The organism is Enterococcus sp. AZ149, assembly GCF_051714285.1.
Lineage (GTDB): Bacteria > Bacillota > Bacilli > Lactobacillales > Enterococcaceae > Enterococcus_D > Enterococcus_D entomosocium.
Genome location: NZ_JBIORO010000001.1, coordinates 3,135,975 through 3,185,000 on the forward strand (window position 1 = coordinate 3,135,975; position 49,026 = coordinate 3,185,000).

Here is a 49,026-nt window from a genome sequence, read left to right on the forward strand (position 1 = left end):
GGTACCAACAATTGCAGCAACGAAAGAAAAAAAACTAGGTACTTAGAAAAAATAGTGGCTTTTTGGTATCGTTTTCAAACAACTTTATTGCACCTTCGTCATTCCTATGCTACTATAAGGGTGGGAATTCTGTGATGTACGAGTTGTCCCTTTTGTGTGTTGACCGAACATTTTTATTGATATCTTGGGATCCGTCTTGTGTTAATGCTGGTAACATGCCTTTTCCTTTGGTAGTTCGAAGCTTAGACCGTGGAACCCACCTGCTAGAATTTGCGGGATCAATACTATGGGAAAAAGAACGGCATCAACGGATATTACCCATTCTTTTTAGAATGTGCCATCTGTTTTTAACAGATGGCTTTTTTGCGTTTTCTAGCCGTTAGAAACCGTGCAACGTCCTCCATCTGATATCAAAGTAAGGGTGGCTTTTGCTATTCTTTCTAGGGTTCGCTATACTAAACCTATCAACTTAGAATAGGATGGCGTATGTTTATGATTCTTCTATTATTTACGATCGTGGCACTCGTATTATTCGGCACCAGTTATTTGCTTTATGCCAAACAAGCGATTTTTTTCACTTTGATCCCTACTACTGAGGCGAATAAAGTCTTCTTAAAAACCTATAGCCTCATTCATTTCCTTTTAGGCGTAGTGGCATTGGTTGTGGGCTTTGTCGATAGAGAGCTGATTGCCTTGTTTTATTTGGCGTTGTTGCTGCTCTCTTCCGCTTCATTCAGCATCTTGCTGGCACAAAAAATGAAAAAAAAGGAAGATTAGGTTTTCTTTTTCCAGAAAAAAGCATTACAATAAAAGTAGAAGATAACAGATGGGAGTGTTTCTTATGTTACAACAATATCAACGAATCATGGTAGCCGTCGATGGGTCTAGCGAGTCAGAATTAGCCTTCAAAAAAGCCGTGAATGTGGCACAGCGGAATGATTCTGAATTAGTTTTAGCACATGTGATCGACACTCGGGCCTTTCAAACCGTTTCTTCTTTTGACGGCATGCTTGCTGAGCAAGCAACCGAAATGGCCAAACAAACCTTGAAAGACTATGAGGATTATGCCCGCAAACACCAAGTAACTGCTGTCAAAACAGTGATTGAATACGGCTCGCCAAAACCGATCATTGCCAAACAATTGCCCGAAGATCACGACATCGATTTGATTATGATCGGTGCCACTGGGTTAAATGCGGTTGAACGAATCTTTATCGGTTCTGTGTCTGAGTATGTCATTCGCCATGCTGGCTGTGATGTGTTAGTTGTACGGACAGATCTAGAAAACAAAATCCCAGAAAAAGACCACACCAAAGCTTGATAGTGAGACGACCTGCCGACGAACGGCAGGTTTTTTTGTGCAAAAAAAACCGTGACAAAAGCAAAAGAGGCAACGAGCACTTAGGTCTCATTGGTCTTTTTGCCTTTGGTCACAGCTCTTTGACAAGTCGGTTATCCAAACTTGTACAGCAAAAAATGAAAGCAAAGTAATAGGTACTCCTATCTAACCATGTTTCCTTTTGATTGTAAATAGTTTTTCTGAATTTTCTGAATAAATAGTTAATTTATCCATCCTTAAATAAAAAAAGCAAAGCGTCGCTTCCCTTAGGAAAAACGACGCCAAAATCTATGGTGATAATGGGCTATCCAAAGGACGCTGGTCAAGAGGATCACAAAGAAAACCGGACCATTCAATAACCAAAAATCAATCGAAGTCGCAGCAAAGCCATAAAGGATGATAACAATGACGGAAAGAAATAGCGTTGCGACTGTTCCAATGGCTAACCCAAGACTCCCCGCCCCTCTCGTAAACAATTGACTGATATTGGTCCAATCCAAAAGCAGCAATCGATAATCACGAGCAAAATATTTCAAGCACAAAAGAAAACTGCTCCAAAGTGCTCCTACTAGGAAAGAGATAGCCAAAATCAGCGGCATTTTGAATAAAAGCACTGCTGCCAGCACGATGACTGCCGTTAAGCTCAGCTGCAAAACGACGCCAAAGCGGAATTTTTCCCGCAAGTAGCGCTTCATCGATAGCGGCAAGGAGCGGACAAACAAGAAATTCTCCTGATCCAATGAAATCAAATTACTGATAAAAGAAGTCGGGTTGACCATCAGTGCCGCCAAGGCGATCCCCGCCACGAAAACAACACCGATAAACCGCTCATCCAATTCACTTAACTGAATCGCTCCTGTAAACACAAAAGACACTAAGAAAATGATGGGCATCAGCAACGAAGAAGAAAAGACTTGCATGATCAAATTCGGATCACGGATCAACTGCGAATTGTAATTAAACAACAGCTGGCCCAAGCCTTGATTGGGCTTATGTTTCCGACGAACACTCCCTTGGTTAGGCGCCGCGGCTGCCACTTGCTCATAAAACTTCGGCAAGATCAATCGATAGAGGGCAAAAAGCAGCACGCCTGCTGTGGCGATGATCCCTAGCAAGCTAAGCAAACCGGTCGTTTGAAACGGTGCCACCATCACATAATAAAAAGGCAATAAAAAGCTGATCGCTCCCCGGTCTACCACGTCTGTCTCATAAGTATTCACCTGATTCATCATTAAGACCCCGATCACAACAACCAGCATCGTCACGCCTAGCAATAAACTAGTGACCAATTTTTTATGCTTCAAGAAAAACTTGGTGCGGGTCAGGCTGAAGACGATCAAGCTGCAAATGCTGAAGATCAAGACTAAAAACAAGCCGAACAGCAAGAACGCCCATAAGATCGTCAGCAAGAAAAAGACGTTTGCCCGAATCCCTGTCAGGAGAAATAAGACCAACAAAGGAAAAATAAACGGCGCAACGGTAAGAAATACCACCACGATCTTTGCCAGAAAAATTTCACTCTGTCGAAAGGGCAGCGGCAAATACGCTGGCAGATCTTGACTTTCGAAGAAGACATTGTAAATGGACGAAATCCCTTGGGAAAAGCCTAAAATCCCGAACAAAGCGACATAATAGGTAAAAAAGCCCGGCATCTGACTAAAATCCAATGTGATCATCGTCAAACCATAGACTAGCAGAAACACCACTCCAGAAAGCGCATATTGAAACAACAAATAACTGGTCAAGGTCGAACCAGCCTTGCCTTTTTTGCGGGCTTTGTCTGTTAGTTGGGGATTGGCATACCGCAAATTAACGGAGGTCAGCGTCAGAAATTGTTGTTTTCGCATCTACGCTTCCTCCGCTTCTGCAAGAATCGCTTCTTCTTGACTTCTCCCAGTCATTTGCAGATAGATTGTTTCCAAAGAAAGCGACGGATGCTGTGCCAGCAAATCTGCCACTGAGCCATTGTACAGCAGCTCACCTTTTTTCAAAATCGCTAATTGATCACACAACTGCTGGGCGGTGTCTAAGACATGGGTAGAAAAAATCACGGTCTTACCCTTGGCAGCATGCTGTTTCATCATTTCTTTTAAATCATACGCTGCTTGGGGATCTAAGCCTTGCAATGGTTCGTCCAAGATCCAAATGTCCGGATCGGGGATCAATGCCCCAATCAGCAGCGTTTTTTGCCGCATTCCATGGGAAAAGCTAGCGATGGTCTCTTCTTCATGAGACAGCATATCAAACAAGCGCCCTAATTTTTGCAAACGCTCGGCCTTTTCCGCTGCTGGTACTTCATACGCTGCTGCAATCAAGTCCCAATATTCCCCAGCCGTCAGCTGTAAAAACAAATCTGGCGTGTCCGGCACATAGGCAATTTGTTTTTTTATCGCTTCCCGATGTTCCACGAGGGATTGACCGTCAAAAAAGATTTCCCCACTCGTCGGTTGTAAAATACTAACTAAGCTTTTGATCGTTGTCGACTTCCCTGCCCCGTTGTGTCCCAGAAAGCCAAAGATCTCCCCTTGACGAATCGTCAGGGAAAGATCAGACAATGCTTTTTTTGGTCCATATTGTTTCGTCAGATTCTTGATCTCAATCATTTTCCTGCCTCCTTATTCCATACCTATTGTTATCTTACGCTGAAACGTAGTAAAAGAAAAATGTTTATTGCCATTTTTATCAAATCAATTGACAGGAGCTGCAAAAACAAAGATAATAAGAGCACTTTAGGGGAGTAGCACATGGATCGTTCCATGATCTTAGATCAACAGCAAGCGGGAATCCGCTGGTTTAAGATGTTTCTTGCAAGACCTAAGTGGCAAGGGGCCGCTTAGGTCTTTTTGCAGTTTAAAATGGAGGGAAAACAGTCAATGAGTTCAAGTAAAATGAAAAAAGTGACCGCCGGCGGACTTTTAGTCGCCATGGGGGTGGTCTACGGTGATATCGGTACGAGCCCACTTTACGTAATGAAAGCCCTGGTGGAGGATAATGGCGGACTACGCACCTTAACGCCCGACTTTATCTTAGGCAGCGTCTCGCTCGTCTTTTGGACGCTGACCTTGTTAACGACGATCAAGTACGTCTTGATCGCATTAAACGCGGATAACCATGGAGAAGGCGGGATTTTTTCCCTTTATACCTTAGTTCGTAAAAACAGCCGCTACTTGATTATTCCAGCGATCATCGGGGGCGCAGCCCTGCTAGCAGATGGGGTATTGACGCCTGCCGTGACCGTAACCACTGCCATCGAAGGATTACGGGGAATTCCAGCCTTTTTTGATCGCTTCGGCAATGACCAATCGATCATCGTCGGCATCACCTTAGCAATCTTATTGGTCCTCTTTGCCCTGCAGCGCTTTGGGACTGAGTTTGTCGGCAAAGCCTTCGGACCGATCATGCTAGGCTGGTTCACCTTCTTGGGCATCGTCGGTGTGATGAACTTTGCCGGTGACCTTTCGGTGATTCGGGCCCTTGATCCCCGGTATGCGATCAATCTGCTCTTTAGTCCCGATAACAGCGCTGGTCTCTTTATTCTCGGCAATATCTTTTTGGCGACTACTGGTGCGGAAGCCCTCTACTCGGACTTAGGTCATGTGGGTAAGAAAAACATTTATGCTAGCTGGCCCTATATCAAAATCTGCTTGATGCTGAATTACTTTGGTCAAGCGGCGTGGCTGCTGCAAGTCTATCAAAACCCGACTTATCAAGAAATCGAAAACTTGAATCCATTTTTCCAAGCGTTGCCGCAAGGGTGGACAGTCTTTGGTGTCAGCTTCGCCACACTCGCTGCCATCATTGCTTCGCAAGCTCTGCTGTCTGGCTCCTTTACCTTGGTTTCTGAAGCCATCAAGTTGAAACTATTGCCGCGGATGCAAATCATCTATCCGGGTGCGTCTATCGGGCAAATGTATATTCCTGCCTTGAACACCTTGCTGTGGATCGCCTGTTCCGGCGTAGTCTTATTCTTCCAGACCTCTACTCGGATGGAAGCCGCTTATGGATTGGCCATTACGGTAACGATGTTGATGACCACTATTTTGCTGTATTTCTACTTGCACCAAAACAAGAAGACCCGTTTCTTGGCACCGTTCATCACGCTCTTTTTTGCAGCGATCGAAGGCATTTTCTTTATCTCTAGTGCGACGAAATTTTTCCATGGCGGTTACGTTGCCATCTTATTAGCCAGCGTGATCATCGGTGTGATGCTGATTTGGGAATGGGGCAATCGTATTCAAGAAAATGCTGCCGAAGAAGTTGCACTTTCTACCTACATCCCTCAATTGAAACAGTTGCGGGAAGATGATTCTTTGCCATTATCTCAGACGAACGTCGTCTTCATGGTTCCTAAACTGCAAGACGATCAGATCGGTCAGCAGTTCATCTATTCCATTTTAGACAAACGGCCGAAGCGTGCCAAAGTGTATTGGTTCGTCAATGTGGAAGTCACCGATGAACCTTATACGAAAAAATATGAAGTTTCGATGGCAGATACCGATTTTATCGTTAAATTAAAGCTTTATCTCGGCTTTCGGGTGCCGCAAGAAGTCAATCTCTACATTCGCCAAATCATTCAAGAATTGATGAAAGATGGTCGCTTGCCGCTGCAGCCGCAACGCTATTCCTTAACGCCTGGACGCAATGTGGGTGATTTCCAATTCGTGATGATCGAAGAAGAGCTGTCGAATGCAACTGCATTAAGCAAATGGCAGAAGCAAGTCATGCAGACGAAGCTTTTTATCAAACGCCATACTATTTCACCTGAACGCTGGTTCGGCTTAGAATACAGCGATGTGGTTCATGAGACCGTTCCTTTGGTCATCGGTCAGATGAAAGAAAGCTCTCTGACAGAATTACGCATCGAGGAACGCTAAGAAACCGCCAGTACTGGTTGAACTTTCTGATACTTTCAGGTACACTGAAAAGACAAAGACACAAAGGAGGGAAAACGACCATGATGCGCATGACTAAAATAACAAGTAATGAAAATTACCAACGATACCATATCGCATTTAGCCATGCAATTGGTTTTACAGTTGCTGTTGACGGGACGAGTCTGTCCAAAACAGTTAAATTTACGTAAAATCAATGGCCATCTCAAGGTATTTTTCTCAAAAAAATCTGAGTTTAAATAACACTGGCCATGGATATCCATGGCCTTTTTGAGTGGTCTCAAGGAGAGAGATCATGATCATACAAGCAATTGCTATTAAAAAAACCATCGGCGGGAATCCGTTATTTGAGGAGTTATCCTGCCAAATCGAAGCTGGGGAAAAAATTGCCCTAGTCGGCATCAACGGAACGGGCAAATCAACCTTTTTACAAATCTTGACTGGCAGTGAAGGTGTCGATAGCGGCGTTATCAGCCGCCAAAAAGGCTTGAGGATCGGGACGGTCGAGCAAGAGCTGACAGTTTCTGAAGCAACCGTTACCCACTACCTGCTCCATTCTGCAGCTAACATTCAAGAACTCAAACAGCAAATGAGCCATTACGAAGCCTTGATGGCAGAACCCGATACTGATTTAGAGAAGTGTCTGATCCGTTATGGCGAGCTGCAGCAGCGCTTTGAAGAGCTGGGCGGTTATGGATTAGAAGACCGAATTTCCGCGATCTTACAAGGGTTAGGAATTCCCCATCGGCAGGACGCACGGTTAACAGACCTTAGCGGGGGTGAACGGGTCAAAGTCGCTTTAGCCAAAGTGTTAGTCACCGATGCTGACTTGCTGTTACTGGATGAACCAACCAATCACTTGGATCTTTCAAGTATCCGCTGGTTGGAAAATTATTTACAGAATACGAAAAAAGCGGTTCTAGTCGTTTCTCACGATCGACACTTTCTCGATCAAGTCACCACCAAGACCTGGGAACTGGAAGAAGGCGCCCTGATTGAGTATCCTGGGAACTATAGCCGATTTCGTGTCTTGAAAGAAGCTCGCTTGGCGGAGCTGACCAAAAATTACGAACTGCAGCAAAAAGAAGTCCAGCGACTGAAAGTCATGATTCGTCGATTTCGTCAGTGGGGCCATGAAGGAGACAATGAATCCTTCTTCAAAAAAGCCAAAGAATTGGAACGCCGCCTAGCGAAACTTACACTGGTCAAACCGCCAGCGCCCCCGAAAAATCGGCTGCAAGGCTTGGCAAATGGCGGAAAATCAGGTAAAGAGGTGTTCATCGTTCGCGACTTGCACCAGCAATATGCCGATCAGCTCCTATTCAAAGACAGCAGTTTTGCAATCTACCGTGGGGAGCATCTAGCCATCATCGGCGACAATGGTACCGGAAAATCAACCTTACTCACATTACTTCTCGGTGAGGAGCTTCCTAGCGGCGGCACTATCAAGCGCGGCAGCAGCTTACAGATCGGCTATTTGCCCCAGCAGCTGCAGTTTTCCGATCCCGAGAGCCGCCTATTAGCCTACGTCCATACATTGACAGGAAACGAAGAAACGGCTCGTCGGCAATTAGCCAAAAGTGGTTTTTATCAAGGTGATGTGGCCAAACGAATCAAAGATCTATCCGGTGGTGAAAAAATCCGGTTGGCATTACTGAAACTCTTTTTAGAAAAAATCAACGTCCTGATTTTGGATGAACCAACCAATCACCTCGACAGCTATGCCCGAGAAGAAATTGAAGAAATGCTGCAAGATTATCAAGGAACCCTGCTGGCAGTCAGCCATGACCGCTACTTTTTGCAGCAGCACTTCCAAGAAGCCCTGGTCATTGCACAGCAGCAGATCACACGCCAGCCACTAAGCCCATTGATTGACTAAGACATTGATTCGCAACAAAAAAACTTGATTTTCCTACCGTATGCATGGGTTGTTCAATCCATGCATAGGCGGAAAATCAAGTTTTTATTTTTTGATCAATGAATGTTGCCGATCAAGTTGCGGATCGGTTTTCTAGCTAAATACAAGATGATGCCGACAACAACGGCTACTCCGCCGACGATGCCATAGTACATCCCTTCTGTTTGTGGTGTATAGAACCGAGCGATTTGCGCATTGATGGCTTGTGAAGAAGCGTCTGCTAACAACCAAATCGCCAAGGTTTGTGCTTCGAAAGCTTTCGGCGCTAGTTTGGTCGTCACCGACAAGCCCACCGGTGAAAGACACATTTCCCCTGCAATCATGATGAAGAAGCTCAATACCAACCATAATGGGCTGACCCGTTCTTCTACTCCAAACAAGAGGCTTGGCAGCATTAGCAATAGAAAGGACAAACCGGCTAAGACTAAACCGATGGCAAACTTCACTTCTGTCCGTGGCTGACGAGAGCCTAGTTTGGTCCACAACCAGACAAAGACAGGTGTCAGTAAGACGACAAAAAGTGGATTTAAGGTTTGATACAAACTTGCTGGAATATTGATGCCGAATAACGTTGATTGCGTACGGTCAGCAGCAAACAATGCCAAGATCGATGAGCCTTGTTCTTCTAAGGACCAAAAGACGATCGCTGACAAGAACAGCGGAATGTAGGCCAACACTTTTTTCTTTTCATCTGGTGTGACATCTTTCGAACGCAGCATTTTGGTAAAGTAGTAGATCGGCAAGAAAATACCTAGAACACTGATGAAGTTGATGAAGAAATCAACCGTCAGATGGCCCGTTGCAGCAGCTGCGCCAAACAACACTGCCAATGCGAGAAGAACCAGAACGACTGCTCGGAAGAAGGTTTTCTTTTCGGCTGCCGATAAGGGATTCGTTGGCGCGATCGCTACACTTTTCAACGTGGTTTTTCCTTGCACATAATACTGCACCAAACCGATAAACATCCCGATAGCAGCAATCGAAAAGCCTAAGTGGTAGTTGACCTCTTGTCCTAAGATCCCGACGATGATCGGTGCTAACAAGCCACCGATATTGATCCCCATGTAGAAAATTGAGAAACCAGCATCCCGACGGATATCGTCTTTGCTGTATAAATGCCCCACCATCCCCGACACGTTGGATTTCAAGAGTCCGGTTCCGATGACGATCAGCATCATGGACACAAACAACGCTGGAATCCCTAAAGGTGTTGCCAAGACGATGTGTCCTAACATGATCAAGATCCCACCATAAAAGACGGATTTATTTGATCCTAAAAGACGGTCCGAGATCCAACCGCCAACAATACTTGACATATACACTAAGGAACCGTAAATCGACATGATCGCCACAGCCGTTCCTTTTGGCAACCCTAAGCCGCCGTTGGCAACTGCATCGTACATGAAGTACACCAAAATCGCCCGCATACCATAATAACTGAATCGTTCCCACATTTCCGTGAAGAATAACGTCGACAGCCCTCGCGGCTGACCTAAGAATGTTTTTTCTTTTTCCATATGTAATGGCCCCTTATAAAAATTAATGAAAATAAAATAGCGGAATTTTTCTGAAAATTCACAAATGCCAGTTTATTCCCATTTGGCAACTTTTACAAGGGTATTTCCCTGAGAACATCTTGTAAAAAAGGAAGGAAATTTAAATTCAAATGAAAGCAAAATGAGAAGCCATCCACCTAGGTGCAGTATGAGCCAATTTTCATATGTATAATTATTAAATTTTCTGTTTAAAAAATTAGAAAATGGTCTTCACCAATTTTTCTCTCTAGTCCCGTTTTGCGGACTTTCCTACAAAAAAACACATGCAAGCATTTCTCTTGCATGTGTTTCAGCTTCTATTCTAAGAAATGTTTTCGCTTAGCCGCGTAAACGTTCCACATCACGAGCGATCATTAATTCTTCATCTGTTGGGATCAAAAGTACTTTGACTTTTGACTCTTCAGTTGAGATCACTAATTCTTCGCCGCGTTTTGCATTTTGATCGGCATCTAATTCGCAACCAAACCAAGTCATGCCTTTGATAACTTCGCTGCGGACGTGGGCATCATTTTCACCGATACCAGCAGTAAAGACGATCGCATCGACACCGTTCATGGTCGTTACATAGCCACCAATGTATTTACGGATGCGGTCAGTAAAGACGTCATAAGCAACTTTGACTTCTTCTTTGTCGTAGTTTGCTTCTAGATCACGCATGTCGCTGGAAATACCAGTTAAGCCTAATAAACCAGATTTTTTGTTTAAAACATCCACCATTTCATCGATGTTCAAATCTAATTTTTCCATTAAGTAAGGCAAAACAGCAGGATCGATGTCACCTGAACGTGTGCCCATCGTTACACCAGCTAATGGCGTGAAGCCCATTGATGTATCTACTGATTTTCCGCCGTCAACCGCAGTGATCGACGCACCGTTCCCTAGATGGCAAGTGATGATTTTTAATTCTTCGATTGGTTTACCTAACATTTCTGCTGCACGCTCAGAAACATAACGGTGGCTTGTACCGTGGAAGCCGTATTTACGTACTTTAAATTCGTTATAGTACTCTAATGGCAAGCTGTATAGGTAATTGTGTTTTGGCATCGTTGCATGGAAAGAAGTATCAAAAACAGCGACACTGATGATTTCTGGCAAGATTTTTTTGAAAGCAGTGATCCCCATCAAGTTTGCTGGGTTGTGTAATGGCGCAAATTCAGCCAATGCTTGGATGCGTTCCATCACTTCGTCTGTGATCACAACTGAATCAGGGAAATCTTCTCCGCCGTGAACGACGCGGTGACCGACGCCAGTGATTTCATCATAGGCACCTAAAATGTTTAATTCAATCAGTTGATCCAATAACATTTTTACAGCTACTTCGTGATCGTTGATGTCGATGATTTGTTCGAATTTTTGATCTTCCCCATATTTGATGGTAAAGATAGAATCTTTCAAACCGATTCGTTCAACGATTCCTTTAGCGACAACTGTTTCCTCTGGCATTTGATATAATTGCCATTTTAAACTTGAACTTCCAGCATTGATTGCGATTGTTTTTGACATGATGATCTCCTTATCCGAATTATATTACAGATTTGCTGCTTTCCAAGCCGCAAATTGTTCAAAAAGTTTTGTGATGTTCTTTGGTTCTTTCAGTGAGGCTAGCTTGACCAGCAAGACTTCGTCTGCTTGTTTGCTTGTCCCTCCATGGTTTTGTAAAAGCAAAATACTTTTACGTGAATGTTCATTTTTAAAGAGTTCTTCAGGAAGCTGAATCATTCCTTGCAAATAAACCTTTTCTTTCAGCCATTTTTTCAAAAATTCACTCTGTTCCGTTTCCAAGAAGTTGCTTGGTACTAAGAACAAACCGTAACCGCCAGCTTTGACATAGTTCATCGCTTGTTCCATCAACAAATGATGGGCGTAACTGTGCCCTTCTGGAGCCGCCGTAATGAAGCTGCGGGCTTTGTCATCTTGTGGGTAATAGCCCACCGGTAGATCGCTGATCGCCAGATCCATCGGTTCGATCAAAAGCTCTTGCAAGCCATCTTGATGGAACAAATGCAAGGGCGCTTTGGTCCATTCGCCAGTCGCAGCTGCGATCGCCAACAAGGTTTCGTCAATATCCACACCGGTTCCTTCTACTGGACGCTTCGCTAATTGCAGATTCAGCAAGACTGTCAATAAGAGATTCCCCATGCCTACCGATAAATCAAGAAGTTTCACTGGTTGGTCGGCACTACTCAACTGCTCGATCAAATAGACGAATAAAAACCCAAGACTATCTGGTGTCAGTTGGTGATTGGCCTGTAGGCGCTCCGTTTGGCTGCCTTTCAACAAAACCAACTGCGCAAGCTTGCGTTTTTCTTCTGCCGATAGTTCCATTGCTCGAATTTCTTGATAGATGGTTTCTAAACGAGCAGCAGTTGCTTCATCTGGTACCCCATCGATCACGCGAACTTGGTATTGATCAACAAAATTTTCGATCGTCTCTACGTAAGCATCAAAAAAAGACGTTTCCAATGCGTTTTGAAGCAGTTGGATCGCTTCAACGGTCAAATGAAAAGACGTTTCCATTTTTTCTGCGGACATCTTGCACCTCTTTTCAAAACTATAACAACATATATACCTGTTTAATTTTAGCCGATTCATCCAAAATAATCAATCGCTTTCGTTTAGAATAATTTGTGAAGCTGTAAACATTCTTTTTCTATTTCTGTATGAAAAAGGATGGTCGAAACAACCATCCTTTTCCTGTACTATTCTTCTTGGTCATCTGTGTCTATTTCAGGCTGCTCTTCAGGCAACAAAAAGGTAAAAGTAAATCGCCGACTTTTGACATAGCATTCGATCTGTAAGCTCTGTCCTTGCCGTTCATAAGTCAACTTTCCTACATTATAAAACCGTGTCCCTCGATCTTCCAACTCGTTTTGCAAGAATTCCGCATGGAAAAGTTCACTCATAATACGGGCTTCATAGGTTTCAATGGTTTTTGTATAAAAAAGGGCTGTTGTGCGGCTGTTTTCTAACACCAGCAATAACATCAAGCTCAACAGCTGCACAAACAACAATGCTGTGAGTAAAATACCGCCTTTATGCCGCCTCTTGTGAGTGTATTTTCCATTGTCCAATTTTCTGGTCTCCATTCTCAAAGGAAACGGTAAAGCGGATCGCTGCGCCAATTTTCTCAAAAGACACATCTGCCACTTCTGTCAACAACGGTTGATAGCCATTGTTGTCCCGTTTCCGCAACACGCGGTTGATGCGATCGATCGTTACCGAATTGTTTTGACTGCTTCGCAAATATAGCGTGTTCTCGCTGACTGATAGATAGACACAGGTACTTAATTCCCGTTCCAACTGAAACAAAAAAACATGCCATTCTTGATCTTTGCGAGCCATGATCTGCTGATTGACCGGTGCGAGGTGCTTGACGATCCCGCTGATCATCAATAAGCAGATCGCCAATACCCATAAAGACAACAGACACTCCAACAAAGTAAAGCCTTTACTCTTCATACACAATCTCCCAGAGCTGTTCGCCACTTTGGATGCGTGCCTGTTGATGCTGCGCTGCTTGCCAAAAGCGAACTTGATAGACCGTCTGACGCTTCGTCGTGTAGGTAATGGTTGACGCATCAAAGGAGTGGTTCTGGACTTCTTCATACAGCACCCGCAGCATTTGGGCTTTTTCCTGCAATGCCGCACTTTGCGTCAGTGAAGCGGTCTGCATCGCTAAAAACAATAACACACAGGTTGCCAACACCCCAAAGCCAATCAGGCTTTCTGCTAAGATGAACCCGCTATTCAACGATTTTTTCATAGCGTCCGCTCCCAAATAAAAACTTATAGCTGATGGTTTGCTTTTTCTCCTGCCAATAGAAAACGATCCTTCGCAGACTGCTATTGTTGCCGGACTGACTACTAAAAAGAATATCGGGAAACGCCTGCATCGCTAGTTGAGGAGGGACTTCGATCTTGGTGACCGGCTCAGTTGCAGCGCCATAAAATGAAACAGTTGGCGTTGGCGCTGCTTGATAAACGGCTCGGGTTTGTGTGTTATCGATGATGGCCGATTGCTGTATGGTATAGAGGCCTTTTTCTAAGCGTGCACAAAAGCCTAAGACTTCAGCAGATCGTTGATAGTACTCGATGGCCACGACGGGAAAAAAGAGAAACATACTACTGACCATGAGGACCAAAAGGCTTTCTATTAAAGTAAAACCAGCAAAAGAGCAACGTCGACAGCCCTTAGTCCCCTTGCTCATAAATCGCATATTGCTCCTCAGATACATACCCTTCAGCGATCAATTCTTCTCTCGAGGGCTCCCGATTTTCATTCAGACGAAAGAGTTCGATCTGGGTTTCCACCACTTTCACGATGGCCGCATTTCCTTTCTCATCAATGATTCCTCTTTGCTTGGCAAGATTTGGGACAAACAACAAAACCAAAATACTGATCACTAATAAAACAACCAACATTTCAACCAATGTAAAGCCTTTTTTGACACGCCAAATCCCCTGCTTGCGAGAAGATGCGACTTTCTTTTCTATCATTCGATCACTCCTTGGATATTTCCATAGATTGGTAAAAACATAGCGGCATAGATCCCAACGATCATTAAAGCAACCAACAAAAAAATCAGAGGCTGAACCCAGTGAATAGCTTTTTCGATTCGTTGAAACAAGCGATCCATCAATAATTGACTGTATAAAAAAAGCTCTTCTCCTAACTTTCCCCGTACTTCTCCTTGAAAGACGATCAAAGAAAATTCTGGTGTGAGAAACGAGAAATGACGAAGTTTTTCTGGGAGTTCTCCGCCAAGTGTCAAGGTCACTCGCAACTCTCGCGCTAATTCTTGGATCAAGGTAGCTTTATTGGTGTGCTCCATACACTCAATGATCTGTTGGATATCTAACCCTTGCTGAAACAACTTGCCCCATTCCAATGCGAAAAAACTCGTGTGATAACTCGTGTACAATGCTCCGAACAATGGCAGGTGGCTGAAGAATACAGCTTTTTGCAAGGCAGTGCGGCGGGCAAATACCCAGCGGCTGATCACAAAAAGCAGCACACTTACCAACAAGAAGAGGATAAGTACTGCTGGTGCCCAAGTGATGGCGCGAATGCCCCAATGACCTTCGTCGATCATGCCAGAGGCTAACAATTGAGGCATTAAAAAGCGATGCATGCCAAAGAGAGCCGCCACTAAAAAGACCAGTAGCAAAAGCGGATAGGCCGCTACTTTGTACAGCAGCTGTTTTTGCTTGTTGACCAATTTGTGGTAGTCGACCATCCGCCGCAAGGTCGTCGTGAGATTCCCATGACTTTCTGCTAAATAAAGCTGATTTTTTTCGGTAGCCGATAAAGACAACGGCGCTACTGCTGCTGCCAAGCTTTGCCCTTGGGCAAGATGGGCAATCAGCTGTTCGATCACAGGTTCAGAAAACTGGCGACTGCGCAGCAACACTTGGAGGCTTTCTTGTAGGGAAAAGCCACTCTCCAATAACACCGTGAAGGTGACCAAGAGGGCTTCAGTTGCACGGCGTGGTAGCTGGGGCTTCTTTTTCATAAACTTCATCGGTGATCCACCCACTTTCTTTCACTCGTTTTAATACGTGCTGCCACTGTTTTTCCACTTGCCCCTCATAAAAGTGATACGCCAGCAATCCATGGGGTTCGTTGACTTCATTCGGCAACAATCGCTGATAAACGATCCCTTGCAACGCGTGCGCCAGAAGATCGTCTGCCCCTAGCAATCCCAGCAGCCGTGTCTTGGTTTCTGCTACGCCTCGTGCATGGATCGTGGCAAATACTCGATGACCTGTCAGAGCGGCTCGTACAGCGGCTTGCGCCGTCTCTTTGTTACGGATCTCGCCAATCAAAAGCAGGTCCGGACGATGCCGTAAAGACAAGCGAATCAATTCATCATAGTCTTGTCCGATTTTCAAATTGGTCTGCAGCTGCAAAAAATGCGGCTCTTCAATCTCCACAGGATCTTCGATGGTAATGACTTGTCCCTTGGTTGCCCGTGCTAATTGATACATGAGGGTCGATTTTCCTGAGCCAGTGGGACCAGAAAATAAATATAGGCCTCTTTGTTTGGTTGTCTGTTGGATCTGCTGGACGTCTTCTGCAAAAAAATAGCGCAGATGCTCCTTGTTCAAAGGATAAAGAAACCGCATCACGAGACTTTCACGCCCTTGATAATCACCCACCGTTGAGACGCGCAACCGCTGTAGCTGATCGCCTAACAGATAGCTGACTGCGCCTAACTGAGCTTTGCGCCGTTCTCCCACCTCCATTCCTCCTAAAAATTTGAAGCGGGTGATCAGCTGCTGAGCTTCTTCGTTGGTCAGTACTTGATAGGTCTTTCTGAGATAGCTTTTACTGAAAATCACCTCCATCTGTGTACCGCTAGGCAAAATGGCCAGATCCTGCATGCGTTCTTGTCTTCCATAAAGAATCAACTCGTCTGAGAATGCTCGAATATCCACGACTTATCCCTCCTAAAAAGAAATACGCAAACGCTTTGAGAATAGAAAAAAAAGATGAAGCAAATTTGCTTCATCTTTCATCATTCGTTTATTTCTGTGGTTCTTTTGCCACAAATTGGGCTTCCACCCGATAGATCCGCTGCCCGCGGCTTGAGAATTTTTCTTCATATTCAGTCATGATATTGTTCTCAAAGGAACTGTTATGCAAGTCCAACCAAACTTGTTTGATAATCATGCCGTATTGAGAAAAGCTCGCTAAGGAATACTCAAACAATCCTTGGTTATCCGTTTTGAAATGGATCTCGCCGTTGGGACGTAAAATCTGCTCGTCGACTGCTAAAAAGGCTTTGGAAGTCAAACGGCGCTTCTCATGCTTCTTCTTAGGCCATGGATCAGAAAAATTCAAATAGATCTGGTCTACTTCATTGTCTGCAAAATAGTTGGTCAATGCGGAACCATCGACATGCAGCAGTTGCAAGTTCGGGATCTCCTGCTCGATCATTTTATCTAATGCGATCGAAACGACACTAATCTGCATTTCCACACCAATATAATTGATCTCGGGATGAGCTTTCGCCATTTCCGTAATAAATTGGCCTTTTCCCATTCCAATTTCGATATGCAGCGGGTGATCATTGCCAAAGCGTTCATGCCAACGCCCTTTCCATTCAGTAGGCTCTGCAACGACGTATTCTGGATGAGCGTCAATCAGCTCTTTTGCACCTGCACGTTTTCTTACTCTCATGTTTCTTCCTTTCCGAAAAAACAAGATGGAACCAAATTGCCTCGCTCCATCTTCTCTTCATTCGCTATAAATTCGTTTTAATTGTAAAATCTCTGCATTCATGGCTTTGTAATCGCCTCGCAGATAATATTTTTTGACCTCTTGCAGCATACTCAACAATGCGTACCAATAAATCTTTTCGATCACTTCGCTGCTGCTGTGGATACCATAGCGCACGAGCCAATGAGACCAGCCAGATAATGGCACATAGTGACCTAAAATAGTGCCGATATCGATTGCCGGATCTGCAAACATCACGGAATCCCAATCGACTAAATACAAATAGTTTTGACAAACTAGCCAATTTCGATAATTGACATCGCCATGGACGACCGCGGCTTTCTGCTCGTCAAAAGCTGGAATATTGGTTTTTAAATACTCGGTGACCAAATGAATAAAACGGTTTTGGGCGACCGCAGAAGGCAGCTGATCCTGATAATCCATCAGCATCTGTTCAGGCGATCTGACTTGTCCGCCGATTTTGCTTAGCATCTGTGCCAACGTTTTTGAATGATGCAAGTGATACAACACATCAATGACATCATTTCTTTGGCCGATTTCATCGGGATCTAAGACCCGTCCATCCAGCCATTCTTGTGCGGAGAGCGTATCCCCATTTCCCGTCCGTTTCGTCCAGACGAGTTTGGGTGCAATGCCCTCTTTAGAGAGTGCCGCAAGCATCGGGGTCGTATTTCGTTTGATAAAGACTTTGTCGTTGTCCTTGAGCCCGATATAGGCTTTCCCGGTGTCGCCTTTGATTGGCCGCATACGCCAATCTTGATCCAAGCGAATATCCATCCTAGCTTCTCTCCTTATTTCGCAGTACCTCTTATTCTAGCTTCCTAATGGGTCGCCGTCAAGCGCATATGCGTTCGCTTTTTGTAAGAGAGGCCACTTGTGGATCAGGCGTGCATTTTCTTTAATCGCCCTGGCAAGTAGATGCCTAAAAAAAGACCCGCAAACCCTAAGAAGCCAAGAAACGCGATACCGCCTTGCCAAACAAAAGGCAAGCGCAAGCAACAGATCACACCGAAAAGAACTGCGGTCACCAGTAAGAGTGCCCCAAGAATTTTTTTGATCGCTGCGGCTTTTTGTTTTTCTGGCACGGGATACAGATGTGTCAAAACCATGTATTGAAACTCATTGATCAAAGGAATCAGTTGGAAACCGATCAGATAAAGAAACAAGCAGCCGATCAGCAGACTGATCCAAAGCTCATCGACAAAGAATAAGACGAACCCACCAATCAAAGTCAAACGGACATAAAGCCCGCCATATTGCCCCCCACGGATCACTCGGCGCAAGTAAAGATAGAGGTACGTATTGCTGTGCACTGGTTTGATCTTTGCCAGCAGCCAGTCGAGGTATTTGCGCCGTTTGGCTTCCGTCGCGATTTGGGGAACATCTGTAAATAAGTTGATAAACCGATAGATACGCATTAAGCGCGACTGTTCGGCTTGGATCATATAGTCCCAATCCAAAAGCTGGCTATTGGCTTTCAGTCCAAAGAGGAACCAGATTGCTTGGAAGATGCTGATCCCCAATCCTAGCCAAGGTGCTACATAAATACTGGCAAGTGTGGCAGCTAACGCACTTGCGAACCAGATGCCTCGCTGCTGTTTGACTTGCTGCTGAGTTTCTTGATACAAACGAATCCGTTGTAGTGAAAGATCCCCCAGTTTTAAGAGCCACATCATCCCTAAAAAGTATGGGAATGAGGCAAAGGTGCTGTTTGCTGTGACCACGACCAAAGGCATCGTTGCCCCTACGGCTAAAAATAAAACCCCAAAGGGCAGCCAGAGGGAATAACGTAACGCTTGGCTGAGATAACTTGTCATTTGCCCTTCTTTGGCTAACAGAAAAATCAAATCTGCCGGTTTCGTCAGTGTCACTAAGCGTCCCAGCGGTAAAACAAAGAGCCAAACAGCGACCACGATGACGCCGCCTAATGGAAACGGCCGCGGCAATGTTTTTAGCAATTCAGAATAGTAGAGCCCCAGACCTCCGACTAAGAAGGTGCTGATCAAAGCAAAATGATCATTGAAGACATAGCGCAAATAGCGTGTCATCTGTTTTTGATGCCGCTGTAAGCGTTGCGAGAAAAACTGCTTCATGCTTGACTCTCCTTTGTCAGTGCGAGGTACAGATCATCAAGGGAGGCTTCTGGTACTTGAAATTGGCTTCTTAGTTCCGCCAATGTCCCTTGTGCGCGGATCTCACCGTTATGCAATAGGATGAATTTGTCACAATACTTCTCTGCGGTTGCTAAAATGTGGGTGGACATCAAAATAGATGCCCCGGTTTGTTTCATCTCATTCATCAGTTCCAATAACGCATTGATCGCTAAAGGATCTAATCCTAGAAAGGGTTCATCAATGATGTAGACACTCGGCTCAATCAAAAAGGCACACAGTACCATGACTTTTTGTTTCATCCCTTTTGAAAAGTTTGCCGGGAACCAATCGAGTTTGTTTTCTAAGCGAAAGGTTTTTAGCAGGCGTTCTGCTCGCTTCATGGCTTCTTCTTGTGGAAGATCGTAGGCCATCGCCGTCACTTCAATGTGCTCTCTTAAGGTCAATTCTTCATATAAAGAAGGGGTTTCGGGGATATACCCGATTTGTTTGCGGTATTGCTCTGGGTTTTCTTTAAGGGTCAAGCCGTCGATCGTGATGGTGCCGCTATGAGGTTGCAGTAAACCGATGATTTCTTTGATCGTCGTACTCTTCCCTGCCCCGTTCAAGCCGATCAAGCCAACGAGCTCCCCATCGCCGATCGTAAAATCAATATTTTTTAAGACTGGCAGCTGATTATAGCCGCCTGTCACGTTTGCTACTTGTAAAGTCATTTTTTCCCTCCGATTCGCCTGATTATGGCTCTTTGTCAACGTAGGCTCTTTTTGTTCAATTCAGTCAGCTGGCAAAACAGTTGTTTATTTTTCTTTATTCGTGACTTGCAGGATAAATTCATTTTCTCCCACTGTAATGATTTCTTGCGCTAGTTCTTGGCTGCCAAAGCGCTCTTGCCACGTTTGTGCTTCGCTGGCTGGAAAGACGACCATTTGGATGGCACCAGCGGCAAGACGGGTGGTAAAGGCTTGGACAGCGGCTGGTTCGGCATAAGAAACCAGGCTGATCCGCAGCTCTTCTTTTTGATACCCTTGGTCTATTGCCCATGCTTCAACGGCTGCTTCCAATTCACTTTGCACCGCAGGGTCCATTGCTGTTTCAGTGACAATGGCGGCATTGACTACTTCTTCTTGCGGACGTGTCAGAGAATAAGTGATTGAACCAGCAAACACCACAAACAGCGTGATCGCGATCAACCACTCTTTATAGGCATAGGCTAAGTATCGAAGCTTCGCTGAAGTCGTTGTTTTTTTCTGTAAGGTTTCTTTAATGATCGGTTTCATAGGTTCCTTCTTTCCAAATGATTTCTGATATTAAGTCTAGGGTTGTTGGAATCTAAATGCAAGCGTTTCTCGCTTGCTTTTCGCATTTCTTTAAAAAAGCGCCTTTGTTGAAGGACCAGTTGCCTTGTTCCGACTTTTTCAAAGAGGAAACCAGACGAAAAAAAGCAAAATATGGTAAAGTAGAGGTAATAGATCAAGGAGGTTTTTTACAATGGAAAATTGTATTTTTTGTAAAATCAATAATCGTGAGATTCCTAGCTACAAAGTCTACGAGGATGAGCAAGTCTATGCCTTTTTAGATATTTCCCAAGTCACCCCTGGTCATACATTGGTCATTCCCAAAACGCATGTGACGGATATTTTCGAGTACGATGAAACGTTGGCAGCAGCGGTTTTTGCCCGTATCCCTAAGATTGCTCGGGCGATCGAAAAAGCATTCCCTGAGATCGAAGGCTTAAATATCATCAACAACAATAAAGAATTGGCGTACCAATCCGTCTTCCATTCCCATGTCCATTTGATTCCTCGCTACAGCAAAGACGATGATTTCAAGATCCATTTTGGCAATCATGCAGAGAATTACACGGGGGAAGAGCTGGCGGCAATCGCCGAAAAAATTGGAAAGCAGGTGAACTAAATGATCGGTAATTTTCTTAAAGGACTTTTGTTCGGTTCCATCGCCGGCGGTTTAGGCGGTTTGCTTTTTGCACCAAAAAGCGGCAATGAAACCCGTGAAGAATTGATTCGCTATTTAGATGACACGACAGAAGCGACCTTAGAATTCAATGACAGTGTCAAACAGCTCAAAGATGCTGTGATGGTAACCCGCAAAACGATCGACGAAACGATCCCAGTTGTGACCGAATCTTTCACGAAAGATTTGGAAGCCTTCAAATTCCAAGCACAACCGCGCCTTGCTCGGATAAAAACCCAAATGGAACAATTGAATCAGCACATCACGACGATTCAAGCCCAAAGCGCCGAGGATGACAAACAAATCGAAAATTTGTAGTTTTTATGAATTTTGTTTGAAACATCCGCTGTTTTCTTTCCAACCATTTCTAGAAGTGGTATAGTAGGTGCAGTGATTATTATGAATCTTTTTAGAATTAGGAGTGCTTAAACGAATGAAGAAAAAATTAATTTTAGTAGCAGTCAGTGCAATGAGTCTTTTTGCATTAGCGGCTTGTGGTAACTCAAGTGAGGAAATCGCAACAATGAAGGGCGGTAAAATCACTGTTCAAGATTTTTATGACCAAGCAAAAACAAGTTCAGAAAATCAACAAGCGTTGCGTCAAATGATCGTCTTAAAAGTGTTTGATGAAAAATACGGTGATGACGTAACAGAAGAAATGATCGACGAACAATTCAATAATGTGGCTGAACAATATGGCGGCAGTGATTCCTTTGAATCAACATTGACTGCCTCTGGTTATACGGTGAAATCTTACCGTGCAGAATTGAAACAACAACTTGCGTTACGTGAAGGCTTAAAAGCCAACATGGATATCACTGATGAAGACATGAAAACTGCTTGGGATTCTTTCCACCCTGAAGTAGAAGCACAAATCATCAAAGTAGCAAGTGAAGATGATGCCAAAGACGTCTTAGAAGAAGCGAAAAAAGATGATGCAGACTTTGGCGAAATCGCTAAAGAAAAATCAACGGATGCGGCAACAAAAGAAGATGGCGGAACGATCAAATTCGATTCTACTTCATCAGCTGTACCAAGTGAAGTAAAAACAGCCGCTTTTGATTTAAAAGATGGTGAAATCTCTGAAGTGATCTCTGCAACCAACACGTCAACTTACACGACGGAATACTATATCGTGAAAATGGTGAAAAACCAAGACAAAGGCAATGATATGGATAAATACAAAGATGAATTGACTGAAATTGCTCAAAACACTTTGTTGAATGATTCAACCTTTATGGCAGCAACGATCGGTCAAGAATTGCAAGCAGCTAATGTGAAAATGAAAGACTCTGACTTAGCAGACTTGCTTTCTGATTACATCACAGCGGCCGAAACAGAAGATTCAACTGCTGACTCTTCTGCTACCGATGCAACGGACAGCTCAGCGGCAGATTCTTCTGCTACTGATGCAACCGATGATTCTACTGCAACGAGTGAGAGTGCTACAGATTCTTCTGCTGAATAAACGAAAAAAGAAGTGCCGTCGTAGCGGCGCTTCTTTTTTTATGCTAATTAGGTTAATATTGCCGATTCAGCTACTTTTTCCAACATCTGAAAAACCACGCTAAGCAAGCCTAGCGTGGTTTTTGTTCTTTCCGTCATTCACTTTGGTTGATCGTGCTACAAGGTCACCGCTACACTTCTTTCGGTACATAAAAACTCCGATTGTCCATGCCAAAAATTCGGTCTGTGTATTGACCAGGTTCCGTTAAACGAATCGACGTCAGCATCATTTGCATGGAAGCATCCAAATTATCGATTTGATGGAGGATCTCCGCTTCCATTATGCGGGGGCGAACAGGTGACCCATATTCTAATAAGCCATGGTGGGCTAAAACCATATGCCGCAAAACAACGATATCTTCTTCTTTGTCATCAAATTTCAAAGCCATACAGGCTTGCGTGATTTCTTCATCCACTAAGACCAAATGCCCTACTAGATTCCCCGCCAAGGTATACTCTGTCGTCATCGGACCTGTCAACTCGATCACTTTTCCTAAATCATGCAAAATGATACCCGCATACAGTAGTGAAGCATTCAATTCAGGGTACTCTTTGACGATCGCTTTTCCTAAGCGCAGCATAGTTGTCGTATGATACGCCAATCCACTGGCGAAGGCATGGTGATTGCGCTTCGCAGCTGGAAAATCAAAGAATTCCTTTTTATACTTGTTCAACAAGAAACGGACGATGCGATTCCAGTGAGGATTTGTGATCTCAAACAAGGTTTGACTGATTTCTTCTTCCATCTCTTCTTTTCGCAAGGGCGCTTTTTCCATGTATTGGCTTGGTTCGTGGGGTTCTTCCGGTTTCGCTAAACGCAAATGCATGATTTTGACTTGCGGATTGCCTTGGTAGACCTCCCGTTTTCCATCTAGCAGTACTACTTTCCCGGGTTCAAAACGGGCGATTTCTTCATCTGATGCATCCCAGAACTTTCCGTCGATCGTGCCGGATGTATCTTGAAAGGTGAAGGCAATAAATTTTTTGCCGTTTTTCGCGATCCGCACATCGGCATTCTTGATCAGCAAGAAAAGTTGAAACGTTTCATCAACAGTTAATTCACGAATTTTTTTCATGGGCTTATTTGGCCGATCAGCCAAATCTTTCACTTCCTTTACTCAGATCCTGGATAGGCTGCTGGTACTTCTGATAATAGCTTACCATTTCTTGGTCAGAAGACAAACAAATTACTTGATAACTTTGCCCAAACTCTTTTAACAGTGCGGCAAACCGTTCCTTACGAACACTATCATAATGCAGCCAACCATCATCAATAATGATTGGACACAATGGGTGATTTTTTTGCAGTGCTAGATAACCGAAGCGTAACGCCATGATTAACTGATCCTTCGTGCCTGTGGACAGGTCGATGATCGAAAACGTCTCGCTGGCATTTGCCGCTACCAACAAGCCATTTTCCAAAAGAATCTTTTGATAACGTCCGTTTGATAGCTGTTCAAAATAGGTTGAAGCAGCCGACAATAGCTGCGGCAATTGCTGTTCTGACAACTCGGTCGTGACATCCGTTAAAATCGAAGCCGCCAACTGACGACTCCCCCATGCCACAGCAAGTTCTTCAATGACCGCCTTTAGCTCACTTTCTTCTTGATAAAGCTGATTCAAGGTGCCATTTTTTTGACTAGCTGCTGCTTCTAATTCCAAGCGCTGTTTTTGCTCCGTCAACTGCTGTATTTGTGCCTGAAGCTGTGTTTGCTGCTGCTTGATCTGGTCTTTTTGCTGCAGCAATTCTGCTTGTGTCACTGGTTTAGGATAAATCGGTGTTAACATCACCGCCAATTCTTCTGCTCGCTGCTGCGTGCGTTGCGCCGCTTCCCATTGCTTCAACCAGAGGCTGATTTCTGCAGGGTGATCTAAGCCTTGTTGCTGCAAGAGATCACTGGCCTGGGAAAGCAGCTGGTCGCGTTCATTGCGGGTGCGGGTCAACTGTTGGGCCAGCAGCGTGCTAGGTTGTTGCAGTCGTGAAAGCTTGATTGTTTGCATCTCTTCATGAAATTTCTGCAAAATCGCTGCTTTTTCTAACAAGGTTTTGTTTTGCAACGGCAGCCACTCAGCATAAGGTCGGAACTGCTCATCAAAGGGGGCCAGTCCTTCTGCGACGGCTTGCCGTTCTTGATAGGCTTGTTTGCGCTGCTGTGAGTAGGCTTGATAGCTAGCAACATCTTCATCATAGGCCAATAGATACGCCTGCCAGCTTTCCACCGGCAAATCACCAAAAAAGGGGGCTAAGGCTTGGTGGGCACGATCAATCTGCTGCTGCTTTTGCTGCTGTTCATTTTCCAGCTGCGCCAACTCTTCGCCCAGCAGATCCAGCTGCATGAGAACCGTCTGCCATTCCTGTTTGATGCCTTGCTGTTTGTTTGGCGCTGCTTTCATCAACGGCAAAACACTGCCAATGATCGCTGCGATCCCCACACCTAGAGCAAGCCAGCGCCACGGACTCGGCAAAAAGATACCGATCACTGCTAGTAGCCCACCGACGATCCCTAGCGGCCATAGCGGGTGAGAAACCGACTTGCGGCCAATCAATTGAGGATGCTGCTGTTCTAAGCGAGCTGCGGTTGCTTGCAAAGGCTGCGCTTTTTCTTCTAAACGCATCATGCGCTTTTCGAGCTCTTCTAACTGCACACGTTCTTGTAGTAAACGTGTGGTTTGTTCATGGATCGAAGCCGTTACTAGCGGCGGCGATTCTCTGCTCCATTGGCGCTTTTCGATCAAGCGATTCAGCTCCGTGATAGCGACGGCTTCTTGTTGATTGGCCGCTGCTTCACGATCTGCCAAACGCGCCATCGTCACTTGCTGCTGCAGCAAGTGATTGATTTGGTGCTCGTGATCAAGGTAAAAGAAATACTTATCTGATTCTTTTCCTTGCTCCAACTGATCTAATTCAGCTTCTTTTTTGCGAATTTCTTCCGTCAGCTGCTGATACTGCTGATAAAACTGTTTGATGGCTTGGACTTGCTGAGGATCGGCTAACGTATCTGCTGGTGCCATTTGCTGCCACTCTTCATAAAGCCCCCAATGACTCAGCTGCTGCTGATTTTCCTGATAGGCTTCATTCAATGCTTGAAACTGGTATCGCAAGTCTTGGATCTGTTCTTGCAACTGGGCGATCTGCTGATACTGCTGTTGGATGCGGCTTTCTTCGCTTTCCTTTTCCGCAATCGTTTTTTGCAGTTTTTCTAATTGTTTTAACGCCTGATTCAAAGGTAGCTTTTGCCCCCGTGGCTTGTATTGCTGCTGATTGATGGTTTCATATTGTGCCACTTGCTGCAGCATTTTTTGACTGCCGCTGATTCCCAGAGAAATCAACGCTTGGTGCAGCTCATTTTCTTCTAGCTTATCGATCTGGGTCAATTGCTCTTGCTGAAAGGTAAAGACATCGAAGAACAATGCTCGATTGAGGGGCTGCAGGTGTTGTGCCAGCCATTGCTCATCGACCGTCTGACCAGCGACATGGACTTTGGCACGACCGCGGTCTACATGCCGATAGCGTTCCACGATCACTTCGCCGAAGGGTTCCAGAGCCAACCATAACTTGCCACCGTAAGCTGCACCGTTTTTGGGGGTATAGTCTTTTTTCTTGGCTGTCTTTTTCGGAAAGCCAAATAAGATGGCGGCAATAAATTGATACAACGTCGATTTTCCGATCTCGTTGTGCCCAAAGAGCAGCTGATTTTGCGGATGAAAGGCAAAGCTTTGTTCATGGTATTTCCCAAAACCGGTAATCTCTGCTTTTAAAATTCTCATGACTACTCCTCCCATTGAAAGTCGTCTTTCAACAATTGCTTGGCTTGCTGCAAGACTTCTTCTTGAAATAATTCATGGGTGATCCCCCGCTGGATCAGCGGATGCTGCAATAGATCGGACAGTCGGTCCGCAAAGATCTCTGGTGACTCATACATCGCTAAAAACTGCAGCATATAGTCTTGTGGTACCGCCAATGCGATCTTGTCTTCATTGGCTTGCTCGACTTCAAGGGCATAGATTACTTGCAGCGGCTCTGTTTGTGCCAACCGTTCATTGAGGTAGGTCAGCCATTCATTTTTTTCCGCAGCTGGAAACCAATCTGGCGGCAGCTGCTGCACATCGGTCAACACCAGATGCAGCAAGCGCGAACGAGGACTTTTTAAGCGCTCGATGATCGCTGGCAATACGGCATTCGAGGCGGTCACATCCGCTAAGGAGACCACTTGCTTTTGCCAAGCGATTTCCGCGATCTCCAAGCGCTCGATTGTTGGTCCTTGTGGCGATAATTCTGCCAAAATCACCCCAGTCGCCTGCTCTTTCTTGGTCTTTCCTTGAGGCGTACCGGGATAGAGGATCGGTGGTTGCTCTGAGAGCGTCTTAGGTACATGGATGTGCCCCAAGCCCCAATAATCATAACCTTTTTGCTTCATTTCACTGATTGAAAAGGGGGCATACCGTTCACCGGCTTGATCCCCGTGGTAAAGCCCAATATGGTAATCCACCGCTGCTCTTGCGGGAAATTCTGTTACTTTATTTTCAGCGATCCAAGGATGTTGGTAGCTAAATCCACTGATTGCATAGGTTTCACCGTTTTTCGTTGTTCCTTGTACCGTTTGAACTTCTTCCGATGAAAAGAGAATGACGTTTTCTGGAAAAGCAAACCAATACCGTTGCGGATCATAATAATCATGGTTGCCGAAAATCATATAGACTGGGATCTCTGCTTCTCCCAGTCGTTGCAGTTGGGCAAAAAAGTCATGCTGCACTTTTAGACTCGGCCGTGCTTGATGGAATGTATCCCCAGCCAGCAAAACAAAATCGACCGCTTTTTCTAAAGCAACATCCACCAAATTACGGATGATTTTTTGATTGATAGCAGGGAGTTGGGTCTTCACTTTTTCAGATAACAGATGGACCCCTTCAAATGACCGGTCGATATGCAGGTCTGCACTATGTAAAAATCGCATTTCTTTCTCCCTCCTTAATGCTTCTATCATAACATTTATCAGTCATTTCGTCAGCAAAATACGAAAATTTGTTCGCCTTTTTCATAAAAAAAACCAAAGAAGCGCTTTTGAAACTTCTTTGGAAACGACTCTTGCAGTTGCAGCCGGTTTCTCTGAAGTTTCACTTGCTTCTTTGGTCTTTGTTTGTTGGCGATTACGCTTCGTATAGATCTCTTACAGGACCCATGATGATGCGGTTCAAGTCATTGGCCACTAAACTGAAGGCTTGCTCTTTTTGCATCAAGTCAGAAACGATGCCGTCTTGTTGAATTTTTTGCGATAATTCTTGGGCTTTTTGCGCTTCTTCTTCCGTCATTTCTTCGCCAGCCATCATTTTTTGTTGCAGGCTTTGTTGCAACTCTTGAAACTCTTTGAATAACGTGTACGCTTCTTCATTTGCTTTCAAACGGTCGAAAGAACCTTTCAGATCTTGAAATTGTTCTGACTCCCGTAATTCACGTTCTAATTGGTTTGCTGTATCATAAATATTTGCCATTTTGACGCCTCCTCTTTTTTTCTAGTATACCATTCTTCTCAGGTTCTAGACTAGCAGTTGCCTAATTCCTTTAATTTCCACTAATGGAATTCCACAAGCCGCCAAACAATTCTTTCGTTCCTTCTTTGATCTTGCTGCCGAATTCCTTCATACCTTCTTTGGCGCTTTCGGCAAAGTCATCGATGGTTTGTTGCCAATCATTGCTATTTTGTGACGTACTGCTATCAGGATCTGGTACCTCATCGGCTGCCATTAATTTTCCGCCTGTCCAATAAGCGTCTGCAACTTGGAATTGGGTGCCTTGACTATAAGGCAGTAAGCTTTCGGCCTCTGCTTTAAATATTTTCCCAACAACTTGTCCGCTAGTTCCCGTTAAGTAATGATCTTCACTCACATGTTCAAATCCTAGCCAGGTTGACAGAACCATATCAGGAGTATAGCCGACGATCCATTGGTCATTGACCTTAGAAGCATCAAAGTTGGTCTCTGTCGTACCCGTCTTACCGGCGATCGTAAAGCCGTACGGACTAGCACTAACCCCCGTCCCGTTAGAGAAGGTTCCTAGCATCATGCTCGTCATTTTATCAGCGGTCTCTTTAGAAATCACGCGTTTGCCTTGCACAGACGTATTGTCAACGATCACGGCACCAGTTGAATCAACGATTTTGGTGATCAAATGCGGTTTGTAGTAATACCCGCCATTAGCGAAAACGCCATACGCTGCTGCCATCGTCATTGGAGATTCCCCTTTTTCCAAACCACCTAATGCTAAGCCATAATATTTGTCGGATTCGGTCAAGGAAAGACCGAATTCTTGTGCTTTGCTATACCCGCGATCTAAGCCGATCTCATGCAGCAGCCAAACTGCTGGCAGATTCAAACTTTGGGCGAGGGCTTGGTACATGACTGCTTCGCCAGCATAGGTCCCGTCAAAGTTTTGAGCATCATAAAAATCAAGGGGCTCGTCTTTCAGGACACTGTCCGGTTCAAACCCAGCTTCTAGGGCAGGGGCGAAGACGCTGATCGGTTTGATCGTGGAACCTGGTGAACGTTTCATTTGCGTGGCAAAATTAAATCCTCTAAAGACGTGCTCACCACGACGACCCACCACCGCTTGCACCCCACCGGTATTCGGATCAAGTGCAACAGAGCCAGATTGCACCATCGTGCCATCAGCGGCATTTTCAGGGAACAAGGCATCGTTTTTATAGGCAGCTTCCATTTGTGCTTGGTAGTTTTGATCCAGGGCTGTATAGATCTTGTAGCCGCGATTCATGACATCATCGGCGTCCAACCCATAGGATTCGGCTTCGTCGATGACCGCATCGAAATAATAAGGATACTTATAGCCAGATTCTGAATTGCCAAATCCATCATAAAGTAAATTGGCTAAGGCAACTTGTGATTCTTGGTCAGCAACGGACTGGTCCAACTTGCCGTTATCCACCATCAAACTCAAGACGGTGTCGCGACGGTTCGTGGCGTTTTCCAGATTGTCGATCGGGTTATAGATCGAAGGACCTTTGAGCATCCCCACCAACGTCGCAGCTTCTCCCACGCTTAGTTCAGAAGCATTGACACCGAAATATTTTAGCGAGGCATCTTGAATGCCCCAAACCCCGTTACCGAAATAGGAACTGTTCAAATACATTTCTAAAATCTCATCTTTAGAATATTTCTTCTCGATCTCGATCGCTAAGAAAAGCTCCTTGGCTTTTCGACTAAAGGTTTGATCCAAGGACAGATAGGCATTTTTAGCAAGCTGCTGGGTGATGGTACTTCCCCCACCGCCTTCGGCACTGCGGTTGACCAGCATACGTAGGGCTGCCCGAGCGATCCCTTTGATATCAAACCCGTGGTGATTATAGAAGTTGCGGTCTTCGGTTGAGATCAAGGCGTTGACCACATCACTGGAGATGGAATCAAGAGAAACGTACGTGCCTTTTTGCGAGTACAACTGCCCTGCTTCATCACCATTGGCATCAAAAATCACCGTCGATTCTTTCAGACCTGACTCTAATTCACTGACTTTCGTATTTTTGGCGATATAAAATAAATACCCGCTCATGATTAAGATAGCAACTAAACTAAGTAAAATAAAAATTTTATTTACGTGGTATTTTTTCCAAACCCGCTTGCGCCATTGATGAAATTGCTGCAAATACGGTTTTAACCAGCGCCAAAAGGTCAGCCAACCGGTCTTTATTTTGTGAAGGATGTGTTTCCAATCCATTACTTCACGCTCCTTTGGTTAAGTGTAGCATAAATGACTTTCTTTGTTATACGGCTCTAGACGTAATTTCATTCGAAAAGAATGCTTTATTATTCTAGCATTGAATACTCTGTTTTTTATTGTTTTTTTTATAAGAAAAGCTTAAAGATGCTATAATAGTCGGTAGCGAATAGCAAAGAAAGGACGTTATTATGGAATACACCATGACTTTACCCGAAAATCACCCGCCCATGCCGCTTCGCGATTTGTTGGAACAGGAGTGGCTCGTTCCACGAAAAGTGCGCCATTTTCTGCGCACACGGAAAAATGTGGCCGTCAATCAGCAGCCCGCGATGTTTCATCAAGAAGTTCGTGGGGGTGATCAAATCACTTTGATCATTGAAGACAGTGATTACAGCTACCAGCCGATCCAGTTAGGCCAAGCGGACAAAGTCGACGTACTTTTTGAAGATGAACACTTATTGGTGCTGAACAAGCCTGCCGGGGTCAAGACGCACCCAAATCAGCCATTAGAAGCAGATACTCTGTTGAATGATGCAGCTGCTTACCTTGCGCCGAAACAGCAGCAGCCTTATGTGGTCCATCGTCTAGACAAAGAAACCAGCGGTGTGGTTTTATTTGCAAAAAATCCTTTGGTGTTGCCGATCTTGGGCCGAATGCTGGAAAACAAACAGATTTTCCGTCGCTATCAAGCCACTGTTTGGGGGAAACTTACGCAAGATCAAACGATCGCCAAAAAAATCGGTCGTGACCGTCACGATCGTCGCAAGCGGATCATTGACTCCCGCAACGGTCAGTCAGCCGTCACCCATGTAACCATCGCTCACGCCCAACAAAAGACAACCAATGTGTATTGTGTGTTAGAAACTGGTAGGACCCACCAAATTCGCGTCCACCTTGCCAGCATCGGTCATCCAGTCGTTGGCGACCCGCTTTACCAAAACAAACCAGCGCCACGTTTGCTGCTGCATGGCTACGAATTGCATCTAGAGCATCCTTTTACCAAAGAACAGTTAGTGATCATCGCTCAACCGGGCTTGTGGTAAGCAACCAAAAAGCATGACTACTTGAGGAATCCCTCTTGTCAGTCATGCTTTTTGGTTTCAGATGATTTTCTCCATGCTTCTACTTGGTATTTTGGTTTATAGCGGTAAGTAAGCTGCTGGATCAACGAAATCTGACCACATCGTCTTACTCAGTCCAAAGTGCAGATGGACGCCTGTCGAATTTCCAGTCGTCCCCATCGTACCGACTTGGTCGCCGACTGCAACGGTCGCCCCCTTTGAGACACTGACAGCTGTTAAATGAAAATAATACGAGTAAAAGCCATTATCGTGAGCCAAAATCACGTAATTTCCAGTGCTTGGGCCATAGCCAGCATCTTCTACCTGTCCATCACGAGCGGCGACGATCTTCTCCCCCGCTTGACCTGTGAAGTCGATCCCGTCATGCTGCGTCCCTGAAAACCCAGTCGGGTCTGCTCGAGTACCAAAACCGCTGGAGATCGACACGGAGCCAGTGATTGGCAGTGAAAATTCACTGGCTGCCGCTTTCTCCGCTGCTTCTTTGGCTTTTTGTTTCGCTTCTTCAGCTGCTTTTGCTTCTTGCTCCACTTTTTCTTGTAGGTCTTGCACTTGGGCTTGCGCCTGCTGCAGCTGCTCTTGTTGGGACTGCAATTCTTTTTTGGCTGTTGCTAATTGTTCTTCGCTATGTACTAATTGGGCTTGCGTCAAGGTTTGGTACGAAGTGATTCGTTGTTGTTCGGCTTCTTTTTCCGCCAATTGTTGGTTCACTTCCCGTAAAGCCGCTTGTTGTTCACTAAACTTGCGTAGTTGCTGGATCGTGGCTTGCGGTCCATCGACTACCAGACTGCTTTGCGCTTGGCTTCCTTGGTGCTGGGCTTTTTGATCATTCAGTGCAGTGATCTGCGTTTGAACTTCCTTGCTTTCTTCTGCCAATTGGCTTAATTCTTCCTGATAATCCGCTAATTGACTTTCCAACGCTGTGACTTTCTGTTGGCTGGTGGTGACTTCGTCTTCATAAGAGGCTAGTTCTGTGGTCAAAACCGTCAGTTCCTCGCTGCTCTTGGTTTCAGCAGCATAACTGATAGCTGGCTGGAAAAGCGGCAACGTAAGGGCGAGCAATAAAAAAATCTTTTTCTTCAATGAGGTAACTCCTTCTTTTTTTAGTAGCTTGGCTACTTTAACATGCTTATTCATGAAAAAAAAGAGGGTTTTTCCAACAGTTTAAAGTCTATTGTTGCAAACTTTCATGTAAATCACCTATAAAACGGGCTTTTTTTACAAATATTGCAGCCGAATAACAACTTTCATAAGAATTTCTTTAGCTCGCCGATCGTCTTATCCTCGCTCTTGCAGCTTCGCCAATTCCTCAGGAGTCAATTCCCGATACTCGCCTAATGCCAAATCATCTGGCAGGGACAGGCCTCCCATGCGAATCCGTTTCAAATAAACGACTTCTTTTCCTACTGCATGGACCATCCGTTTGACTTGATGAAACTTGCCTTCATGGAGGATCAGTTTGATTTCGCTGCGCGTTTCGTCTTCATCGACGTTGAGGATCTGCAGTTCAGCCGGCAAGGTCCACTCGCCGTCTAATTTGATGCCTTTGGCAAAGGTTTTTTGATCCTCCGCTGTCATGATTCCCTCGACTTGGGCATAATATTCTTTTTCCACATGCTTCTTAGGCGACAATAATTGATGCGCCAATCCGCCATCGTTCGTAATCAGTAAAAAGCCTTCGGTGTCTTTATCTAACCGTCCTACTGGAAACAAATCTTCGCGAAACGCTTCTTCAGAAAACAAATCTAAGACCGTCTCTTCATAGGAATCGACGGTTGCCGAAATCACTCCAGCGGGTTTATTCAGCAAATAATAAAACTGGCTTTGATAGACGATGGGTTCCCCCTCAAAACAAACGGTATCTTGTGTTTCTAGTACTTGCGCTTTGTCACTCTTGATGACTTGTCCATTGACGGTCACGAGACCTTTTTTGATCAACTGTTTCACTTCTTTGCGGGAGCCATAGCCCATATCCGCTAAAAACTTGTCTAAACGCATCGGTTTCTTCCTTTCATATAAAACAGCCGCCAAGGTCTCGCAAAGGAGGCTCAGCGGCTGCTTCTAGTTTTATTTGATGTGTAATTTCTGGCGTAAACGAACCATTGATGAGCCGAGTAGTTTTTCAGCTAAACGCAATTTCAGCGCAATGTAGATGTACACACTGCCACCGACTCCTGCTACTAGCAAGCTCAAGATAAAGGCTTGGACTTTTCTTTCCGAGCTAAAGATGAGACCAAAGAGTTGGCGGGCGATCAACGCTGCGATCACCATAATGATCGTCATCGCGCCAATCAATAACGTCCGTCGCAACGTTAAGTTTACATTGAAATGGCCTTTGCGAATCATCTTGCGAATGTTCAGCCAGCAGACGATCCCTAAAGCAATCGTCGTGGAAACCAATGGGCCATATACTTGGAACAACCGAATCGCTGGATACTGCAGGATCAACTTCACCAGCAACCCTACAAAGAAGAAGACAACGGCTTCTTTGTTGTGGTACATCCCTTGCAGCATACTGGAACTAAGCATAAATAAACCTAAGACCAATCCAGACAGACAGGCAGCGACTAAGACGCTCGCCCCTAACGCATCTGGACGATAAAACAAGGTGTATAAGGGATAAGACAATACGATCATCCCAAATGTCGCTGGGAACATTACAAAGGAATACAATTGCAAGTTGTTGCTGATCAATTTGGCTAAGTTCTTTTTGTCTTTTTTGGCGACTGCTTCACTGATCAAAGGCAGTCCCGTTGAAGCCATGGAAGTAGCTAATCCGATAACCACCATCGTCAGCTTATCAGGGTTGCTACCGAAAATCGCCATTAATTCTAAGAGCTGGTCATTTGAAAATTCAGTAAAACTACTCATGATCCGCACAAAGGTGTACTGATCCACCAATTTTAAAATCGTGATCCCAGAACCAACGATAATAAAAGGGATCGCTTCTTTGATGGTCGCTAAAACCAATTCTTTGGTTTGCAACACGGTTTCTTCTTTGCTCATATCGACTAAGACATCCATCCGCACCCGTTGCTTTTGGAAGTAATAGCCTAAAACCAAAATACTGGCTAAGACACCGATAAAGGCGGCAAAAGTCGATTGCGTCACAGCTGCCGTGTATTCGCCTTCGATGACCCGCATAATGATGAAGGTCGCCAAAAGCATATAGCAGACGCGGGCGATTTGTTCGACAACTTGCGAGATCGCAAAAGGTTTCATGTCTTGGTTCCCTTGGAAGTATCCTCGCATAACACTCATACAAGGAAAGACCAATAGTGCAATGCTCAATGAGCGCATTGCAGGAATCAATTCTTCCCCGCCACCTGAAGCCGTTGCCAACCATGGAGCTGCCAAATACATGATGCCGGCGGTCACCACGCCAAAGCCTGCCATCAATTGGAAGGCTCTTAAAAAGAGCTTCTGGCTCGTGCGGTATTCTTGGCGAGAATTATAAAAAGAAATCTGTTTGGCAATTGCCGATGGGATCCCAGCAGTTGAGATCATTAAAAATAAGGCGTAAACATTATAGCCCATTCCAAATAACGCATTTGCTTTATCGGCATTTGCCCCCATCCAATAATACCAGGGTAAAATGTAAATGGCGCCAAGCAAACGTGAGCCGATATTTCCCATCGTCATCCAAGCAGATCCTTGAGCCATTTTTTCTTGTGTAGTTAATTCTTTTGACACTGAACGCATGTGATTATCCATCGCCATTATCTCCAACTTTCTACAAACATATCCCTTCCATTTTAATTCGAAAAAGGGTTGGTCGCAATCTATTTTTGCAACATCTTAAAGTTTCTTCAAAATAAGGAGAAAAAAAAGAAAACTTTTCCCTCCCAAACGGCGGTTTTTAGGAGTTATGCTATAATAAGAGAAATCTTTAGAGGAATGAAGGAGAACAACGATGCAAAAGGAACTCATTACCGTGCCCCAGATCCGCAAGCTCTTATTGCAGGAAAACCTATTAAAAGAAATCATCACCCCCACTGATTGGGTTTATACCGTGCCGCAAGAAATGACTGATCTTGCCTTTACCTCATTAAGCTACGACTCACGAACAGCCGATGCGGCGACGCTTTTTTTCTGTAAAGGGGCTTCTTTTAAAGAAAGCTACCTAGCCGCCGCCATTGATCAAGGCATTCAGTGCTATATCTCAGAAACGCCCTATGACAACTTCGCAACCTACGGGATCATTGTTACGGACATTCGAGAAACGATGGCAGTGATCGCTCAAGCGTTTTATGGCAACCCGCAAGAACAGCTGGTGACCATCGGCATCACTGGCACAAAAGGCAAAACCAGCTGCGCCTATTTTGCTCGGGCGATTTTAGCAGAATCGACGAGTCAAAAAGTAGCATTCTTTTCATCTGAGGAAAACTCAGTCGATGGAAAAACCTTTAATGAAGCAGTGTTGACGACTCCCGAAACACTGGATCTTTATAAAATGATGGCTGAGGCTGTTGCAAACGGCATGACCCATCTTGTGATGGAGGTTTCTTCTCAAGCCTATAAAACCAAACGGGTAGCCGGCATTACATTTGATATTGGCGCGTTCTTGAATATTTCACCTGATCACATTGGACCGGTGGAACATCCAACTTATGATGATTATCTTTACTGCAAACGGGAACTGATTCGCAACAGCAAACAAATGATTTTAAATCGTCAAAGCGATCACTACCACTTGCTGCGAGAAACTTGTGAAGTCCATCAAGTTCCTTATATCACCTACGGACGTTCAGACGCCGATTATGTCGTCCAAGAAGGAATGGACCTAAAGAGTTTTGCCCTGACAGCTGCTTCTGATGTCTTGCAGGTCTCTGGTGAATATCAACTGGGGATCTTAGGTTCTTTCAACCATGAGAATGCCGCAGCGGCGATTTTGGCTGCCTGCTTAGCGGGTGCCTCTCGTAAGGACGCTCAGAAAGTCCTGCCGACAGTGATCATCCCTGGACGAATGATCGTTTTAGAAAAAGAAAATGGCGCCGTCATGATCGTTGACTATGCCCACAATTACCTGAGCTTCCAATCATTAAGTGAACTTGCCCGTCAATTACGCCCAGATGGCCGCCTGCTTTTTGTCACTGGCAGTGCTGGCGGAAAAGCCCAATCTCGCCGAGCAGATATGGGACGAGCGCTAGGAGAATATGCGGACAAAGTCTACCTGACCAGCGATGATCCTGATTTTGAAGAAGCAGCTGCGATCGCAAAAGAAATTGCAGATGCTATCACCAATCCTGAAGTTGCCATCATTCATGAGATGGATCGGGCTCAAGCCGTCAAATTGGCGATCGCTGAAGCAGACGGTCGTGATATCGTGATTATTGCGGGCAAAGGCGCCGAACAATACTTGAAAGTCGCTGGAAAAAAAGTCCCTTACATCGGTGACTTGACCTTAGCGCAGCAGCAAGCCAAGCACCAATAGCAACAAGTTGTCTCAACAAAAAAAGCTTTCAGATGATCCATTAAATCATCTGAAAGCTTTTTTCCTGTGTGATTAAGGTTGTTCATCTTCGTAAGTCTCATAGACATAGGGTGCGCCATCATAACGGAATTCTGTTGAAATGGCAGCGTCAAGGTCTTCGGTAAACATTCGCTTGCTGAAAGGAAACAAAAAGACTTGCCCTTCTTTGGCATCTTCGGCTGCTAAACGGTAAAACAGCTCTTCTTCTGTTAATTGTTGATTCAACTGTTCCAAGACATCGGCAGTGACTGCCTCTTCTTCATAGCCAGGTTTGGCAATCCGTGCATAATCTTCAAAAAAAGCCGTTTGGCCTTCAAATGATTGATACTCCATGTAAGTCCCCTCTTTCTTTTCTCTTTCTTTATTATACGAGAGTCTGTGAGGATCAGCGAATAATATGATCGCTAACAAGCGGAAATTTGGCTTTTTTAGCGCTTAAATATGTCAGAAACATTTCAAGTGTATTACGAATCAATTATTTGACAAAATCAGATTGAACACGTATCCAAATTTTGTATAATGATACATAGAGACTATAAAAGGGGCAAATGTAATGAACAACGCAAAGAAAAAATTATTCGTCGGTACTGGTGCTGCAATTGGTTTTGTCGCAATCGTTGCTATGATGGCTCAGTTCATGATTTCCAATCATCTATTTGGCGGAAGTGATGCTTCATCAGAAATTTTCACTCGCGCTACGTATCCAAACGGCTTTCTACTAGTGATCTTGATTCCATTGGTCGCAACAGCCGCTTTGTTCTATGGTATCATTCGCAAAAAATAACAAAAAGCTGCCTAACAGACCATTGACCTGTTAGGCAGCTACTTTTTTAGCGTTTAGTTTGCAACGATATTGACCAATTTATTGGGTACGACGATCACTTTGCGGATCGTTTTTCCTTGGAGCTGTTCTTGGACAAGTTCGTTTTCTTGGGCCAATTGTTCAAGCACTGCTTTTTCCGCGTCTGCTGGAACCATTGCTTTGGCACGAACTTTGCCGTTGACTTGAAAGACGACTTCGATCTCATCTTCCACTAGGGCACTTTCGTCATAGGTTGGCCATGGCACATAAGAGATCCCATTGTCATTTCCGAGGATCGACCAGAGCTCTTCCCCGATATGCGGTGCGATCGGAGCCAATAGCTGCACAAATCCTTCGACATATTCGTAAGGCAAGGCATCGGCTTTATAGGCTTCATTGACGAAGACCATCAATTGGGAAATCGCCGTATTGAAATGCAGCTGCTCATAATCTTCCGTCACTTTCTTAACTGTTTGATGGTAAACTTTCGACAATTTGCCATCGTTGAATGTCGTGATGCGGTCGCGCATTTTGCCATTTTCATCGACGATCAAGCGCCACACACGATCCAAGAATTTGCGACTGCCTTCGAGGCCATTCTCATTCCAGGCAATCGATGCATCCAGTGGGCCCATGAACATTTCATATAGACGCAAAGTATCCGCACCGTACTGGTTGACGACATCATCAGGATTAACGACATTGCCGCGGGATTTCGACATTTTTTCATTGTTTTCCCCAAGGATCATCCCTTGGTTAAACAATTTTTCAAATGGTTCTTTCGTTGGCACAACACCGATATCATACAAGAATTTATGCCAGAAGCGAGCATAGAGCAAGTGCAAGACAGCGTGCTCCGCGCCACCGATATAAATATCGACTGGCATCCAGCGCTTCAATTTATCATAGTCTGCCAAAACAGACTTATTATGAGGATCAATAAAGCGCAAGAAGTACCATGAGCTTCCAGCCCACTGCGGCATCGTATTGGTTTCGCGACGTCCTTTTTTCCCAGTTTCTGGATCGGTGACATTGACCCAATCCGTGACATTGGCTAATGGTGATTCACCGGTACCGCTTGGTTTGATATTGTCGGTTTTTGGCAAACGCAACGGCAGCTGATCTTCAGAAAGCGCTGTGGTCGTCCCATCTTCCCAATGGATGATTGGGATTGGTTCCCCCCAATACCGTTGACGAGAGAACAACCAATCGCGAAGACGATAGCTGACTTCTTTTTTCCCAACGTGATTTTCTTCCAACCATGCAACCATTTTTTCGATGGCTGTCTCTTTGTCTAGCCCATCCAAAAAGTCTGAATTGATATGCAGTCCATCTTCGGTATAGGCAGATTCTTCCACGTTGCCCCCTGCCAATACAGGAATGATCTCTAAGCCAAATGTTTTGGCAAATTCGTGGTCACGTTCGTCATGGGCAGGAACCGCCATGATCGCACCTGTTCCATAAGAAGCCAAAACGTAATCGGCGATCCAAATCGGGATCTCTTTGCCATTCACGGGATTGATGGCATAGGCACCAGTGAAGACACCGGTTTTTTCTTTGGCCAAATCTGTTCGGTTCAAATCAGATTTTTTCGATGCTTCTTCTACATAGGCATCAATGGCTGCTTTTTGTTCTGGGGTAGTGATTTGAGCCACTAGCTCATGTTCTGGTGCCAATACAGCGTAGGTCGCACCAAACAAGGTATCTGGGCGAGTCGTAAAGACGGTAAAGTCTTTTTCCATCCCTGCCACTTTAAACGTTACGTTGGCTCCGACAGAACGTCCGATCCAATTGCGTTGCATTTCTTTGATGCTTTCTGGCCAATCAACTTCTTCTAAATCGTCCAACAAACGATCAGCATATGCCGTGATTTTTAGCATCCATTGGCGCATCGGTTTGCGGATCACATCATAGCCGCCCCGTTCGCTCTTGCCGTCAATGACTTCTTCATTGGCGATCACAGTTCCAAGCTCTGGTACCCAATTTACCGGAACTTCGGCTTCATAAGCTAACCCTTTTTCATAAAGCTTGGTAAAGATCCATTGCGTCCACTTGTAATATTCAGGATCTGTCGTATTGATTTCACGATTCCAGTCATAGCTGAACCCTAGCGCATTGATTTGACGGCGGAAGGTCTCAATATTTTTCTTCGTAAATTCCGCTGGATCATTTCCTGTATCTAGTGCATATTGTTCGGCAGGCAGACCAAAGGCATCCCAGCCCATTGGGTGCAGTACATTGTACCCTTGGCTGCGTTTGAAGCGGCTCAAGATATCCGTAGCCGTATAGCCTTCTGGATGTCCGACATGTAATCCTTGTCCGGATGGATATGGGAACATATCTAGCGCATAAAATTTTGGTTTGTCCGGCTCATCATGGGTGTTGAACTCATTTTTCTTTGCCCAATATTTTTGCCATTTTTTTTCGATTTCTTTGTGATTGTAATTCACGATGGACTCCTCCTAAAAATTGGTGCTTTGCTCGTCAAATCAACCAGCAAAACTTAAAAAAAGTCCTATAAAAATCGCTATGATTTTTATAGGACGTTATCAACGTGGTACCACCTAAGTTTATCTGCTCCTCAAAAAAGCAGACCTCGATGTTTTAACGGCCATCGCCGTATCTGCCTAGCCAAATCAGGTTCAGTCAGATATCACTCGAAGACGAGTTCGAAAGGTGTGCTGTGCATTTCCACCAACCATGCACTCTCTAAAAGTCCCACCGTACTTCTACTATTCCTTCTCAAACGTGAAAGTTTCTTTGCACTTATCCTAACAAAAATCATTAGGAATAGCAATCTATTTTACCCTAACTGTTTGTCCTGGGTAAATAAAGTTATTTTGAATATTGTTCCATTGAATAAATTGATCCGTCGTGATGCCAAACTTATCTGCGATCCCCCAAACGGAATCACCCGATGCGACCTTGTAAGTACCATTTGTCGCTGAAGTGCTGGTAGTAGCTGTTGTGCCGCCTTGCTTGACGACCACCTTTTGTCCTGGATAGATAAAATCATTTTTGATGTTGTTCCAGTTGCGGAATTGGTCCATCGAAATCCCGTGTTTATTGGCAACTGACCAGACTGAATCACCCGCTGCCACCGTATAGGTGTTGCCTGCAGCACTGCTGCTGGTTTGGCTGCTGACGGTCGTGCTCGTTGTTGTACTTGTCCTCGTTGCGGAACTACCACTTACGACAACTTTTTGTCCTGGGTAGACAAAATCATTTTTGATATTGTTCAAACTGCGAAATTGATCCATGGAGATCCCATGTTTGTTGGCGATCGACCAGACTGAATCACCCGCTGCCACTGTATAGGTACCGCCACTGCTTTGGCTAGCAGTTGATGCAGTGCTGACGGTCGTGGTACTGCTGGTATTCGTAGACGAACCACCGCTGACGACAACTTTTTGTCCTGGGTAGACAAAGTCATTTTTGATATTGTTCAAACTGCGGAATTGATCCATTGAAATCCCATGTTTATTGGCGATCGACCAGACTGAATCACCAGAAACTACGGTATAGGTGTTGCCTGATGTAGTTGCTGAAGTATTACGATTGACGATCGATACCGTAGAAGTTGCCGAAGTACTTTGGGTGCTGCCGTTAACTTTCAACGTTTGCCCTGGATAAACAAAATCATTTTTGATGTTGTTCAAGCTGCGCAACTGATCCATTGAGATCCCATGTTTGTTAGCGATCGACCATACAGAATCGCCCGAAGCGACTGTATAGGTTTGACTGCCGCTCGTGCTGACAGCCGCCGTTGTAGTCGTAGTATTGGTTGATGCGCTAGCTGTGGCACCACCACCGGCATTGCCAGAAGCAGGTGTGTCGTATTGCGTCAAACCAAATTGTTGGATCACTGCATTCAGGGAAGAAGCATAATTTGGTGCAGTCGCATAGCGGCCTGCTAGCCATGCGGTTGCATCAAGATATGAAGTCGTATTGCTCTTCCAAGCGCCAGAATAATATGAAACGCCGCTTTGTAAAGAGGTTGAGCGTAAAGTACGTGCGTTATCTTCGAATGATTGCGTGTATGATGGGTAGCGCTTAAAGGGTTCATTCATAGTCAACCATTGATTGTTCAAGTACTCCAAAGTACTCATATAAACGGTTTGACCGTTGTAGCTGCCTTTGATCCCGAATAGATTATAATTCGGTGCTTTTGATAAACTGCTTCGGCCCCAACCACTTTCTAAAATGGCTTGTGCGATCATCACAGAAGCATATAAATCGTTGGCTTGTGCCACGGGCTGAGCGTAAGTAGCGATTTCGGCAATAAATGCGGAAGTATTCGGCGCGGCAAAATTGCTAGTAGAAACTTGGGCGATCGAGGTCTCTACGGCTTCTGCTTGAACCGATGACACCAATGGAGCTACAACAGAGCAAGCAGTCAGTGTCGTTCCTAAAACAACTGCACTTTTTTTGATCACTCGATACTTATCGCCCGATTGGTCTGCTTGACGATGTACTTTTCTTGATTGACTCGTGTTCATGTCCGTTATTCCTCCGTTTTTTCCTTATAGTGAACGTAGGTTTAGTATACAATTTCTTAAGAATTTATAAAAGGTATTTGAGCCGATTTCAGAAACTGTAAACTCTTTGTAATCAAACGAACATTTATTGAAATGAAGAGTTTGTATTTAACCCAACGAAAAATATTCCTTGGCAGTGGGATGCTCCCTGAATGGTTCCCTGCTTTTTCCGTCTTGCGATAAATGCTATAATACCTTCTAGATGTCTCTTTGCTTGAAGGGACAGAAATTCTCTAGAAACGAGGCTTTTCCATGCATAAAAAACTTTATTTTCAATTTGCCGGCAGCTGCTTTTTACTGCTGTTCGTTTTTCTCGGCTATCTCGTGAAATTTTATCCTACTTGGTTGGTCTCCTTTGACGAAACCTTGACTCGCATCATCCGCACCGGCTATCCGTTTTGGACACCGTTTTTTCTATGGGTCACAAAATTTGCGAATCCTACCACGATCATCTTGCTCTTTCTTGCTGTTTTAGCCGTTTTAGTAATCAATAAATATTATGCAGAAGCACTATGGCTCAGTATCGGCACCATCGGGATCGCCGGGCTCTTTAACCCATTGATCAAACTGGTCTTTTTACGGGAGCGACCAACCCTTGAACACTTAGTCACGGAATCAAGTTTTAGTTTCCCTAGCGGACACTCGACAGGCAGTATGGTTTTTTATGGAACATTGCTCTTCTTGGTCCCGGTTTTCTTCAAGCAGCCTTTTTGGCAATGGGGACTCCGTATTCTGTTAGGCCTATTGATCAGTTATATCGGCATCAGCCGCATCTATGTTGGCGTGCATTTTCCCAGTGATGTGTTAGGCGGTTTTTGTGTCGGCCTGTCTTGGCTGCTGTTGACCTACCCTTACTACTTGCAAAAACGTTTTGTCTGGCGCTTCACGCGTAAACAATTATAAAAGAAGGTAAAAAAATGAATCCATTTCCTTATGCAGAAGATAAAAACAAACGATACCATTCATGGAACTTTGCTTTGCGGCAAGAATTTGGCGAAAAAATCTTTAAAGTTCCCATCGATGCGGGCTTCGACTGCCCCAATCGTGACGGCACCGTTGCCAAAGGCGGCTGTACATTTTGCAGTGTGTCCGGCTCTGGCGATATGATCGTAGCACCTGAAGCCCCGCTACCAGAGCAGTTTGAAAAAGAGATCGCCATGATGCACAAAAAGTGGCCGCAAGTGGACAAATACATTGTCTATTTTCAAAATTTTACGAACACCCACGCACCGGTGGCAGTGATCCGCGAGCGCTTCGAGCAAGTACTGACACTACCTGGTGTTGTCGGGATCTCCATTGGGACCCGACCAGACTGCTTACCAGCAGATGTCGTTGACTATCTGGCAGAGCTCAATCAACGCTTTTATTTATGGGTCGAATTAGGACTGCAAACGACTTTTGAAACCACGAGCAATGCCATCAACCGCGCCCATGATTATCAAACCTACTTAGACGGCGTCGCCAGCCTGCGCAAACACAATATTCGTGTCTGTACCCATTTGATCAATGGCCTGCCAGGCGAGACGATCGAGATGATGCAAGAAAACGTCCGCCGCACCATTCAAGATTCTGATATCCAAGGCATCAAACTGCACCTGCTGCATTTGATGCGCAATACTCGGATGCTGCGGGATTATCATGAGGGACGTTTGCATTTGATGCGGCGCGATACCTATGTGTCATTGATCTGCGATCAGTTAGAAATGATCCCCCCAGAGATCATCATTCATCGCTTGACAGGCGATGCACCATGGGATTCTCTGGTAGGTCCAATGTGGAGTTTGAAAAAATGGGAAGTCTTGAATGAGATTGATCAAGAAATGCTACGCCGCAACTCCTATCAAGGGAAATTCAACGTGCGAAAGGAGCTTGTCAATGCTGCCGACCGCCATGCGCTATAGCCACACCCTTTTAAAAGAAGTTGTGCAACCGGGACATACCGCTGTTGATGCCACGATGGGCAACGGCTTTGACACGGAATTACTGGCTTCCTTAGTTGGGCCGACTGGTCAGGTGTTTGCTTTTGATATTCAAGAACAAGCCCTCCAAGCCACCAAAAAACGTTTGACTGAAAAAGAGCTGTTGCCGCAAGTTCAGCTGATCCATCAAGGCCATGAGACGTTGGCAGATGTTGTGAGTGGTCCGGTTCACGCCGCCATTTTCAATTTAGGCTACTTGCCGAAAGGGGACAAAGCGATCATCACGCTGCCTGATACAACGAAAACGGCTTTAGAAGCTTTACTGACACGTTTAGTCCCGAAAGGTAGAATCATCCTCGTCTGCTATTATGGACACGCTGGCGGCGAAGCAGAGCTGAAAGAAGTCCACTCCTTTTGTCAGCAGCTGCCGCAAGAGGAATATAATGTCCTTTCCTATCAATTTATCAATCAGCGCAACCAGCCGCCGATCTTATTTTGTATCGAACGAAAAAACCATCAGTCCTCGGCACGTTAAGGTGTCGATCGACTGATGGTTTTTTTATTCACTAAAAAGCCATTGCAGGACTCGTTGGATCCATTGATCCCAAAAATTCCAATCATGATCCCCAGTTCCCGATTCAAACGTTACGGCTAGTTTGCGTTTTTGCAGCTTATCCACCGCATATTCACTTGCCGGATACAGCTGATCCTCGGTTCCGCAGCTAATAAAAAAGCGCGGCGCGGTGCTTGGATCGATGGTCTCAATCAGATGGATCAAATCATTTTCTGACCCTTTGAATTGCTCTAAAGGGCCAAAGATTCCTTCCCAATAAGCTTGGCTTCGCAGCTGCAGCAAGGAATCCATGCTTTCAGCCAGCGCTAATGCGCCAGACAAAGACGCTACCGCCGCAAACTGGTCAGGCTTGCGCAGCCCAAGTTTTACTGCCCCATAGCCCCCCATCGAGAGACCTGCTGCAAAAGTTTTTTCTCGTTTTTGCGTCAGTTGAGGAAACAGTTCATGACAAATTTGTGGTAATTCTTCGGCGATAAACGTCCAATACTTCATTTCGTAGGTCGTATCGGTATACCAGCCCAGATCAGTAGACGGCATGATGACCGCTAGTTGATACTCTGCGGCATATCGCTCGATCGACGTCCGTCGCTGCCAGACACTATGATTTCCGTTCATCCCATGCAATAAATAAAGCACCGGGAGATCTGTGCCCGTCGATTGGCTTTGCGTACCGATTTTTTTCTTGGTACTTTGAGGCAAGATCACATCGATCATTACCTCCATTTCAAGAACATTTGAATAGATATTTGCTTGTAAAAAAGCCATACAATCACCTGCGATCCTTTTTTTATATTGTACCAGATTCTCGCGAAATCGTGCGGGTCAAACCAATCGCTAGCACAATGAGTAAAACACCGATCCCAAAAACCCAGTGTAGACCGCTATAAAGAATCTCCCGTAATTGCCCTAATAAGGCTGTTGGCAGCTGACGCGCGGCGGCTGGATCAACCAGCTGATTCATGACACTGCTATCAGTGACTTGCGCCTGTGCCAAGCCCACGCTATTGCTGGTGTTTAAAACGATACCGAAGACCGCCACCATAATGGTTTGCCCGATCGTTCGCAGCAGGGTATTAAAAGAAGTCGCCACGCCGACTTGGGTGGGTGCAACGCTGGTTTGGGCAGTAACGGTACAAACCACCATCGTTGCCCCTAATCCGACGCCCGTAATAGAAGAAATGACCAAGAACAACCAGAATGAAGTCTGTGCCGGTGTCAAAAACAACCACAAAGCACCGGTAGCCGTGATCAACAAGCTAACCGTCAAGACCCAGCTGACACTGTGCTGTGTCAACCAACGGCTGGCTAAGAAGGAACCAATCATCCATAAAATCGACAACGGTGCCAACACAAGCCCGCCAATCCCCGCACTCATGCCTAAGACCCCTTGCATCCACATTGGGATATAAACATCGATCCCCATCAGGAAGCCGCTAGCCAAAGCTGCTACGATGTTGACCACCACAAATAGTTTTGAGTGGAACAGCTTCAGATCAATAATCGGATCTGCTGCTTTTTTCTCCACACGAATGAAGCCGATAAACGTGAGGACAGAAAAAACGAACAGACCGATAACAGGCAGACTTACACCATAATCTCCTAGCAATTGGAAGCCTAGCAGGAGCCCTACTAACGTCAACATCAACAAGAGACTGCCTGCATAATCAATGTTGACTGCAGCAAAGGCCTTTTTTTCTTCATGAAAATAAAACCAAATTAAGGCGATCAACCCTAATCCGATGGGCACGTTGATAAAGAAGATCCAATGCCACCCGATCGTATCTACGATCAATCCACCGGCTAAGGGACCAACGACACTGGCGATCCCCCAAGCAGTACTATTGAGCCCTAAGACTTTCGCCCTCTTTTCAACAGGATACAGGTCCGCAATGATCGTTAGGGCAACGGGCATCATGGCCCCTGCGCCTAATCCTTGCAACGCTCTGGCAATGATCAACGTCAACATTGTGTTGGCCATCCCACAAAACGCCGACCCGATAATAAACAGCAGCGTACCAAATAGAAAGACTGGTTTGCGGCCGATGTTATCGGCAAACTTGCCGTAGATCGGGGTCAACATCGCACTGGTCAAAAGATAGATCGAGAAGACCCAGTTCATGATCTCGATCCCTTTCAATGAACTAACGATGGTAGGCATCGCTGTCGTAATGATCGTTCCTTCGATCGCGGTCATAAACGTTGCGACAAAGACCGCAATAGTGACTAATTTTACATTGGTTCGCATGTAACTCCTCCTTTTACTCCAAAAAAAAGAACCCCTATTGATAGTCATCAATAGAGGTCGCCTCTTTTAATCCTTCACACTTGCCAAAAGTGCCGCCACCTTGTCGGTGCGTTCCCATGGCAAATCGATATCTGTACGACCGAAATGTCCGTAAGCGGCAGTCTGACGATAAATCGGACGGCGCAAATCTAACATTTCAATAATTCCTGCTGGTCGCAAATCAAAGTTTTCTCGTACCGCTTGGATCAAGCGCTCGTTGCTGACGGTTCCGGTACCAAAAGTGTTGATGCTGATCGAAACGGGCTGTGCCACACCGATCGCATAGGCTAATTGGACTTCCACTTTTTTGGCTAGCTTTGCTGCTACGATGTTTTTGGCAATGTAGCGAGCCGCATAGCTGGCTGAACGGTCAACTTTGGTTGCGTCTTTTCCAGAAAACGCACCGCCACCATGACGAGCATAGCCGCCATAAGTATCAACGATGATTTTTCTGCCTGTCAAACCGGCATCCCCTTGAGGACCGCCGATCACAAAACGACCAGTAGGATTAATATAATATTTTGTCTGCTCGTCTAAAAGATCGGCAGGAATCACTTCTTTGATCACTTTTTCAATGACATCACGGTGGATCGTTTCATTATCAGCCGCATCATCATGCTGGGTACTAATAACGACGGTGTCCACTCTTTGTGGTTGATCGTTATCATCATATTCAACAGTTACTTGCGATTTTGCATCTGGACGCAAGTAGCTTAGTTCATTGTTTTTACGCAACTCTGCTAATCGACGGACTAACCGATGACTCAATGCGATTGGTAAAGGCATCAATTCAGGTGTTTCATCAACGGCAAAACCAAACATCAAGCCTTGGTCACCGGCACCGATATCTTCTTTATCCGTTTCTCCGCGACTTTCTAAAGCATCGTCAACGCCTTGAGCGATATCTGGTGATTGCTCATCGATCGCTACTAAAACAGCAACCGTATCGCCGTCAAAGCCGAATTTTGCTCGTGTATAGCCGATTTCTTTGATGGTTTCACGGACGACTTTTTGGATATCTACGTAAGCAGAAGTAGAAATTTCTCCAAAAACTAAAACCAATCCGGTGGTAACTGACGTTTCACAAGCAACCCGAGCCATTGGATCTTCGGCAAGCAACGCATCTAAGATGGCATCACTGATTTGGTCGGCTACTTTGTCTGGGTGTCCTTCTGAAACGGACTCTGATGTAAATAAGTGTTTCTCTGTCATTTTTGTATTCCCCCTAATATATGTTTCGGTTACAAGGCATCTTCGCAGCTGCGAATCCTTTCGGGAACTTGCAACGGACTGATTATAACAAATTTTGACCCTTCGTAGTTGAAAAATGATAAAAAAGATCATTTTTGGTAATAAAAAAACACTCTCAAGAGTGTTTGCATGATCCGTACGGGATTCGAACCCGTGTTACCGCCGTGAAAGGGCGGTGTCTTAACCGCTTGACCAACGGACCAGTTTGAAAATGTAATGGGCCTAAATGGACTCGAACCATCGACCTCACGCTTATCAGGCGTGCGCTCTAACCAGCTGAGCTATAGGCCCCAAATAAAAAATGCAAAGCGGGTGACGAGAATCGAACTCGCGACAACAGCTTGGAAGGCTGTAGTTTTACCACTAAACTACACCCGCATTCCTATGGCGCGGGACAGAATCGAACTGCCGACACATGGAGCTTCAATCCATTGCTCTACCAACTGAGCTACCGAGCCAAAAACAACGGTCTGGACGGGACTCGAACCCGCGACCTCCTGCGTGACAGGCAGGCATTCTAACCAACTGAACTACCAAACCAGAAGCTTTGTATTGCTGCTTTGCCGTTAAACAAAGCGATTGCGGGAGCAGGATTTGAACCTACGACCTTCGGGTTATGAGCCCGACGAGCTACCAGACTGCTCCATCCCGCGATAAGTAATTACTTTTCAGTAATTAAAGGACTGTGATTCTTTTGCTCGCAACAAAAGAGACAGTTAAGGAGGATAAGGGATTCGAACCCTTGCACGGTTTTACCCGCCTGACGGTTTTCAAGACCGTTCCCTTCAGCCGGACTTGGGTAATCCTCCAAAAGTAAAAAATGATCCGTACGGGATTCGAACCC

Annotated in this window: 45 protein-coding genes, 8 tRNA genes, 1 other RNA gene, 1 riboswitch and 1 other annotated feature (2 of these 56 running past the window's edge); of the genes, 15 read left to right on the forward strand and 39 right to left on the reverse strand. The window is 45.1% G+C overall.

The features are described from left to right. The 4 genes from IGI94_RS14465 to IGI94_RS14480 all read left to right on the forward strand — a co-directional run. A protein-coding gene (locus IGI94_RS14465) for a replication-associated recombination protein A (RefSeq protein WP_196043832.1) crosses the window boundary here: on the forward strand, positions 1–38 show its end. It extends 1,240 nt beyond the left edge of the window; 38 of the gene's 1,278 nt are visible here — the last part of the coding sequence; its start codon lies beyond the left edge, outside the window; it ends in the stop codon at positions 36–38. 85 nt (positions 39–123) lie between these two features. Further along, positions 124–318: non-coding RNA, 6S RNA (gene ssrS, locus IGI94_RS14470), on the forward strand. Positions 319–486: 168 nt separating this feature from the next. Further along, positions 487–777 carry a hypothetical protein gene (locus tag IGI94_RS14475; protein ID WP_005233435.1) on the forward strand — a complete coding sequence of 97 codons (291 nt, stop codon included), beginning with the start codon at positions 487–489 and terminating at the stop codon, positions 775–777. Between the two features lie 64 nt (positions 778–841). Beyond that, positions 842–1,321 (forward strand): universal stress protein, encoded by a 480-nt coding sequence (locus tag IGI94_RS14480; RefSeq protein ID WP_086291598.1) that lies wholly within the window; start codon positions 842–844, stop codon positions 1,319–1,321. Positions 1,322–1,605: 284 nt separating this feature from the next. Here IGI94_RS14480 and IGI94_RS14485 read toward each other — a convergent pair whose 3' ends face one another. Both IGI94_RS14485 and IGI94_RS14490 read right to left on the reverse strand, forming a co-directional pair. Then, positions 1,606–3,186 carry an ABC transporter gene (locus tag IGI94_RS14485; protein ID WP_315044416.1) on the reverse strand — a complete coding sequence of 527 codons (1,581 nt, stop codon included), beginning with the start codon at positions 3,184–3,186 and terminating at the stop codon, positions 1,606–1,608. Next, entirely contained in the window at positions 3,187–3,942 is a 756-nt protein-coding gene (locus tag IGI94_RS14490; protein ID WP_008382046.1) for an ABC transporter ATP-binding protein, read from the reverse strand. Between the two features lie 270 nt (positions 3,943–4,212). Here IGI94_RS14490 and IGI94_RS14495 point away from each other — a divergent pair, with 270 nt between their 5' ends. Then, on the forward strand, positions 4,213–6,213 hold the full coding sequence (locus tag IGI94_RS14495) for a KUP/HAK/KT family potassium transporter (RefSeq protein ID WP_008382045.1): 2,001 nt from the start codon (positions 4,213–4,215) through the stop codon (positions 6,211–6,213). Between the two features lie 313 nt (positions 6,214–6,526). Continuing rightward, on the forward strand, positions 6,527–8,110 hold the full coding sequence (gene abc-f, locus IGI94_RS14500) for a ribosomal protection-like ABC-F family protein (protein ID WP_438899912.1): 1,584 nt from the start codon (positions 6,527–6,529) through the stop codon (positions 8,108–8,110). A 95-nt stretch (positions 8,111–8,205) separates the two neighbouring features. On the opposite strand, the gene IGI94_RS14505 is transcribed toward abc-f, so the two are convergent. From IGI94_RS14505 to IGI94_RS14575, 15 genes are all read right to left on the reverse strand, one after another. After that, on the reverse strand, positions 8,206–9,666 hold the full coding sequence (locus IGI94_RS14505; protein WP_005227746.1) for a peptide MFS transporter: 1,461 nt from the start codon (positions 9,664–9,666) through the stop codon (positions 8,206–8,208). Between the two features lie 357 nt (positions 9,667–10,023). Next, positions 10,024–11,208, reverse strand: a complete 1,185-nt coding sequence (locus IGI94_RS14510) for an acetate/propionate family kinase (protein ID WP_005233419.1) — start codon at positions 11,206–11,208, stop codon at positions 10,024–10,026. 24 nt (positions 11,209–11,232) lie between these two features. Continuing rightward, entirely contained in the window at positions 11,233–12,237 is a 1,005-nt protein-coding gene (locus IGI94_RS14515; protein ID WP_008382040.1) for a class I SAM-dependent methyltransferase, read from the reverse strand. 167 nt (positions 12,238–12,404) lie between these two features. Beyond that, on the reverse strand, positions 12,405–12,776 hold the full coding sequence (gene comGG / locus IGI94_RS14520; RefSeq protein ID WP_008382038.1) for a competence type IV pilus minor pilin ComGG: 372 nt from the start codon (positions 12,774–12,776) through the stop codon (positions 12,405–12,407). Then, entirely contained in the window at positions 12,739–13,164 is a 426-nt protein-coding gene (gene comGF, locus IGI94_RS14525) for a competence type IV pilus minor pilin ComGF (RefSeq protein WP_005233416.1), read from the reverse strand. Before comGF ends, comGG begins: the two co-directional genes overlap by 38 nt. Next, positions 13,154–13,468: a hypothetical protein gene (locus IGI94_RS14530; protein WP_438899913.1), complete on the reverse strand. Its 315-nt coding sequence runs from the start codon at positions 13,466–13,468 to the stop codon at positions 13,154–13,156. Before IGI94_RS14530 ends, comGF begins: the two co-directional genes overlap by 11 nt. Beyond that, complete coding sequence (comGD, locus tag IGI94_RS14535) at positions 13,449–13,913, reverse strand: competence type IV pilus minor pilin ComGD (protein WP_005233414.1); 465 nt, start codon at positions 13,911–13,913, stop codon at positions 13,449–13,451. Before comGD ends, IGI94_RS14530 begins: the two co-directional genes overlap by 20 nt. Continuing rightward, a complete protein-coding gene (comGC, locus tag IGI94_RS14540) occupies positions 13,897–14,202 on the reverse strand; it encodes a competence type IV pilus major pilin ComGC (protein WP_005233413.1) in 306 nt (101 codons plus the stop codon). Before comGC ends, comGD begins: the two co-directional genes overlap by 17 nt. Further along, positions 14,199–15,227 carry a competence type IV pilus assembly protein ComGB gene (comGB, locus tag IGI94_RS14545; protein ID WP_016612983.1) on the reverse strand — a complete coding sequence of 343 codons (1,029 nt, stop codon included), beginning with the start codon at positions 15,225–15,227 and terminating at the stop codon, positions 14,199–14,201. The genes comGC and comGB overlap by 4 nt, the downstream gene beginning before the upstream one ends. After that, the gene (gene comGA / locus IGI94_RS14550) at positions 15,181–16,143 is read right to left on the reverse strand and encodes a competence type IV pilus ATPase ComGA (RefSeq protein WP_438899914.1); all 963 of its coding nucleotides are present in this window, start codon (positions 16,141–16,143) and stop codon (positions 15,181–15,183) included. The genes comGB and comGA overlap by 47 nt, the downstream gene beginning before the upstream one ends. 88 nt (positions 16,144–16,231) lie before the next feature. Beyond that, on the reverse strand, positions 16,232–16,888 hold the full coding sequence (trmB, locus tag IGI94_RS14555) for a tRNA (guanosine(46)-N7)-methyltransferase TrmB (protein WP_005233410.1): 657 nt from the start codon (positions 16,886–16,888) through the stop codon (positions 16,232–16,234). A gap of 57 nt (positions 16,889–16,945) precedes the next feature. Further along, entirely contained in the window at positions 16,946–17,725 is a 780-nt protein-coding gene (locus IGI94_RS14560; protein WP_005233409.1) for a phosphotransferase family protein, read from the reverse strand. A 104-nt stretch (positions 17,726–17,829) separates the two neighbouring features. Next, positions 17,830–19,041: an ABC transporter permease gene (locus tag IGI94_RS14565; RefSeq protein WP_438899915.1), complete on the reverse strand. Its 1,212-nt coding sequence runs from the start codon at positions 19,039–19,041 to the stop codon at positions 17,830–17,832. Then, positions 19,038–19,772, reverse strand: a complete 735-nt coding sequence (locus tag IGI94_RS14570) for an ABC transporter ATP-binding protein (RefSeq protein ID WP_438899916.1) — start codon at positions 19,770–19,772, stop codon at positions 19,038–19,040. Before IGI94_RS14570 ends, IGI94_RS14565 begins: the two co-directional genes overlap by 4 nt. A gap of 84 nt (positions 19,773–19,856) precedes the next feature. After that, complete coding sequence (locus tag IGI94_RS14575) at positions 19,857–20,336, reverse strand: hypothetical protein (RefSeq protein ID WP_005233404.1); 480 nt, start codon at positions 20,334–20,336, stop codon at positions 19,857–19,859. Between the two features lie 211 nt (positions 20,337–20,547). Between IGI94_RS14575 and IGI94_RS14580 the strand changes: the two genes are divergently transcribed. The 3 genes from IGI94_RS14580 (at position 20,548) to IGI94_RS14590 (ending at position 22,498) form a co-directional block, all read left to right on the forward strand. Next, a complete protein-coding gene (locus tag IGI94_RS14580) occupies positions 20,548–20,973 on the forward strand; it encodes an HIT family protein (RefSeq protein ID WP_005233401.1) in 426 nt (141 codons plus the stop codon). Next, the gene (locus IGI94_RS14585) at positions 20,974–21,348 is read left to right on the forward strand and encodes a YtxH domain-containing protein (RefSeq protein ID WP_005227717.1); all 375 of its coding nucleotides are present in this window, start codon (positions 20,974–20,976) and stop codon (positions 21,346–21,348) included. It begins immediately after the preceding gene. Positions 21,349–21,463: 115 nt separating this feature from the next. Then, positions 21,464–22,498, forward strand: coding sequence for a peptidylprolyl isomerase (locus tag IGI94_RS14590; RefSeq protein WP_061053367.1), 1,035 nt, complete (start codon positions 21,464–21,466; stop codon positions 22,496–22,498). 169 nt (positions 22,499–22,667) lie between these two features. On the opposite strand, the gene IGI94_RS14595 is transcribed toward IGI94_RS14590, so the two are convergent. From IGI94_RS14595 to IGI94_RS14615, 5 genes are all read right to left on the reverse strand, one after another. Beyond that, on the reverse strand, positions 22,668–23,612 hold the full coding sequence (locus IGI94_RS14595) for a 3'-5' exoribonuclease YhaM family protein (protein ID WP_034872173.1): 945 nt from the start codon (positions 23,610–23,612) through the stop codon (positions 22,668–22,670). A 16-nt stretch (positions 23,613–23,628) separates the two neighbouring features. Further along, positions 23,629–26,304: an AAA family ATPase gene (locus IGI94_RS14600; protein ID WP_438899917.1), complete on the reverse strand. Its 2,676-nt coding sequence runs from the start codon at positions 26,302–26,304 to the stop codon at positions 23,629–23,631. A gap of 2 nt (positions 26,305–26,306) precedes the next feature. Further along, positions 26,307–27,491, reverse strand: coding sequence for a metallophosphoesterase family protein (locus IGI94_RS14605; protein ID WP_438899918.1), 1,185 nt, complete (start codon positions 27,489–27,491; stop codon positions 26,307–26,309). Between the two features lie 193 nt (positions 27,492–27,684). Beyond that, positions 27,685–28,026 carry a YlbF family regulator gene (locus IGI94_RS14610; protein WP_244732551.1) on the reverse strand — a complete coding sequence of 114 codons (342 nt, stop codon included), beginning with the start codon at positions 28,024–28,026 and terminating at the stop codon, positions 27,685–27,687. Between the two features lie 70 nt (positions 28,027–28,096). Next, a complete protein-coding gene (locus tag IGI94_RS14615) occupies positions 28,097–30,259 on the reverse strand; it encodes a PBP1A family penicillin-binding protein (protein ID WP_438899919.1) in 2,163 nt (720 codons plus the stop codon). A gap of 191 nt (positions 30,260–30,450) precedes the next feature. On the opposite strand from IGI94_RS14615, the gene IGI94_RS14620 reads away from it, so the two are divergent. Beyond that, positions 30,451–31,305 carry an RluA family pseudouridine synthase gene (locus IGI94_RS14620; RefSeq protein ID WP_194188304.1) on the forward strand — a complete coding sequence of 285 codons (855 nt, stop codon included), beginning with the start codon at positions 30,451–30,453 and terminating at the stop codon, positions 31,303–31,305. 96 nt (positions 31,306–31,401) lie between these two features. On the opposite strand, the gene IGI94_RS14625 is transcribed toward IGI94_RS14620, so the two are convergent. The 3 genes from IGI94_RS14625 to IGI94_RS14635 all read right to left on the reverse strand — a co-directional run bounded on the left by IGI94_RS14625 (position 31,402) and on the right by IGI94_RS14635 (position 35,055). After that, positions 31,402–32,478: a peptidoglycan DD-metalloendopeptidase family protein gene (locus IGI94_RS14625; protein ID WP_438899920.1), complete on the reverse strand. Its 1,077-nt coding sequence runs from the start codon at positions 32,476–32,478 to the stop codon at positions 31,402–31,404. 141 nt (positions 32,479–32,619) lie between these two features. Further along, the gene (locus IGI94_RS14630) at positions 32,620–33,339 is read right to left on the reverse strand and encodes a pseudouridine synthase (protein WP_008382017.1); all 720 of its coding nucleotides are present in this window, start codon (positions 33,337–33,339) and stop codon (positions 32,620–32,622) included. Between the two features lie 69 nt (positions 33,340–33,408). Continuing rightward, positions 33,409–35,055, reverse strand: a complete 1,647-nt coding sequence (locus tag IGI94_RS14635) for a putative polysaccharide biosynthesis protein (protein ID WP_008382016.1) — start codon at positions 35,053–35,055, stop codon at positions 33,409–33,411. A gap of 199 nt (positions 35,056–35,254) precedes the next feature. Here IGI94_RS14635 and murE point away from each other — a divergent pair, with 199 nt between their 5' ends. Next, positions 35,255–36,775, forward strand: coding sequence for a UDP-N-acetylmuramyl-tripeptide synthetase (gene murE / locus IGI94_RS14640; RefSeq protein ID WP_438899921.1), 1,521 nt, complete (start codon positions 35,255–35,257; stop codon positions 36,773–36,775). Positions 36,776–36,847: 72 nt separating this feature from the next. On the opposite strand, the gene IGI94_RS14645 is transcribed toward murE, so the two are convergent. After that, positions 36,848–37,147, reverse strand: coding sequence for a DUF5960 family protein (locus IGI94_RS14645; protein ID WP_008382014.1), 300 nt, complete (start codon positions 37,145–37,147; stop codon positions 36,848–36,850). A 220-nt stretch (positions 37,148–37,367) separates the two neighbouring features. On the opposite strand from IGI94_RS14645, the gene IGI94_RS14650 reads away from it, so the two are divergent. Continuing rightward, the gene (locus IGI94_RS14650) at positions 37,368–37,598 is read left to right on the forward strand and encodes a hypothetical protein (RefSeq protein WP_005233376.1); all 231 of its coding nucleotides are present in this window, start codon (positions 37,368–37,370) and stop codon (positions 37,596–37,598) included. 53 nt (positions 37,599–37,651) lie between these two features. Here IGI94_RS14650 and leuS read toward each other — a convergent pair whose 3' ends face one another. After that, positions 37,652–40,066 carry a leucine--tRNA ligase gene (gene leuS, locus IGI94_RS14655; protein ID WP_438899922.1) on the reverse strand — a complete coding sequence of 805 codons (2,415 nt, stop codon included), beginning with the start codon at positions 40,064–40,066 and terminating at the stop codon, positions 37,652–37,654. An 86-nt stretch (positions 40,067–40,152) separates the two neighbouring features. Further along, positions 40,153–40,372: a binding site (T-box leader), on the reverse strand. A 42-nt stretch (positions 40,373–40,414) separates the two neighbouring features. Beyond that, the gene (locus IGI94_RS14660) at positions 40,415–42,115 is read right to left on the reverse strand and encodes a muramidase family protein (RefSeq protein WP_086372400.1); all 1,701 of its coding nucleotides are present in this window, start codon (positions 42,113–42,115) and stop codon (positions 40,415–40,417) included. Positions 42,116–42,406: 291 nt separating this feature from the next. Between IGI94_RS14660 and IGI94_RS14665 the strand changes: the two genes are divergently transcribed. From IGI94_RS14665 to IGI94_RS14675, 3 genes are read left to right on the forward strand one after another with little or no spacing between them, the layout of a single operon-like run. Then, entirely contained in the window at positions 42,407–43,057 is a 651-nt protein-coding gene (locus tag IGI94_RS14665) for a phosphatase PAP2 family protein (protein ID WP_438899923.1), read from the forward strand. A 14-nt stretch (positions 43,058–43,071) separates the two neighbouring features. Beyond that, a complete protein-coding gene (locus IGI94_RS14670) occupies positions 43,072–44,055 on the forward strand; it encodes a TIGR01212 family radical SAM protein (RefSeq protein ID WP_438899924.1) in 984 nt (327 codons plus the stop codon). Further along, positions 44,030–44,608 (forward strand): tRNA (mnm(5)s(2)U34)-methyltransferase, encoded by a 579-nt coding sequence (locus IGI94_RS14675; RefSeq protein ID WP_005233365.1) that lies wholly within the window; start codon positions 44,030–44,032, stop codon positions 44,606–44,608. Before IGI94_RS14670 ends, IGI94_RS14675 begins: the two co-directional genes overlap by 26 nt. A gap of 24 nt (positions 44,609–44,632) precedes the next feature. Here IGI94_RS14675 and IGI94_RS14680 read toward each other — a convergent pair whose 3' ends face one another. The 11 genes from IGI94_RS14680 to IGI94_RS14730 form a co-directional block, all read right to left on the reverse strand. Beyond that, complete coding sequence (locus tag IGI94_RS14680) at positions 44,633–45,412, reverse strand: alpha/beta hydrolase (RefSeq protein ID WP_005227672.1); 780 nt, start codon at positions 45,410–45,412, stop codon at positions 44,633–44,635. Between the two features lie 22 nt (positions 45,413–45,434). After that, positions 45,435–46,892, reverse strand: coding sequence for an MDR family MFS transporter (locus tag IGI94_RS14685; protein WP_086298745.1), 1,458 nt, complete (start codon positions 46,890–46,892; stop codon positions 45,435–45,437). A 66-nt stretch (positions 46,893–46,958) separates the two neighbouring features. After that, positions 46,959–48,143, reverse strand: a complete 1,185-nt coding sequence (gene metK / locus IGI94_RS14690; protein WP_005233362.1) for a methionine adenosyltransferase — start codon at positions 48,141–48,143, stop codon at positions 46,959–46,961. Then, positions 48,141–48,222: riboswitch (SMK box riboswitch) on the reverse strand. Its footprint overlaps the gene before it by 3 nt. A gap of 90 nt (positions 48,223–48,312) precedes the next feature. Beyond that, positions 48,313–48,384 (reverse strand) — tRNA-Glu (locus IGI94_RS14695). Positions 48,385–48,399: 15 nt separating this feature from the next. Then, positions 48,400–48,473 (reverse strand) — tRNA-Ile (locus tag IGI94_RS14700). A 16-nt stretch (positions 48,474–48,489) separates the two neighbouring features. Then, positions 48,490–48,560, reverse strand: a tRNA-Gly gene (locus tag IGI94_RS14705). A gap of 7 nt (positions 48,561–48,567) precedes the next feature. Then, positions 48,568–48,640: transfer RNA gene (locus IGI94_RS14710), tRNA-Phe, on the reverse strand. Positions 48,641–48,648: 8 nt separating this feature from the next. Continuing rightward, a tRNA-Asp gene (locus IGI94_RS14715) sits at positions 48,649–48,722 on the reverse strand. 39 nt (positions 48,723–48,761) lie between these two features. Then, positions 48,762–48,835 (reverse strand) — tRNA-Met (locus tag IGI94_RS14720). 66 nt (positions 48,836–48,901) lie between these two features. Beyond that, a tRNA-Ser gene (locus tag IGI94_RS14725) sits at positions 48,902–48,991 on the reverse strand. A 12-nt stretch (positions 48,992–49,003) separates the two neighbouring features. Beyond that, a tRNA-Glu gene (locus IGI94_RS14730) sits at positions 49,004–49,026 on the reverse strand (it continues 49 nt past the right edge of the window).

Coding starts and splice junctions, on each gene's coding strand:
- IGI94_RS14475 (WP_005233435.1), top strand. CDS start 487: ATGTTTATGATTCTTCTATTATTTACGATCGTGGCACTCGTATTATTC.
- IGI94_RS14480 (WP_086291598.1), top strand. CDS start 842: ATGTTACAACAATATCAACGAATCATGGTAGCCGTCGATGGGTCTAGC.
- IGI94_RS14485 (WP_315044416.1), bottom strand. CDS start 3,186: ATGCGAAAACAACAATTTCTGACGCTGACCTCCGTTAATTTGCGGTAT.
- IGI94_RS14490 (WP_008382046.1), bottom strand. CDS start 3,942: ATGATTGAGATCAAGAATCTGACGAAACAATATGGACCAAAAAAAGCA.
- IGI94_RS14495 (WP_008382045.1), top strand. CDS start 4,213: ATGAGTTCAAGTAAAATGAAAAAAGTGACCGCCGGCGGACTTTTAGTC.
- abc-f (WP_438899912.1), top strand. CDS start 6,527: ATGATCATACAAGCAATTGCTATTAAAAAAACCATCGGCGGGAATCCG.
- IGI94_RS14505 (WP_005227746.1), bottom strand. CDS start 9,666: ATGGAAAAAGAAAAAACATTCTTAGGTCAGCCGCGAGGGCTGTCGACG.
- IGI94_RS14510 (WP_005233419.1), bottom strand. CDS start 11,208: ATGTCAAAAACAATCGCAATCAATGCTGGAAGTTCAAGTTTAAAATGG.
- IGI94_RS14515 (WP_008382040.1), bottom strand. CDS start 12,237: ATGTCCGCAGAAAAAATGGAAACGTCTTTTCATTTGACCGTTGAAGCG.
- comGF (WP_005233416.1), bottom strand. CDS start 13,164: ATGAAGAGTAAAGGCTTTACTTTGTTGGAGTGTCTGTTGTCTTTATGG.
- IGI94_RS14530 (WP_438899913.1), bottom strand. CDS start 13,468: ATGAAAAAATCGTTGAATAGCGGGTTCATCTTAGCAGAAAGCCTGATT.
- comGD (WP_005233414.1), bottom strand. CDS start 13,913: ATGAGCAAGGGGACTAAGGGCTGTCGACGTTGCTCTTTTGCTGGTTTT.
- comGC (WP_005233413.1), bottom strand. CDS start 14,202: ATGATAGAAAAGAAAGTCGCATCTTCTCGCAAGCAGGGGATTTGGCGT.
- comGB (WP_016612983.1), bottom strand. CDS start 15,227: ATGAAGTTTATGAAAAAGAAGCCCCAGCTACCACGCCGTGCAACTGAA.
- trmB (WP_005233410.1), bottom strand. CDS start 16,888: ATGAGAGTAAGAAAACGTGCAGGTGCAAAAGAGCTGATTGACGCTCAT.
- IGI94_RS14560 (WP_005233409.1), bottom strand. CDS start 17,725: ATGGATATTCGCTTGGATCAAGATTGGCGTATGCGGCCAATCAAAGGC.
- IGI94_RS14565 (WP_438899915.1), bottom strand. CDS start 19,041: ATGAAGCAGTTTTTCTCGCAACGCTTACAGCGGCATCAAAAACAGATG.
- IGI94_RS14570 (WP_438899916.1), bottom strand. CDS start 19,772: ATGACTTTACAAGTAGCAAACGTGACAGGCGGCTATAATCAGCTGCCA.
- IGI94_RS14575 (WP_005233404.1), bottom strand. CDS start 20,336: ATGAAACCGATCATTAAAGAAACCTTACAGAAAAAAACAACGACTTCA.
- IGI94_RS14580 (WP_005233401.1), top strand. CDS start 20,548: ATGGAAAATTGTATTTTTTGTAAAATCAATAATCGTGAGATTCCTAGC.
- IGI94_RS14585 (WP_005227717.1), top strand. CDS start 20,974: ATGATCGGTAATTTTCTTAAAGGACTTTTGTTCGGTTCCATCGCCGGC.
- IGI94_RS14590 (WP_061053367.1), top strand. CDS start 21,464: ATGAAGAAAAAATTAATTTTAGTAGCAGTCAGTGCAATGAGTCTTTTT.
- IGI94_RS14595 (WP_034872173.1), bottom strand. CDS start 23,612: ATGAAAAAAATTCGTGAATTAACTGTTGATGAAACGTTTCAACTTTTC.
- IGI94_RS14600 (WP_438899917.1), bottom strand. CDS start 26,304: ATGAGAATTTTAAAAGCAGAGATTACCGGTTTTGGGAAATACCATGAA.
- IGI94_RS14605 (WP_438899918.1), bottom strand. CDS start 27,491: ATGCGATTTTTACATAGTGCAGACCTGCATATCGACCGGTCATTTGAA.
- IGI94_RS14610 (WP_244732551.1), bottom strand. CDS start 28,026: ATGGCAAATATTTATGATACAGCAAACCAATTAGAACGTGAATTACGG.
- IGI94_RS14615 (WP_438899919.1), bottom strand. CDS start 30,259: ATGGATTGGAAACACATCCTTCACAAAATAAAGACCGGTTGGCTGACC.
- IGI94_RS14620 (WP_194188304.1), top strand. CDS start 30,451: ATGGAATACACCATGACTTTACCCGAAAATCACCCGCCCATGCCGCTT.
- IGI94_RS14625 (WP_438899920.1), bottom strand. CDS start 32,478: ATGAATAAGCATGTTAAAGTAGCCAAGCTACTAAAAAAAGAAGGAGTT.
- IGI94_RS14630 (WP_008382017.1), bottom strand. CDS start 33,339: ATGCGTTTAGACAAGTTTTTAGCGGATATGGGCTATGGCTCCCGCAAA.
- IGI94_RS14635 (WP_008382016.1), bottom strand. CDS start 35,055: ATGGATAATCACATGCGTTCAGTGTCAAAAGAATTAACTACACAAGAA.
- murE (WP_438899921.1), top strand. CDS start 35,255: ATGCAAAAGGAACTCATTACCGTGCCCCAGATCCGCAAGCTCTTATTG.
- IGI94_RS14645 (WP_008382014.1), bottom strand. CDS start 37,147: ATGGAGTATCAATCATTTGAAGGCCAAACGGCTTTTTTTGAAGATTAT.
- IGI94_RS14650 (WP_005233376.1), top strand. CDS start 37,368: ATGAACAACGCAAAGAAAAAATTATTCGTCGGTACTGGTGCTGCAATT.
- IGI94_RS14660 (WP_086372400.1), bottom strand. CDS start 42,115: ATGAACACGAGTCAATCAAGAAAAGTACATCGTCAAGCAGACCAATCG.
- IGI94_RS14665 (WP_438899923.1), top strand. CDS start 42,407: ATGCATAAAAAACTTTATTTTCAATTTGCCGGCAGCTGCTTTTTACTG.
- IGI94_RS14670 (WP_438899924.1), top strand. CDS start 43,072: ATGAATCCATTTCCTTATGCAGAAGATAAAAACAAACGATACCATTCA.
- IGI94_RS14675 (WP_005233365.1), top strand. CDS start 44,030: ATGCTGCCGACCGCCATGCGCTATAGCCACACCCTTTTAAAAGAAGTT.
- IGI94_RS14680 (WP_005227672.1), bottom strand. CDS start 45,412: ATGGCTTTTTTACAAGCAAATATCTATTCAAATGTTCTTGAAATGGAG.
- IGI94_RS14685 (WP_086298745.1), bottom strand. CDS start 46,892: ATGCGAACCAATGTAAAATTAGTCACTATTGCGGTCTTTGTCGCAACG.
- metK (WP_005233362.1), bottom strand. CDS start 48,143: ATGACAGAGAAACACTTATTTACATCAGAGTCCGTTTCAGAAGGACAC.